Here is a 56,562-nt window from a genome sequence, read left to right as displayed (position 1 = left end):
GCCGTCATCGTCCGTTCGGCGGGTGCGGTCATGCTCGTCGACACCGGCCCGGAACCGGAGCCGCTCGCCTCCTGTCTCGAGAGGCTGGGGATCGGACGGATCGACCTGCTGGTGCTGACGCACTTCGACGCCGATCACGTCGGCGGGCTCGACGGCGTGCCCACCGACGTCGGTCTCCTGCTGCACGGTCCGGCCGACGAGCGCGACACCGCTCGCGTGCTCTCGGCCGGTGCGCAGGCTGTCGTCGCCGCAACGGCGGGGATGGGCGGCGCGCTGGGGGCTGCGCGATGGCGGGTCGTGTGGCCGCCTGCGGATGCCGTGACACCGGGCAACGACGCGAGCATCGTCGTGGAGGTCGGGGGTGGCGACGTGCCGCGCACGCTCCTGCTCGGGGATCTCGGCGCGGACGCTCAGCGGGCGCTGCGCGCGAGAGGAGAGCTGCGCGGGCCGTACGAGGTCCTCAAGGTCGCGCATCACGGTTCGGCCGATCAGGATGCGGGGCTGCAGCGTCAGGTCGCCCCGGCGCTCGCACTGATCGGCGTGGGGACCGACAACGACTACGGGCACCCACGAGCGGAGATCCTCGACATCCTGGCGGCTCAGGGCGCGACCGTGGCGCGCACGGATCTGGACGGGCTCATCCTGGTGGGGTTGAGCGACGGGCGTACGACGCTCTGGCGCGAGCGGGCGGATGCGGCGTCGGCCGCCCTCGGTAGGCTGGGGGGATGGCGACCCGAAAGCCCACCCCGACGCGCAGCGCGATCCCGCAGCAGTCGTGGCGGACCCCGGAGCCGGCGCCGATCGTGTTGATCTCGGGTCCCGAGGAGGTCTGCGCGGAGCGGGCGACCGCGCGGCTGCGCGACTACCTGCGCGCAGAGGATCCGAGCCTGGAGATCTCCGACATCGACGCGTCGGACTACACCGCCGGAACTCTCCTGGCCGTCAGCGCGCCGTCGCTGTTCGGGGAACCGAGACTTGTGCGCATACGCAGCGTCGAGAAGTGCTCCGATGCCTTCCTCGCGGAAGCCCTGGCCTACCTTGAGAACCCGCAGGACGGGGCGACGGTCGTGCTGCGTCACACCGGTGCGAGCGTGCGGGGCAAGAAGCTCCTCGAAGCGATCCGTGCCGGATCCGGCGGCGGAGTCGAGGTGGCCTGTCCGGCGATCAAACGCGATTCCGATCGGTACGACTTCGCGGCGAGCGAGTTCCGCGAGGCCGGTCGGCGCATCGCACCCGCCGCGCTGCGCGCGCTAGTCGGGGCGTTCTCCGACGACCTGACCGAGCTCGCCGCGGCCTGCCAGCAGCTGGTGAACGACGTCGAGGGTGACATCACCGAGCAGATCGTCGAGCGCTATTACGGCGGGCGCGTCGAGACCTCGGCCTTCACCGTCGCCGACACGGCGATCGCGGGCCGCTACGGAGAGGCGCTCCTGGCACTCCGTCAGGCACTCGATTCGGGGGCCGACCCGGTTCCGATGGTCGCGGCGATCGCGATGAAGCTGCGCACGATGGCGCGGGTCGCCGGCACCCGCGAACCCTCTCGACAGCTCGCGACGCGACTGGGCATGAAGGATTGGCAGGTCGACCGCGCGCGGCGAGACCTCTCGGGGTGGACCCAGGACTCGCTCGGTCTCGCGATCCAGGCGACCGCGCGCGCCGACGCCGAGGTCAAGGGTGCCTCCCGCGATGCCGTGTTCGCGCTCGAACGCCTCGTCACCGTCATCGCCACGCGTGCGCCCTACGCGGCCTGAGTCCCGTCCTCGACAACGACGAAGGCCCGCCGCAACAGCGACGGGCCTTCGAGGAGGAAGCGGCTCAGAGAGCGGAGACCTGCTTCGCGATCGCGGACTTGCGGTTCGCGGCCTGGTTCTTGTGGATGACGCCCTTGCTGACGGCCTTGTCGAGCTTCTTGGTAGCCGTAACGAGCGCCTTCTCGGCGGCGGCCTTGTCGCCACCGGCGATGGCCTCGCGGGTGCGACGCACCGCGGTCTTCAGCTCGCTCTTGACGGCCTTGTTGCGCTCGTGCGCCTTCTCGTTGGTCTTGTTGCGCTTGATCTGCGACTTGATGTTTGCCACGTGTCGTGAACTTTCGTTTCGGAGTCTGCTCGGAAGTTGCCGGTCAGCGGTAGAGGGGCGCTTCGCGGCGGTCGTGAAGAGCGGGAAAACCCTTCACGCGCAAGCCAAACAAGGAGTCTACCAGACCGGGTCCTTCGCGCCCGCCTCGATCGTGGCGATCGCCAGCGCGATGACGGCGTCGAAGACCTCCGGGCGCATGGCCGAGACGAGATGGCTCGTGCGGGGGATGACGATGAGCTCCGCGTGGGGCGCGATGCGCTGGAAGAGACGCTCGCTGACGCGCAGCTGGTCGTACTGCCCGTTGACGAACCACAGCGGCACCCGGATGCGGGCGAGAGCCGTCAGCACGTCGAGCTGCGCGAGCTGCGCGAGCGCCCCGTCCTGGGCATCGAGGGCATAACCGCCCGCTCCGAAATCCGCGCGGGTGTGCTCGGGGAGCGTTCGGGAGAGCACGTACTGGGTCAGCCGCATCCCCCGATCGGGGAGCGCGTCGAAGCCGCGCGCCAGAGCACGGTAGGTGCGCAGTCCCAGTCCGCGCGGCACCGCGGTGCAGGATGCGGCGATGAACCCGGCGATCGGTGGGGCATCGACCTGCCCCGCGTATTCGATGCACAGCAGTCCGCCCATCGAATGGCCGACCAGGAGGACGGGCCCGCGCTCGGCGCAGGCGCGCACCGCTCGGTCGATCGTCGCGAAAGCCTCGTCGAGGGCGAACGGCTCGGCCATGCGGGTGCCGTGACCGGGGAGGTCGACGGCGTTCACGCCGATACCCCCGGCCTCAAGGCTCTCCCGCTGTGCGCGCCACATGGACGCCGACGTACGGATCCCGTGCACCAGGACCACCTGCACCGTCATCGCTCCAGCCTAGGCTCGGGCGGCCGGCTGCTCCCCGTAGAATCGACGGAACATGTCACCGCGCGCCCTCAAGCCCCTGCAGCCGTCCGCGACTCCGCCCGAGCTGATCCGCAACTTCTGCATCATCGCCCACATCGACCACGGCAAGTCGACGCTGGCCGACCGGATGCTGCAGATCACCGGCGTCGTCGCCGACCGCGACATGCGTGCGCAGTACCTCGACCGGATGGACATCGAGCGCGAGCGCGGCATCACGATCAAGAGCCAGGCCGTACGGATGCCGTGGTCGGATGCGAACGGCACGTACGCGCTCAACATGATCGACACCCCGGGGCACGTGGACTTCACCTACGAGGTGAGTCGATCGCTCGCCGCGTGCGAGGGTGCGATCCTCCTGGTGGATGCGGCGCAGGGCATCGAGGCGCAGACGCTCGCGAACCTGTATCTCGCGCTCGAGAACGACCTCACGATCATCCCCGTGCTCAACAAGATCGACCTGCCCGCGGCGGATCCCGAGAAGTACGCCGCCGAACTCGCGGGACTCATCGGCGGCGACCCGGAGGACGTGCTGCGCGTCAGCGGTAAGACGGGCATGGGTGTCGAGGCGCTGCTGGATCGGATCGTCGAGCGCATTCCCGCACCCGTGGGGGATCCCGCCGCCCCGGCACGCGCGATGATCTTCGACTCGGTCTACGACGCCTACCGCGGCGTCGTGACGTACGTCCGGATGGTCGACGGCAAGCTCGAGCCGCGCGAGCGGATCCAGATGATGTCGACGAAGGCCACCCACGAACTGCTCGAGATCGGCGTCTCCAGCCCCGAACCCGTTCCCACCATGGGCCTGGGCGTCGGCGAGGTCGGATACCTGATCACGGGTGTGAAGGACGTCCGGCAGTCGAAGGTCGGCGACACGATCACGAACCATCGCAAGCCCGCCACCGACGCTCTGCCCGGCTACACCGATCCGAAGCCGATGGTCTTCTCCGGCATCTATCCGATCGATGGGAGCGACTACGCGGAGCTGCGCGAGGCGCTCGACAAACTCAAGCTGTCCGACGCGTCGTTGCAGTACGAGCCGGAGACCTCCGTCGCGCTCGGCTTCGGTTTCCGCTGCGGATTCCTGGGGCTCCTGCACCTCGAGATCATCACCGAGCGCCTCTCCCGCGAGTTCGGTCTCGACCTGATCACGACCGCGCCGTCGGTGACGTACGAGGTCATGACGGACACGGGCGAGACGGTCACGGTCACCAACCCGAGCGAGTACCCGGACGGCCGCGTGGCCGAGGTCTCCGAGCCCGTCGTCAAGGTCGGCATCCTGCTGCCCAAGGACTACGTCGGTACCGTCATGGAGCTGTGCCAGTCGCGGCGTGGAACGCTGCTGGGAATGGACTACCTCAGCGAAGACCGCGTGGAGCTGCGCTACAACATGCCGCTCGGCGAGATCGTCTTCGACTTCTTCGACCACCTCAAGAGCCGTACGCAGGGCTATGCGAGCCTGGACTACGAACCCGCCGGTTCGCAGACCGCCGACCTCGTGAAGGTCGACATCCTGCTGCAGGGCGAGAAGGTCGACGCGTTCAGCTCGATCGTGCACCGCGAGAAGGCATACGCGTACGGCACGATGATGACCGAGCGGCTGCGCAAGCTCATCCCTCGTCAGCAGTTCGAGGTTCCGATTCAGGCGGCCATCGGCGCGCGGATCATCGCGCGTGAGAACATCCGCGCGATCCGTAAAGACGTGCTCGCCAAGTGCTACGGCGGTGACATCACGCGTAAGCGCAAGCTCCTCGAGAAGCAGAAGGAGGGCAAGAAGCGCATGAAGATGGTCGGACGCGTCGAGGTGCCCCAGGAGGCGTTCATCGCCGCGCTATCGGGCGACGTCGAGACGAAGAAGTAGGGGATTCACATTCGGATCGCGCATCCAGGCCGGCTCGGTACGCTGGAAACCATGCGCCGTGGGACCTTCCGGGACGAGACCGTCGACTACGCCGCCGTCGGGGCGACGCAGGCTCCCGACCTCCTCCAGTACCCGCCGGAGAAGAGCATTCCGGCGCAGGAGTCGTGGAAGCTCGGCAGCGGTGAGGAGCGATTCCGCTCGGCGGGCGACGCGCTGCTGTCGTGGCGAGCCCTGCGCGACGGCGGCATCTCGATCGCCGAGGTGCGTCCCGCATCCGACCCGAGCTACTCGGGGGTGTCGTTCGACGACGAAGGTCAGCCGATCGCGCCCAGCCGCCTGGACGCCGACCAGCGCTTCGACGCCGACGGAACGCCGTACGTGGCCGCCGGCTCGTCGGTGCACGTGCGCGGACGCGTCGGCGGCTACCGCGTCGACGCCGAGCTGCGCGTGATCTTCGTGGTCGAGGAGAAGCGTCGTATCGGCTTCGCCCTGGGCACGGTGCGCGACTCGGTGGTGAGCGGCGAGGAGTCGTTCATGATCGAGTGGCGCGGCGACGACGAGGTCTGGTTCACCGTTCGCGCGTTCGACCGCCCGGTGTCGCCGCTGTACCGTCTTCTCCCCGCGCTCGTGCGCCGCCGCCGCCGCGAGCTCTTCGGTCGATACCTGCGCGCGATCTCGCCCATGTACACGACCCCCGCCTGATGACACCATCCGTTCTTCCCGACGGCGACCTCGCACCCGCCGACGGAGCCCTTCCCGAGGGGACGGTGGTGGATCCCGGCACCGATTTCGGCGTCTACATCCACGTTCCCTATTGCCGTGTGCGCTGCGGCTACTGCGACTTCAACACCTATACCGCCGACGAGCTGCGCGGACACCGACGAGACGACTACCCGGACGACCTCGGTCGCGAGATCGCCTTGGCGACCCGGGTGCTGGCCGACGCACCGCGACCGGCTCAGACCGTCTTCTTCGGCGGCGGCACGCCGACCCTGCTGTCGTCGGCGGCGCTGGGGGGAATGCTGCACGCCGTCCGCGAAGGCTTCGGCATCGCGCCGGACGCCGAGGTCACGGTCGAGGCGAATCCCGACTCGGTCACTCCCGCGTCCCTCGCCGATCTCGCCGAGGCGGGCGTGACCCGCGTCTCGATCGGCATGCAATCGAGCGTCCCGCACGTCCTCGCGGCGCTCGACCGCACGCATGATCCCGCCAACGTGGCCGCCGCCGTCGCCGGAGCGCGGGCGGCGGGTCTCGATGTGAGCGTCGATCTGATCTACGGCGCACCGGGGGAGTCCCTCTCCGATTGGCGTGCGTCGGTGGATGCTGCCCTCGCGCTGGAGCCGGATCATCTCTCCGCCTACGCGCTCATCATCGAGGACGGGACGAAGCTCGCCCGCCGCATCCGCTCCGGTGAGGTCCCCGCGCCCGATGACGACCTGCAGGCCGAGATGTACGAGTTCGTCGACGACGCGATGGCGGATGCGGGCTACGACTGGTACGAGGTGTCGAACTGGGCGCGCGGCGCAGACCACCGCTCGCGCCACAACCTCGCCTACTGGCGCGGAACAGACTGGTGGGGGTTCGGCCCGGGCGCGCACAGTCACGTCGCCGGCGTGCGCTGGTGGAACGTGAAGCACCCGGCCGCCTACGCGCAGCGACTCTCGCTGGGATCATCACCGGCGGCAGCCAGAGAGGTCCCCGACCACCAGGCCCGCGCGCTCGAGCGCATCCTGCTGGAGTCCCGCATCCGCGAGGGGCTGCCGATCGAGGTGGTCCCGACCGACCGACGCAGCGCCGTGGCCGGGCTCATCGCCGACGGCCTGGTGGAGGGTGCTGCCGCGCTGCGCGGTCGCATCGTGCTGACGCGTCGTGGCCGCCTGCTCGCCGACGCGGTCGTGCGGGCACTGACCGACTGACTCAGCGGGTGAGCGCCGCGAGCACCTCCGCGCGCGGCAGCGGTACATCCTCGGTCACGGTGTCGTAGCGGCGCACGAGCGTATCGTCGCGGAACGCGGGCCAGCCGGGATCGCGGGTCTCGGCGAAGTGGATCCAGTCGGCGTGCATGCGCGTGGCCAACTCCGGCGGAGCTGCGGCCCCGGCCATCGTGATCGCACCCTCGTCGCCCAGCGCGTCGAAGACGAAGCCGATCTCGAGGGCGTGCGCGGCGCGAAGATCGCGCACCGGGCTCGCCCAGGCGAACTCGTAGACGAAGGTGGATGCGCTGCGTGCACGCGCGACCTCGATCGCCGGCTGCCGCACGGCCAGATCGGTCAGGACCTGTCCGATGATCTCGCCGGGCGACGCGTCGGGGAACGTCGCCCGATACGCGCGCCACACGCCGCGCGGGAGACGCTTGGCGAGCGCGAGAAGCGCATAGGTGCCCCGCGAGAGCTTCGCGAACGCGGCGGGCGTGTCCCACAGTCGGTACTCGTCGGTGTTCGTCCCGATGATCACAGGCACGTCGACGTCGACGAGTGCTCGGCGGGGGTTCTCCGGCAACGTCGTCGGATCGACGCTCGCGGTGAAGCCGGGGGCTGCCTTGATGAGGGTCGAGTTCGCGGTCAGTTCATCCCTGGTCGCGACGAGCCGCTGGGGCGAGACGGCGCGGAAGCCCTCTGCGGTGGCGGGGACTCCGAGTCGGCGAGCGATGTCGCGCGCGGGACGGGCGGCGCGCTCGGGCGTGGTGGCGTCCAGAGGCCCCGACTCGATGATCGCGCCGGCGAGGAGCGGGCGCAGGTCCTCGCGCGCCAGGAGAGCAGCGACCACGGCTCCGCCGGCGGACTCGCCGAAGATCGTGATCCGAGAGGGATCGCCGCCGAAGCGGGCGATGTTGCGATGCGTCCACCGCAGCGCCTCGGCGGCGTCGGCGAGCCCGATGTTGCGCGGAGCATCGGGCAGGACGGAGAACCCCTCGGACCCCAGCCGGTAGTTCGCCGAGACGAAGACGACGCCGTCGCGTGCGAACGGGGTGCCGTCGTACGTGCTGATCGCCGCCGCGCCTCGCTCCAGCGCTCCGCCGTGGAACCAGAGCATGACCGCGGCGCCGTCCGCATCCTCCGGGCGCCACACATTGACGGTCAGGATGTCGTCCCCGGGGATGATTGTCGAGGGGAGGAGCTTGCCGATCTCGCCCGGGTAGGGCGACTGAGGCGACGTGGGGCCGAACGCGGTGGCCTCGCGCACACCCTCCCACGCCGCGGCGGGCTCGGGGAGGGCGAATCGCCGCGCCCCGACCGGCGGTTCGGCGTAGGGGATGCCGAGGTAGTGCTCGATCCCCTCGGAGCGGGTCCCGGAGACCGCTCCGGCCTCGGTGTGGACGACGGGATGCGGCATACGACCTCCTCTCGCGAGTCTACGGGTGCCTTCCGGAGACTCGCGGCTCGAGCGCGCTAGAATTGGCACTCCCAGACCTCGAGTGCCAGGAGGGAGTGCGCATGGTCAGCGATCGGGGACTCGACGTGCTTCGAGCGATCGTCCAGGACTACGTCGAGACGCGTGAACCCGTCGGGAGCAAGTCGATCGTCGAACGTCATTCGTTCGGCGTGTCCGCGGCGACGATCCGCAACGACATGGCGCTGCTCGAGGACGAGGAGCTCATCACCGCACCGCACACCTCGTCCGGCCGAGTGCCGACCGACAAGGGCTACCGCGTCTTCGTGAACCACCTCGCCGAGTTGCGCCCGCTCACCAGCGCCCAGCGCTCGGCGATCACGGCGTTCCTCGGTGCTCCGGCGGACTTGGACGACATGCTCGGACGGACGGTTCGCGCGCTGACCCAGCTCACCGGCCAGGTCGCGCTCGTGCAGTACCCGTCGTTCGAGCGCGCGAGCATCACGCACGTCGAACTCGTCCACCTCGGCGGTTCGCGTCTGGTCGTCGTGCTCGTCACCGACACCGGTCGGGTGTCGCAGCGTCTGATGGCAGCGCCCGAGCCGCTCGAGGAGACGGATGTGGCGACGCTCCGCGCGCAGGTGTCGGTGCTGGTCACCGGGCGGCCCGTGCGCGAGGGCACGCAACGGGTCGCGCAGGCACTGGCAGAGACGCTGACCGACAGCCGGGCCGATCGCGCCCTGGGGGCGCTGCTTCGCACGGTCGGCGAGGAGCTCGACGAGTTCCGCCAGGATCGGCTCGTGATGGCGGGAACGGCCAACCTCGCTCGTGCAGAGGGCGACTTCCGCGGCAGCATCTACCCGCTGTTGGAAGCGATCGAGGAGCAGGTCACCCTGCTGCGTCTCATGGGCGAGATGGTGGCCGACCAGCAGGGGCTCGCCGCATCCATCGGGCGCGAGAACGAGGCGTTCGGACTCGTCGAGGCGTCCGTGGTGGCCAGCGATTACGACACGACCGGAGGGCAGGCGCGCGTGGGCGTGCTCGGCCCCACTCGGATGGACTACTCCAGCAACCTCGCGGCCGTCCGCGCCGTGGCTCACTACCTGAGCCGTCTGCTGGAAGAAGACGAACGCGCGCGCTGAGCGCGCGAGACGATTCCGCGTCACGCGGACGGGAAGGCTGAAGTGGCAGACCACTACGAAGTACTCGGGGTGCCTCGCGACGCATCGCAGGACGACATCAAGAAGGCGTATCGCAAGCTCGCGCGTCAGCTGCATCCCGATGTGAACCCCGGCGAGGATGCGGCGGAGCGGTTCAAGCTCGTCACGCACGCCTACGACGTGCTGAGCGACAGCGAGCAGCGTCGTCGGTACGACATGGGCGGCGACAGCGGTGGATTCGGCGGTGCCCAGGGCTTCGGCGGGTTCAGCGACATCTTCGACACGTTCTTCGGCGGGGGAAGCGGAGCCGGGCGCGTGCGTCCGCGCTCGCGCACCGAGCGAGGCCAGGACGCCCTCGTGCGCGTGACGCTCGAGCTGCGGGAAGTGATCTTCGGGGCACATCGCGACATCGAGGTGGACACCGCGGTGCTGTGCGAGACGTGCGAGGGCGGGTGCTGCCAGCCGGGCACGTCGCCCGTCACCTGCGACATCTGTCACGGCAGCGGACACGTGCAGCGCACGGTCCGCAGCCTTCTCGGCAACGTCGTCACGAACCAGCCGTGCGCCACGTGCCAGGGCTACGGCACGACGATCCCGTACCCCTGCGCGACCTGCCAGGGCCAGGGGCGCGTGCGCGCGCGGCGGACGGTCTCGGTCGACATCCCCGCGGGCGTCGAGACGGGCCTGCGGCTGCAGCTTCCCGGCTCCGGCGAGGTGGGCCCCGCGGGCGGTCCCCACGGCGACCTGTACCTGGAGATCACGGTGGCGGCGGACGAGGTGTTCAGCCGCGACGGCGACGACCTGCTCGCCACCCTCGACGTCTCGATGCCCGACGCGATCCTCGGAACCACCACGCGGATCGAGGCGCTGGACGGACCCGTCGACCTGGAGCTGCGCGCCGGGGTCCAGGCCGGCGACGTGCTGACGATCAAGGGACGCGGCATCACGCCGCTGCGCGGCAACCAACGCGGCGACCTCAGGATCGGCGTGCACGTGGTCACCCCGACCCGCCTCGACCACAAGGAGCGGGCTCTCATCGAGGAGTTCGCCAAGAAGACCAAGGCTCCGGCTCCTCGTCTGTCCGAGTTCCAGCAGGGTCTGTTCGCCAAGCTCCGCGACCGCTTCCGCAACGGGTGATCCGGTGGCGCTCCACTTCCTCCTCGACGACGCCTCCGACGCCCAGCCCGGCCGCACGGTCGTGCTGACCGGAGCCGAGGCGCACCATGCCGCGACGGTGCGGCGGGTGCGCGTCGGCGAGGCGGTCACGATCGGCGACGGACGAGGAGTCTGGGCGACGGGGACGTGCACGAGCGTCGCGCCGCGCGAAGTGGCGGTCGAGATCCGTCACCGCGAGGACGTCCCGCCGCCCGCGCCGCGGCTCGTCCTCGTGCAAGCTCTCGCGAAGGGCGACCGTGATGAGATGGCGGTACAGGCGGCGACGGAGCTCGGCATCGCCGAGGTCGTGCCGTGGCAGGCCGCCCGCAGCGTCTCGCGCTGGGATGCCGCCAAGGCGGTCAAGGGCCGCGCCCGCTGGACGCAGATCGTCCGCGAAGCCGCCAAGCAGGCCCACCGGGCGTGGGTGCCGGAGGTGAGCGAGGCGAGCACCAGTGCGCAGATCGCGCAGCGCGCCGCGGTCACCTCGACTCTCGTCCTGGAGCCCGGCGCGTCCGAATCCCTCAGCACCAGGATGCGGGAGCTGCGGGACGCGACGGAGATCCTGCTGGTCGTGGGACCCGAGGGCGGGATCGACGCTGCGGAACTCGAGTCGTTCGCGGCAGCCGGCGCCCACCCCGTGCGGCTCGGCGACGGTGTCCTGCGCACCTCCACCGCGGGACCCGCCGCCCTCGCCGCCATCGAGGCTCTCCTGGGTCGGTGGTGAACGCGCGCGCATAGACTGGAGGAATGAGCGAGCCGTCCGTGTTCACCCGCATCCTGCAGGGCGAGATCCCCGCGGAGATCCTCGCCGAGACCGAGCGCGTCTTCGTCATCCGTGACATCGCGCCCCAGGCTCCGGTCCATCTCCTGGTGATCCCGAAGACCCCCGAGTACCGCGATGTCGTGTCGCTGGCGGCGCACGCGCCCGATCTGCTCGCCGAGATGGTCGAGGTGGCAGGCAAGGCGGCTGCGGAGCACGCGGACGGCGACTTCCGCCTCGTCTTCAACTCCGGCGCCGGCGCGGGTCAGACCGTCTTCCACGTGCACGCGCACGTTCTCGCCGGCGACCTGTCGGAGGGGAGTCTCGGTGCCTGAGCAGCCCCAACCCGAAGCCGTCGAGAAGCTGATGGCCGACGGCATCGCCATGGTGCAGCTGCTGGGACCGCAGGACCGCCTCCTGCGCGTGGTCGAGCGTGAGCATCCGGATGTCGATGTGCACGTGCGCGGGAACGAGATCACCCTCTCGGGCTCTGCCGCCGACGTCGCGGCGGCCAAGACGCTCGTGGAGGAACTGCTCGTCATGACCCGCCGGGGGCAGGACCTGGGTCCCGCCGACGTCGCCTCGTCGCGCCGCATCCTCGACGCGGACGGCGGGATGCGTCCGTCCGAGGTCATGGGCGAGGCGATCCTGTCGTCGCGTGGCAAGGTCATCCGACCGAAGACGCTCGGGCAGAAGGCCTATGTCGACGCCATCGAAGACAACACGATCGTGTTCGGCATCGGTCCCGCCGGAACCGGCAAGACCTACCTGGCGATGGCCAAGGCCGTCCAGGCGCTGCAGCGCAAGGAGGTCAGCCGCATCATCCTCAGCCGTCCGGCGATCGAAGCGGGCGAGCGTCTCGGGTTCCTCCCCGGCTCGCTGACCGACAAGATCGATCCGTACCTGCGTCCGCTCTACGACGCCCTCAACGAGATGCTCGACCCCGAACTCGTCCCGAAGCTCATGGCCAGCGGGACCATCGAGGTGGCGCCGCTCGCCTACATGCGCGGGCGCACGCTCAACGACTCCTTCGTGGTTCTCGACGAGGCGCAGAACACCACCCCCGAGCAGATGAAGATGTTCCTCACCCGCCTCGGGTTCGGAACACGCATGGTGGTCACCGGCGACATCACGCAGATCGACCTGCCGCAGGGGGCATCCGGCCTCCGCCTGGTGACGCGGGTGCTCAAAGACATCGACGACATCCACTTCTCGTACCTCACCAGCGACGACGTGGTGCGCCACACCCTCGTCGGCAAGATCGTCGACGCCTACACCGAGTTCGACGAGCGGCGTCTCGCGTCCCGCCGCGAGCGGGACGAGGCCAGCGAGCTCGCCAATCGCGCCCAGCGGCGCGGCGGTGCACGAGACCACCTTCCGAAGCGAGGACGCTCATGACGATCGAGATCACCAACGAGTCCGGCATCGACGTCGACGAGACCGTGCTGCTACGACTCATGGAGAGCAACTTCTCCGAGCTGCACATCAGCCCGGATGCCGACGTGGCGATCCTCCTGGTCGACGAGGGCGCCATGGAAGCGCTGCACGTGCAGTGGATGGACGAGCCTGGTCCGACCGACGTGCTGAGCTTCCCGATGGACGAGCTGCGACCCGGTTCCGAAGAGGCCCCGACGCCTCCCGGCCTCCTGGGTGACATCGTGCTATGCCCGCAGGTCGCCGAGACCCAGGCGCGCGAGGCGAAGCCGCCGCATCCGATGCAGGACGAGCTGATCATGCTCACCACGCACGGCCTGTTGCACCTGCTCGGCTTCGATCACGCCGAGCCCGATGACGCGGCAGAGATGTTCGGTCTGCAGCGCGATCTCATCGTCGCCTTCACCCTCGCCGAACGGCGCAGGGCGCGGGGATGACCGCTGCGCTGCTGCTGACCGCGGCCGTTCTGCTCATCGCGTTCGGCGCTCTCATGGCCGCGATCGACGCGGCGTTCGGTGTCACCTCGCGTCAGGACCTCGTCGATCTCTCGGGGTCCGGACGCAACGCCGTACCGCTCGGCCGCATCAGCGCCGACCCGGAGGCGCACGCCAACGCAGTGGCCTTCATCCGCGTGCTGGCGGAGACCGGTGCCGCGGTACTCGTGACCGCCGCGTTCGACCAGCTGTTCGACAACGTCTGGTGGGCGATCCTGGCTGCCATCGTGCTCATGACGGGCCTCTCCTTCGTGGCTGTCGGCGTCAGCCCCCGCTCGGTGGGCCGCCGTCACGCAGAGGGCCTGCTGCGCGGAGCCGCGCCCGTGATCCGCGGCGTCCGCATCCTTCTCGGCCCCCTCGCGCACGGCCTTGTCGCGTTGAGCAGCCGGGTGACCCCCGGTGGTGCCCGCGGGGCGTCGTTCGACACCGAGGAGCAGCTGCTCAGCATGGTCGACGAAGCGGCCATGCACGACCTCATCGAGGAGGACGACCGCGAGCTCATCCACTCGGTCTTCGAGTTCACCGGCACCTACGTGCGCGCCGTCATGGTGCCGCGCACCGACCTCGTCACGCTCGCCGAGCACGACACGGCGCGAGAGGCGCTACGCATCTTCCTCGACACGGGAGTCTCCCGCATCCCCGTGCTCACCGCCGACGGCGAGGACGTCAGCGGCATCCTGTATCTCAAGGATCTGGTGCGCCGCGCGTTCCGCGACGAGCAGGACTGGGGCGCTCAGCCGGTGGCGCAGCTGGCGCGTGTTCCCGTCTTCGTCCCCGAGTCGATGCGCGTCGAGCCGTTGCTGCAGCAGATGCAGCGCGACGCCGTGCACGTGTGCATGGTCGTCGACGAGTACGGCGGCATCGCGGGCCTCGTGACCCTCGAGGACGTCATCGAGGAGCTCGTGGGCGAGATCGCCGACGAGTACGACGCCCCGGCGACCGAGGTCGTCGAGCTCGGTCCCGATCGCTATCGTGTGAGCGCCCGCCTCGGTCTGGATGCGGTCGGCGAGCTGTTCGGTCTCGAGCTCGACGACGATGAGGTCGACTCCGTCGGCGGGCTTCTGGGCAAGGTACTGGGCCGGGTTCCGCAGCCCGGTGCCAGCGTCACCTATGAGGGATTGCACCTGACGGGCGGAGCCTCGCGCGGACGCGGGCGCGGTCTCGCGACGGTCCTGGTGGAGCGCGCCCCGGAACCGCAGACGGATACCCGGACGGGCTCGATCCCCGTGCCGGTGGAGGGAGAACGATGACCGACGAGCACCGCAGCGGCTTCGTGACATTCGTGGGACGCCCGAACGTCGGCAAGTCGACGCTGACCAACGCACTCGTGGGCGAGAAGATCGCCATCACGAGCGAGAAGCCCCAGACGACGCGCCGCGCCATCCGTGGCATCGTGAACCGGCCCGCCGGTCAGCTCGTCGTCGTCGACACGCCCGGACTGCATCGACCCCGCACCCTGCTCGGACAGCGCCTCAACGATCTGGTCGAAGATGTGCTCGGTGACGTCGACGTGATCGCGTTCTGCGCGCCCGCGACCGAGAAGGTCGGTCCCGGTGACCGCCGCATCGCGGAGTCGCTGAACGGCTATCCCCGGGCACGCAAGGTCGCCGTGGTCACGAAGACGGATGCCGCATCCCGCGAGCAGATCACCGAACGGCTCATCGAGGTGGATGCTCTCCGCGAGGACTGGGATGCGGTCATCCCGCTCTCGGCGCTGACGGGGGAGCAGCTGGGCGTGCTCTCCGACGAGCTGCTCGCCCTCATGCCCACGGGTCCCGCGCTGTACGACGCGGACGTCGTGACGGATGAGACCACGGAGGACCGCATCGCCGAGATCATCCGCGAAGCGGCGCTGGGTGATGCCCGTGAGGAGCTCCCTCACTCCATCGCGGTGGTCGTCCAGGACATCGCCGAGCGCGAGGACTCCGACCTGACCGATGTGTTTGCCGACATCGTCGTCGAGCGCGACAGCCAGAAGGCGATCATCATCGGACGCAAGGGTCAGCGCCTGCGCGACGTGGGTGCCGCCTCGCGCGCGGGGATCGAGGAGCTCCTCGGTCGCCGGGTGTACCTGTCCCTTCACGTGCGCGTCGCCAAGGAGTGGCAGCGCGACCCGAAGCAGCTGGGGCGCCTGGGCTTCTGACCTGCCGGGTGTAAGCTGTCCGCATGCGCGCGGCCGTGCTTCTCCTTAGTCGCCGCGACGAGACCTCGTTCTAGGGCCCTTCTCGTCGCGGAGCTCGTCGACGGCCCGCATCATCCGACGAGGAAAGCAGCCATGGAGAACACTCAGAAGCCGTCCGGCATGCCGACGCACAAGTACCGTCCCTTCCACGAGCAGATCCGCGTGGACCTGCCCGATCGCACCTGGCCTGCGAAGCGCATCACGGAAGCTCCGCGCTGGTGCGCGGTCGACCTGCGCGACGGCAACCAGGCGCTGATCGACCCGATGAGCCCCGAACGCAAGCGGGTCATGTTCGACCTGCTCGTGCGCATGGGCTACAAGGAGATCGAGGTCGGCTTCCCGAGCGCGAGCCAGACCGACTTCGACTTCGTGCGGGAGCTGATCGAGAAGGACCTCATTCCCGACGACGTCACCATCCAGGTCTTGACGCAGGCGCGACAGCACCTGATCGAGCGCACCTACGAGGCCATCGCCGGCGCCAAGCAGGCGATCGTGCACCTGTACAACTCCACGAGCGTGCTGCAGCGCGAGGTGGTGTTCCGCACCGACAAGCAGGGCATCATCGACATCGCGCTCGAGGGTGCGCGGCTGTGCCGCGAGTACGAGAAGCGCATCCCCGAGACGGCGGTGTACTACGAGTACTCGCCCGAGAGCTACACGGGCACCGAGCTGGAGTTCGCGGCCGAGATCTGCAACGCCGTGCTCGAGGTTCTGGAGCCCACGCCCGAGCGCAAGGTCATCATCAACCTGCCCGCCACGGTCGAGATGGCCACCCCGAACGTCTACGCCGACTCGATCGAATGGATGGGGCGCAACCTCAACCACCGTGAGAACGTCATCATCTCGCTGCATCCGCACAACGACCGCGGTACGGCCGTCGCCGCGGCGGAGCTGGGTTACATGGCCGGAGCAGACCGCATCGAGGGCTGCTTGTTCGGTAACGGCGAGCGCACGGGCAACGTCGACCTGGTCGCCTTGGGCATCAACCTGTTCACGCAGGGCATCGACCCGCAGATCGACTTCAGTGACATCGATCAGATCAAGCGCACGGCCGAGTACTGCAACCAGCTGCCGGTTCCCGAGCGCAGCCCCTGGGCCGGCGACCTCGTCTTCACGGCCTTCAGCGGCTCGCACCAGGACGCCATCAAGAAGGGCTTCGAGGCGATGGCCGCCGAAGCCGCGGCGCGCGGTGTCTCGGTCGACGAGATCGAGTGGGCCGTGCCCTACCTGCCCATCGACCCGAAGGACCTGGGTCGCTCCTACGAGGCCGTCATCCGCGTCAACTCGCAGTCGGGCAAGGGCGGGGTCGCGTACCTGCTCAAGACCGACCACGCGCTGGATCTGCCCCGCAAGCTCCAGATCGAGTTCTCCGGTGTCGTGCAGGCCAAGACCGACGCCGAGGGTGGCGAGGTCACGAGCGACCAGATCTGGTCGGTGTTCTCGGACGAGTACCTGCCGTCCGAGTCGGACGACGCCCGCTGGGGCCGATTCGAGCTGCTGGGCACGCGCACCTCGAGCGAGATGACCGGCGACGTCGAGCTGAACGTGCGTCTGCGCGACGGCGATACCGTCGAAGACGCGGTCGGCAACGGCAACGGCCCCATCGCGGCCTTCCTCGAGGTGCTGCGTTCCCGCGGCTTCGACATCTCGCTGTACGACTACGTCGAGCACACCATGAGCGCAGGCGGCGACGCTCAGGCGGCGGCCTACGTCGAGCTGCAGGTCGACGGCGACCGGCTGTGGGGCGTCGGCATCGACGGTGACATCTCGACGGCGAGCCTCAAGGCGGTCGTCTCGAGCGTGAACCGCGCGATCCGCACCCGCGAGCGCGAGCTCGTCGCCAGCGCCTGATCCTCCTCCCCACGACCGCGAGACTGCATCTTCCGCACGAGATCACGGGTATCACCCGTGATCTCGTGGCGAAAGTGCAGTCTCGCGGTGCTTACTCGGGCTCGGCGGCGGGGCGCACGATCGGGATCGCGGCGGTCTCCACCGCGACCTTGCGGCGATACAGCATCCGCTGCTCCGGGAGGGACAGGTCGAAGATCACGGCGAGGATGCGGATGATGGTCGTCACCGCGATGCCGACGATCGCCGCGACGACGAGGTTCACGCCGAATGCGTCGAGTGTCGCGAGCACGACACAGCCGGCGGCGGCGGCCACGGCATAGAGCGATCCGACATGCATGATGGCCACCGGCAGGCCCATGATGACGTCACGGAGCACTCCGCCGCCTACAGCGGCGCAGACGCCGACGAACACGGCGGGTACGACCGGGAGCCCCAGGGCGAGGGCCTTGCTCGTGCCGAAGGCGCCGAAGAGCCCGATGACGAATGCGTCGAGCGAGACGATGACCCGGTTCAGACGCTGGAACAGGCCCGCCAGCAGCATGCCGATGAGGGATGCGGCCATCGCCGTGAGCAGATACCAGTCGCTCTGCAGGGTGGCGGGGGCGACCCCGAGCAGGAGGTCGCGGATCAGGCCACCGCCCATGCCGAACAGGATGCCGATGATGGCGACGCCGAGCAGGTCGAGGCGGCGCTGTCCACGGAAGCCGGATGCGAAGAGCGCGCCCTGGACGCCTCCGAGGGCGACGGCGGTGAGATCGGCCCAGAGAGGGATCACGAAGAGCGGCTCGGTCACGCATCCATTGTCTCTGCTCCGCGGGATAATCGACTGTGCCCACTTATCGCGACGAAGTCGTGGTCCTGCGCACCCACAAGCTGGGTGAGGCGGATCGGATCGTCACCATGCTCGGGCGCCGCACCGGCAAGATCCGCGCCGTCGCGAAGGGCGTGCGTCGCACGTCGTCCCGGCTGGGCGCGAGGCTGGAGCCGTTCATGGTCGCGGACGTTCAGCTCTACGCCGGCCGTTCGCTCGATATCGTCCAGCAGGCCGAGTCGCTGGGCACCTACGGCGCCGACATCGCCGGCGATTACGACAGCTACACCGCCGCGAGCGCGATGGCTGAGACGGCCGACCGGCTGGGGGACGCGGAGGCGTCCGCATCGCACTACCTGCTGCTGGTGGGCGGCCTGCGCGCTCTCGCTCGCGCCGACCACGCGCCGCGCAGCATCCTCGACTCCTATCTCCTGCGCGCGCTCGCCCTCTCGGGGTGGGCGCCCGGTCTCGACGACTGCGCCCGGTGCGGTGCGCCCGGCCCGCATAACGCGTTCGTCGCACAGGCCGGAGGCATGGTGTGCCCCGCCTGCGCGCCCGCGGGATCCGCGCGCGTCGACATCGAGACCACGGGCCATCTCCGTGCGCTGCTGACCGGTGACTGGGCGTTGGTGGACGCCGCGGCCGAGCGCACGCACGCTTCCGCGTCCGGGCTCGTCGCCGCCTACGCGCAGTGGCACCTCGAGCGCGGCATCCGATCCCTGTCCCACGTGGAAAGAGCCCGATGAGCCCGAAGCCCTACACGCACCGGGATGCGGTGCCGTACCGACCCGTCGACTGGACGGGCGAGTACCCGCCCGCTTACCAGCGCGGCACGGTTCCCCGTCACGTGGCGATCGTGATGGACGGCAACGGACGGTGGGCGAACGGCCGCGGACTCACCCGTGTCGAGGGACACAAGGCGGGTGAGGCGGCGCTCCTGGACGTGGTCGCCGGCGCGATCCAGGCGGGCATCACCCACCTCTCGGTCTACGCGTTCTCGACAGAGAACTGGAGCCGTTCGCCCGACGAGGTGCGCTTCCTGATGGGCTTCAATCGCGACGTGCTGCACCGCCGCCGTGACCAGCTCAACGAGTGGGGTGTGCGGGTGCGGTGGGCCGGGCGCAAACCGCGGCTGTGGGGCTCGGTCATCAAAGAGCTCCAGTACGCCGAAGAGCTCACGCGCGACAACACGGTGCTGACATTGACGATGTGCGTCAACTACGGCGGTCGTGTCGAGCTGGTCGACGCGATGCGATCCATCGCGGATGATGTCGCCGCAGGGCGCCTGCGACCGTCCGCCGTCACGGAGAAGCTCGTGCAGCGTCGGCTTTACCAGCCGGACATGCCGGATGTGGACCTGTTCGTCCGCTCCAGCGGCGAGCAGCGGACCTCGAACTTCCTGCTGTGGGAGTCCGCGTACGCCGAGTTCGTGTTCCTCGACACCCTCTGGCCCGACTTCGGCCGGCGCGATCTGTGGCGGGCGATCGACCTGTACCTGGGCCGCGATCGCCGCTTCGGCGGCGCGGTCGACGCGCCGCGCGCGTGAGGCGGGCTCAACCGATACCGAGCTCCGCGTCTGTCTTCGGGTAGGAGCGCTGCAGCCACGCGCCGAATCCCTTGCGGGCGAGGCAGGCGGTGTTGTCGGCACAGGCGATCACCGGGTCCTCCTTCGCGTAGATCCGGTATGTGTCGACCTTGTGGTTGAGGACGTCGCCGCTGAGATTGACGGGCAGCTTCTGTGACGGATATCCCACGAAGTATCTGATGGCGTCGATCGGATAGCCGACGCTCTGCGCCGCCGCCCGCACGATCGCCCCGGTCGCGCCGTGGTCGGGATGATCGCCCTGCGTCAAGGGCGAGTTCGCGGGGACGTGGGTGAACAGCCGGGTGGGTGCCCAGGCCGTGATGGCCTCGGCGACGGTCTGCTGCAACACCGGGGCGCTGAGCGGCGGGCCGCCGTCGATGGGAGCCAGCGCGGGGATCGCGCCGGACTCGAGCTGCGGGATGCTCGCGTGGCCGGTTGCGACGAATCCGCCCGCGTCGAGGCCGCCGTCGGGCAGGCGCAGGAATGCGACGCTGAGTTTGGGGTCGCCCTGGCGACAGAAGATGGTGACGTGCGCGCCGGACAGCGTGGTCACGCTGGTCTCGTCCCAGAACGCCTGCGCGCCGCGCATGGTGTTGTAGGCCCGGAGGATGCCCAGTTCGCGCGAACGCGAGTAGTTCGCCCCCTGACCGGCGTCGCCGGCGGTGAGGTAGAGCGTGCGGACGCATTCGCCGTTGCTCACGGCCTCCTGCAACGAGGGGTTCGCGAAGATCAGGTCGTCGTCCTGGTGTGCCCAGACCGACATCAGGGTCGTGGTGTCGCAGGGGAGAGCCAGCGGGGAGGTCGGCGCGGCGGGAGGCGGCGGGGGAGTGTCGGGTGTCTGCACCGGCGTGGGCAAGGGCGCCGGATCCGGCGAGTGGACCACCGTGGGTGTCGAGCTGGGTGTCTGTTCCGCCGCGAACGGGAAGGACGGCGGCAGCTGCGGCAGGACCACGGCCGCCGCGGTGGTCGCGCCCACCGCGATGACGGCGATGAGTGAGCTCACCCAGACGATGGTGCGGCGGCGTCGTCGTCGTGCGTGGCGCGCGTCACGCGCCGGGGTTCGGGTCCCCACGTGCTTTCCCCATATTGCTCAGGTGCCGGCATACCCCCACGGCAGCCCTCAGCAGTCTCGCACAGTGGGCCTCTTTCACGCGGTCATTCTTCGCACCTTCTCAGCGTTCGTCGCTCCCGGTTGCCGGGGCATCGGAATAGTACGGGCCGAGCCGCCGTTGCTCCCGTCATGACAGACCCGATTCGTATCGACGTGTGGAGTGACATCGCGTGCCCGTGGTGTTACATCGGTAAGCGCAATCTCGAGGCCGGATTGAAGGCCACCGCGGATGACGACGACGCCCCGCGGGTGGAGGTGACCTTCCACTCGTACGAGCTTTCGCCCGACACGCCGGTCGATTTCCACGGGAACGAGGTCGACTTCCTCGCCGAATACAAGGGGATGCCGCACGACCAGGTTCGGCAAATGCTCGATCGCGTGACCGGTGTCGCCGCCGAGGCAGGCCTGGACTACCACTTCGAGAAGCTGCAGCACACGAACACGGTGCTGGCGCACCAGCTGCTGCACTTCGCGAAGGAGCAGGGCCTGCAGCGGGAGATGACCGAGCGCCTCATGGCCGCCTACTTCGTGGAAGGTCACCACGTGGGCCGGATCGACGACCTCGTGACGCTGGCTGCCGAGGTGGGGCTGGATGCGGATGCCGCGCGCGAGGCGCTGGAGAGCGACCGGTACCTCGAAGCCGTCGAGGCGGACAGGGCGCAGGCCACGGCGTACGGGATCAACGCCGTGCCGTTCTTCGTGATCGACGAGCGGTACGGGGTGAGCGGAGCGCAGCCCCCCGAGGCGTTCGCGCAGATCGCCCGCCAGGTCTGGGCGGAGCGACAGGGCGCCGAGACGGCCTGACTCAGGCGGGCAGGTTCCGCTCGATGACCTCGACGATCGCCGGATCGTCGGGCTTGACCGTCGGGCGGAACCGGTGCACGTCTCCGGCGGGGGTGAGCACGAACTTCTCGAAGTTCCAGAGGATCGGGCCGTGCTTGCCCTCTTCGTCCTTTGCGCGCTTCAGCGCCTTGTAGAGGGGAGCGGCGCCGGGACCGTTCACCTTCACCTTGTCGTTCACGGGGAACGTCACACCCCACGTCATCGAGCAGTACTCGAGGATCTCCTCGACGGAGCCCGGTTCCTGACCCATGAACTGGTTGCAGGGGAACCCGAGGACGGTGAAGCCTCGCTCGCCGTACGTGCGCTGCAGTTCCTCGAGCTGCTCGTACTGCGGGGCGAGCCCGCAACGTGAGGCGACGTTGACGATCATGAGGACGTTCTGGCCGTACTCGGCGAGGGTCTTCTGGGTGCCGTCTGCGGCGGTGAAAGGGATGGTACGCAGGTCTTCGGCGGTGGTCGCGCTCATGAGCCTCACAGTACGCGGCCGCGCGCCCCGTCGGTCTGGGAGAATGATTTGGTGACCACGACAATCGCCCCCGCGCGCCCCCTGCGGCTCGGCCCCATCGAGGTCGAGGTGCCAGTGGTGCTCGCGCCGATGGCGGGCATCACCAACACGGCGTTTCGCCGGTTGTGCCGTGAGTACGGCGCGGGACTCTACGTGAGCGAGATGATCACCTCGCGTGCTCTGGTCGAGCGCAACGACACGACCATGCGACTCATCCGCCATCACGAATCCGAGACGCCTCGCTCGGTGCAGCTCTACGGTGTCGACCCCGCGACCGTGGGAGCCGCCGCGCGGCTGCTCGCGGACGAAGACCGCGCCGACCACATCGATCTGAACTTCGGCTGCCCCGTTCCCAAGGTCACCCGCAAGGGCGGCGGAGCGGCGCTGCCGTGGAAGAGCGGGCTGTTCGGCGACATCGTTCGCGCGGCCGTGCGCGGCGCGGGTGACATCCCCGTGACGGTGAAGATGCGCAAGGGCATCGACGACGACCACCTCACCTATCTGGACGCGGCTCGGATCGCGGAGGATGCGGGCGTCGCCGCGATCGCGCTGCACGCGCGCACCGCGTCGCAGTTCTACTCGGGCAACGCCGACTGGGACGCGATCGGGACGCTGAAGCAGACCATCACGAGCGTGCCGGTGCTGGGCAACGGTGACATCTGGTCGGCCGAGGACGCGGTGCGTATGGTCGAGCAGACCGGCTGCGACGGCGTTGTGGTCGGTCGGGGCTGCCTCGGACGTCCGTGGCTCTTCGGCGATCTGGCTCGCGCGTTCGGCGGCGGTGCCGGCACGCGACCCGTCGACGCGACCCTCGGCTTCGTCGCAGACGCCTTCCGGCGTCATGCGGAGCTGCTGGTCGAGTTCTTCGAGGACGAGGATCGTGGATGTCGGGACATCCGCAAGCACGTCGCCTGGTACTTCAAGGGATATCCCGTCGGCGGCGACATTCGCGCGCGGCTGGCAACGGCGTCGTCGCTACAGGAGATCGATGACCTCCTCGGCACGCTGGAGCTCGACGCGCCGTACCCGGGTGAAGCGGCGGAGGGCCAGCGCGGCCGCGCGGGAACCCCAAAGCGCCCGGCGCTTCCCGACGGATGGCTCGACAGTCGGGAGCTGGCAACGGACGCTGCCGGCGCGCTAGCGGATGCGGAGCTCGACCACAGTGGCGGCTGAACGATCCGTGACGGGGACGCGCCCCGACGGCTACGAGGCGAGTGACGCCGAACGCTTCTTCGCGGAGCAGCATCGCTCGCAGCGCGACGATTTCGCCCGTGACCGCGCCCGCGTGCTCCACTCCGCCTCGCTGCGCCGCCTCGCGGCCAAGACGCAGGTGCTCTCCCCGGCGAGCCCGGCCGATTTCGCGCGCAACCGTTTGACGCACTCGCTGGAAGTCGCGCAGGTGGGGCGCGAGCTGGCGACCGCCCTGCAGCTCGCGCCGGACGTCGTGGACACGGCGTGCCTGAGCCACGACCTCGGTCATCCGCCCTTCGGCCACAACGGCGAGCGTGCGCTCAACGATTGGGCCGAGGACATCGGCGGTTTCGAGGGCAACGCCCAGACTCTCCGCATCCTGACCCGTCTCGAGTCGAAGGTGATCTCGGACGACGGCCACAGCTACGGTCTGAACCTGACGCGCGCCAGCCTCGATGCGACCTGCAAGTATCCGTGGACGATCGACAGCCCCGTTCCCGATCCCGGTGGTCGACTGAAGTTCGGCGTCTACCCCGACGACGAGCCCGTCTTCCGCTGGATGCGTCAAGGTGCGCCCGGGCGGGTGCGGTGCATCGAGGCCGAGGTCATGGACCTCTCCGACGACATCGCCTACTCGGTGCACGACTTCGAGGACGCCGTCATCAACGGCTACCTCGACCCCGGACGCCTCTCTGACCCGCGCCAGCACACGGCATTGCTGAGCGCCATCCAGACCTGGGTCGGCTACGACTTCACACGCGACGAGCTCGAGGACGCGCTCTACCGCCTGACCAGCCTGCCGGAGTGGATCGCCTCCTTCGACGGCACCCGCGCCGCGCACGCGCGGTTGAAGAACCTCACCTCTGACCTGATCGGCCGCTTCGCACGCGCCGCCACCGCGGCGACACGCGAGGCGTACGACGCACCGGCGCTCACGCGGTACAACGGCCACGTCGTCGTCCCGCGCGTGGTCGAGGCCGAGATGGCCGTGCTCAAGGGCACGATCGGGGCATTCGTCGTCACGATCGAGGGGCGAAAGGGTCTCTACCGCGAGCAGCGGCGCCTGCTGAAGAGGCTCGCGACGGCCCTGTGGGAAGCCCCGGAGCATCTTGACGCACTGCACGCGGAGGATTTCGCCCGAGCGGACAGCGACAGTGCACGCCGCCGCGTGATCGTCGATCAGGTGGCGAGTCTGACCGACCGCTTCGCACTCGGCTGGCACCACCGGCTCGTGGGCGAGATCGACACCGAGACCCTGGACGTCTGGATGCCGGGAGGGCGAACGATCGCTCGCTCCCTGTACGCCCTTCCCGAGCCCCTCGAGGGCCTCTGATGCCGGGGCGCATCGCGCAGGCCGACGTCGAAGAGGTGAAGGCCCGCACGAACATCGCCGACATCGTGGGGGAGCGCGTCGCGCTCAAGTCCGCCGGTGTCGGCTCGCTCAAGGGACTCTGCCCGTTTCACGACGAGAAGAGTCCCAGCTTCCACGTGCGACCGCAGGTGGGTTTCTACCACTGCTTCGGATGCGGCGAGTCCGGCGACGTCTACTCGTTCCTGCGGCGAATGGACCACCTGACGTTCACGGAGGCGGTCGAGCGCCTCGCGGGACGCATCGGATACACCCTCCACTACGAAGAGGGCGGGGCAGCACCCGAGACGTCCGGCCGCGCCCGTCTCTATGCGGCCAACGCTGCGGCCGCCGAGTTCTTCCGCGCCCAGCTGCTGACTCCCGAGGCCGAGGTCGGACGCCGCTTCCTCGGTGAGCGTGGCTTCGATGCCGGTGCCGCCGCGCACTTCGGCGTCGGATTCGCGCCGCCGGGATGGTCGGGGATGCTCGACGCGCTGACGGCGAAGGGCTTCACCAAAGAGGAGTTGCTGATGGCGGGCCTCGTCTCCCAGGGACAGCGGGGCGTCTACGACCGATTCCGTGGTCGGGTCGTCTGGCCCATCCGCGATGTCACCGGTCAGGTGCTCGGCTTCGGCGCGCGGCGCCTGCTCGAGGACGACAAAGGGCCGAAGTATCTCAACACGCCCGAGACACCCATCTATCGCAAGTCGCAGGTGCTCTACGGGATCGACCTCGCCAAGCGCGACATGGCCCGCGGCGAAAAGCGTCGTGTCATCGTCGTCGAGGGCTACACAGACGTCATGGCGTGCCACCTGGCCGGGCTCACCACGGCGGTCGCGACCTGTGGCACGGCGTTCGGCGCCGACCATATGAAGGTGCTGCGCCGCATCATGGGCGACGACGCGGCCGCCGAGATCGTCTTCACCTTCGATCCGGATGCGGCGGGCCAGAAGGCGGCGGTGCGTGCATTCGCCGAGACGCGCACGGCCAACGTGCAGAGCTTCGTGGCCGTGGGCCCGGCGGATCTCGATCCGTGCGATCTGCGGTTGGCCCGCGGTGACGGCGCGGTGCGCGCTCTGATGGACACCAAGGTTCCGATGTTCGAGTTCGTCATCGACCAGCGACTCGCCGGCCTCGACCTGCGTACGGTCGAGGGGCGGCTCGCAGGCCTGAACCTCGCCGCCCCGCTGCTGGCGGAGATCCGTGACGAGCCGCTTCGTCGGCGCTACGAGCACGTCCTCGCGCGCCGGCTCGGGGAAGATCTGAAAGATGTCCACCGTGAGGTGGCTCGACAGCGAGCGCGCGCAGCGGGCGCGCCGGAACCCGCACCCGCCCCGGCTGCCCAGCCCGACGCTCCGCAGCCGCCGACGGTGCGTGTCACGCTGGCCTCGCTGCCGCGCTCCGCCGATCTGGAGCGCGACGCGGTGATGGGATTCCTGCAGTACGGCCACCGTCTCGATCCCGCGGAGTTGCGGGCGGCGCTCGACGAGACGTTCCAGCATCCGGCGCTGGAGGCGGTGCGCTCGAGCATCGCCGCGGTTCCCGACCACTCTCGTCCGGGATGGGCGGCGGCGGCCGTCGACGCCGTGAGGGAGCCGTACCGGTCGCTTGCCGCCGAGCTGCTGACGGGCGAGTTTCCGGCGCGCGACGAGGAGCACGCGGTGATCTCGGCCCGGGACCTGGCTCTGCGCATCAGGTTGCGTGCCATCGACCGGCAGAAGCATCAGCTGGTGGGAGACATCCAGCGTCTCGCACCCGATTCACCGGAAGGGCGAGAGGTACGGTTGCGGCTGCGCGAGTTGGATGCGGCGCGACTGCGGCTGACCCTCGATCAGTAGCGATTCGGACGCTCAGCGTGCAGGATGACTCCATGGATCAGCCCGCGCTCAGCATCGATTGCAGCGACATCTCGCTCGCTCACGCCGGCAGCGAAGAGCGTGTGATCGACGGGATCTCCTTCCGCCTCGAGCGCGGAGCCGCCCTCATCCTCGTCGGTTCGACGGGGTCGGGAAAGTCGACGCTTGCGGCCGTGCTGGCCGGGCACGCCGACGAGGGCGTGCACGTCGTCGGCGGCGACGCTGTGGTCGAGGGGGTGTCGGTGCGGCATGGCGGCCGCCGCCGTCGCGCTCTCCCGGTCTTCGCGGGCTACCTCGGGCAGCAGGACGGTGCTCAGCTGCCGCCTCGATTGACGGTTGCAGAGATCGTCGCTGAACCGGTCACCAGCCGTGCGCGGCGGGTGAATGCTCGTGCACTGGAGTTGCGGGTGGTGACGTTGCTCGACGAGCTCGGTCTGAGCATCGGGGCGGCGTCCAAGTTCCCATACGAGCTGAGCTCGGGGATGCGGCAGCGTGTCGCGATCGCCCGAGCACTTGTGCTCGATCCGCGTCTGGTGGTGGCCGACGAGCCCATGGCGAACCTCGACGTCGAAGGGCGGGAACTGGTGCGTACCGCCTTCGAGGCGCGGCGCCGGGAACGCGGTACGTCTCTGCTGCTCGTGGCGAACGAGGCGGAGACGCTCGCGAGTTTCGATGCCGACGTGCTCGTGATGCAGGCCGGGCATGCGGTGGGGTTCGGGCACGGCGTGAAGAAGATGCAGTGGACGCCCTCCTCGTCGGCCGATCGTCGTCTCGTGTCGTCGTGAGCCCTCGGAGTTTGCTACGATAGGGGGGTTGCCTTCGCAAGAAGGACAGCATTCCTCGGTAGCTCAATTGGCAGAGCAATCGGCTGTTAACCGATAGGTTCTTGGTTCGAGTCCAAGCCGGGGAGCGAGAGTACTGCGTTATCTACCGCAGCTCTCACCTGAGACCCGGGCTTCCACCCCGGGTCTTTTTTCATGCGCCTTTCACCGGTCGCGACAGCATCGTGCGCTCGTGCGTACCGGGTCGCTGTGCTCGTCCACAACCGGCTCAGCGCGGACATAGCCGCTGGATAGGGTGAGGGGGAGACGCTTCGGGGTGAGGCGTCCGTCGCCGCGACCGGAAGGATGCACATGGATATCGCCGCACTCGGAGCAATGGGGCTGCTGGCCATCGTCGGCGGAATCGTGCTCATCGTCGTTCTGGTCATCGTGCTGATCCTGATTCGCGCCTGGTACCGGGTGGCAAAGGCCGACGAGGCTCTCGTGATCGTCGGTAAGAAGCAGCGCAGCACGAGCGGCGACTCCCGCATCACGGTGATCACCGGGGGCGGCGCGATCGTGAACCCGCTCACGCAGCGCGGTGAGATGATCTCCCTGCGTGCGCGTCAGATCAAGATGGAGCCGACGGCGCAGTCCTCCAACGGCGTGACCGTCAACGTCAGCGGCGTCGCTCTCGTGAAGATCGGCTCCGACCCCGAATCCGTCCGCCGTGCGGCCGAGCGCTTCGCCTCGCAGGACAAGGCCATCGAGCAGTTCACGACCGAACAGCTCGAAGGTGCACTTCGCGGCGTCGTCGCGACCCTCACGGTCGAAGAGCTGATGCGTGATCGTCAGCGGCTGTCCGACCAGATCGCCGAAGGCATCAAGAGCGATCTGTCGTCTCAGGGCCTCATCCTCGACTCGTTCCAGATCCAGGGCATCACCGACCAGAACGGCTACATCTCGGCTCTCGGTGCGACCGAGGTCGAGCGCGTGAAGCGCGAGGCGGAGGTCGCCAAGATCAACGCCGAGCGCGAGATCCGGGCCCGTCAGATCGCCACGCAGGAGGCCAACCTGATCGAGCAGACCGCGCTCGACAAGAACACGGCAGCCGCGCAGGCCGAGGTCGGCCGGGCAAATGCCGAGGCGGAGCAGGCAGAGGCTCTCGCCCGTGCGGAGCGGCAGCAGGCGGTTCTGCTCCAGGAGGCCGAGAACACGCAGGCGCGACTGGATGCGGACATCAAGAAGGTCGCTGACGCCAACCTCTACGAGCGCGAGCGCGCGGCCGATGCCGACGCATACGCCAAGGTCAAGGCGGCGCAGGCTCAGGCGCAGATCGCCGAGCAGGATGCGGCCGCCACGCGACTGCGCGCCAACGCGGAGGCCGACGCCGTCCGCGCCGAGGGTGAGGCGCGTGCTGCGGCGATCCAGGCCGAGGCTGAGGCGCTCAGCCGCAACCAGCAGGCGCTGCTCGCGCAGCGCGCTCTCGAGGCCCTCGTCCCGATGATGGCCGAGTTCGCGAAGGGGTACGACAAGGTCGGTTCCGTCACCGTCCTCGGCGGAGAAGGCGCCAGCAGCCACCTCGCGGCCGAGTCGGCGCAGGGTCTGCGCGCCACCTTCGACGCGGTCAAGGTCGCGACCGGCCTCGACCTCGCCGAGATCATCCAGGGCCGTGTCGTCGGTCAGGCGATGGGAGAGCAGTTCCAGGCCGCGGCGCCGCAGGCTCGGAACACCCAGTCCGCCACGCCGGCAGCGGCTCCGGCCGCCGACACGTCGCCCGAAGGGGCGTGAGCCTCACCCCTCGAGGTCGTCGACGCCCGGGAGCCAGGACGCTCCCGGGCGTCCCCATCCGCGCTTGCGGGCGATCTTCTGCGTCGTCTTCCAGTCGGAGTCGCTGAGGCGATCGACGTAGAGGACGCCGTCGAGGTGATCGAACTCGTGCTGCAGGATGCGAGCGCGCCAGCCGTCGACCTCGATGGACACCGGGCGACCTTCGAGGTCGGTCCCCGTCACGCGGACCCGTTCCGAGCGGCGCAGCGGAAAGCGTTCGCCGGGAAAGGAGAGGCACCCCTCGGACTCTTCGTCCTCGTCCGGATCCCCGGGGATGAGAGGGGTCATCCACAACTCGGGGTTGATGATCTCGCCGCGCCACCCGGCGCCCTCGTCGTCCTGATACGTGTAGGTGAAGATGCGCAGACCCACACCGACCTGGGGTGCGGCGAGACCGACGCCGGGTGCCGCGTCCATCGTCTCGTACATGTCGGCGACCAGCGTGCGGATCTCGTCGGTCACCTCCTCGACGGGGGCGGCGGGGGAGTGGAGGACGGGATCGCCCATGATGCGAATCGGAAGGACAGCCACGTGTCTGAGCCTACCCAGCGCACGCCGGAGGTTAGGGTCATAGGGTGCTCCCAGCGGAAGTGATCCTGAACGATGTCGCCAACGACCTCGTCGGCGTCTTCCGTGACCCGGGCATCCTGATTGGAATCCCGATCGCCTTGCTCGGCGCGGTGTTCATGTCGCTCGGTGCGCAGTACCAGCACCGCGGCGTGGTCAAGGTCGAACGCCTCGCGAACGCCTCGGGCGCGAGCGGGCTCAGCGGCGGGCAGCTCCTGCAGCTGCTGCGGCGGCCGTCGTGGGTGGCAGGCACGGTCATGCTCGGCTTGGGCATCACCTGTCAGTTGACCGCGCTCGCCTTCGCGCCGTTGATCCTGGTGCAGCCTCTGGGCGCGGTGTCGCTCGTGATCACGACGCTGCTCAATGCGAGGATCTCGGGACATAAGCCGACCAAGGCGTCGGTGCGTTCGATCATCGCGTGCGTGGGCGGCATCCTCATCTTCGTCACGATCGCGGCCTTCGTCGCGACGGAGCAGCCCATCTCGCAGTCGGAGCTCCTGACGATTCTCGGGCTGCTCGCGGTCGTCGTCGTCCTGACCGCTCTTTCATGGTGGCTGTGGATGCGCAAGCACGCGCGCCCGCTCTTCTACATCGTCGCCGCAGGGGTCCTCTACGCGTTCGTCGCCACCCTCGCGAAAGTCGTGATCAAGAACATCCAGGAAGGCGACTTCGGTTGGCTTTCGATCCTGTGCATCGTGGGGCTGCTGGTCGCCGTGACGCTCGGCGCCTATTTCGTGCAGACCGCGTACTCGGTGGGCCCGCCTGACCTGGTCATCGCGGGACTCACCGTCATCGATCCGATCGTGGCGGTCGTCATCGGCCTCGTCATCCTCCAGGAGGCGGCCACCGCGGGTGTCTGGGCGATCGCGGGCTTCGTGGTCGCCGGTCTCATCGCGGTCTACGGCGTGTTCTCTTTGACTCGCAACCACCCGCAGGTCATCAGCGACAGTCAGGAACTGCCCCTGCAGCGAGGCAGCCGCGGAGACACCGCGCCGCCGCGATAAACTTCTCGTCACAGGGGGCGGTGGCCAAGCTGGTCAAGGCAGCGGGCTCATAACCCGACGATCGTGGGTTCAAGTCCCACCCGCCCTACACATGACGGATCACGCTTATCGCGGACGTATCCGAAACTCCATACGGCGCTGTGACGGGCGTATGGATTGACTCTGACGGTGCCGCACGCCCCGCAACCCTCCGATGGCACGGCTGGCCTGCCCGGAGCCGAGTTGCGGGTGCACGAGGATGCGATCCGAGCCAACGCGCGGTACTTCGCCCGTCTGACGCGCGGCCGGCTGATGGCCGTGTTGAAGGCAGACGCGTTCGGGCACGGTCCCGTCGCGTCTACGGTGGTCGAGGAGGGTGCGACCTCGCTCGGGGTCGCGTCGATCGACGAGGCACTCGCCCTTCGCCGAGGCGGTGCGGCCGTCCCCATCCTGAGCTGGCTGAATGCGATCGATGCCGACTTCGCATCGGCTGTGTCGGAGCTCATCGACCTCGGCGTGGCCAGCGTCGAGGCGTTGCATGCCATCACACGCGCTGCGCATCGCCTCGGCGGCCGCGCCCGTGTGCACCTGCACGTCGATCTCGGTATGAGCCGCGACGGCGCACCCGCATCCGAGTGGTGGAGCCTCTGCGAACCCGCCCGGGTGGCCGAGCACGACGGGCATGTGCAGGTGATCGGCGTCATGGGCCACATGTCGTGCGCGGACCGTTCGGAGGATCCGCAGAACACGCGCGAGCGGCTGCTCTTCATGGCCGCGGTCCGCAGCGCCCGGCACAGAGGCCTCGCGCCCGCTGTCACGCATCTCGCGGCTACCGCCGCGACCATCACCGGTGCCGGCGGCGACCACGATCTGCATCGCATCGGCGCGGGCCTGTACGGGATCGACCCTTCGCAGACCGGGCGTGGTGTCGTGCTGAACGAGGTGAACACCACTCCAGGGCTGACCGAGCACTCGCAGGTGCCGCGCATGTTCGCCGCCGTCGGGCTCGGCTACACCGCCCTGATCGATCAGCTGCTGGATGCAGCCGTGGCGCGGTGAACGACGTGAACGCCGACGGAGTGCTGTCGGCGCCATGACCTACGCCCGCGGGGCGAGCGGCGCCGCGCCCGTCGCGATGAGATGTTCGGTGTCGACGGACACCGCGAGAATCTGGGCATCGTGGATGACCTGCTCGTCGTAGCGCGTCAGTCTCTCGGCATGCTGGCTCAGATGCTCTCGCCAGCTTCCGACGTCGAAGGCCTCCACAAGCACGCCGGGCTGCTCCCTGTCGGCGTAGAGGGTCCAGCTGCGTGCCCCGGTGCGCCGCCGGCTGTGCTCGACGAGCGCCATCCGAGTGAGGAACTCCGCCCGGTGCTCGTCGTCGACCCGGTAGCGCACGAGCACCAGCGTCTGCGCATCCTCATCGATGTCGCCATCCATCTCGAGGGGCGGGAGGGGAAGCTCCCCGCGACCGCGGGGGATGTGTGCCGTCGCGGCCAGAGGGAGGGCCAACTGACTCAGCCCGACCAGCACGACGACGACACCCGCCCCGAGGCAGGCCGTGACCGAACCGGTCCAGCCGGCCACGGCGCCGGCGAGTGCGGACCCCGCCGCTGTCGAGCCGAACAGCACCATCTGATAGATCGCGAGCCCGCGCGTGCGCACCCACGTGGGCAGGAAGGACTGCACGGCTCCGTTGAGCGTTGCGATCACCCCGATCCAGCCGGCACCGCCGATGGCGAGGACGACGACGCTCAGGACGGGCCACGGTGACAGGGCGGTCCCGACCATGCTGACCCCGAACACGAGGGCGCACAGCAGAACGGTGCGGTTCACGCCGATCGCGTCGCGTAGTCGGGGCATCGTGAAAGCGCCCACGATCGAACCCGCACCGATGCCGGCCAGCAGCACGCCGTAGCCCGTCGCATCCAATCCCAGTCGTTGCGTCGCGAGGAGCGGGAGAAGCGCGTACAGCGCCGAGGCGGGAACGATGAAGAGCCCGAGGCGCAGGTAGAGCGCGCGGATGATCCCCGCGTTGCGGACATAGCGCACACCCGCTCGTGTCGCATCCAGGAAGGGTTCAAAACCGTGCGGTGACGGGCGATAGCCTCGCCACGCCAACAGGACCACGAGGAAGACAGCGAAGGACGCGGCGTTCAGTGCGAAGACGAACGCCACACCCAGGAGCGAGACCAGGGCGCCCGCGATGGCGGGACCGATCGCCCGGGCGACGTTCACCGAAATCGAGCTCAACGAAGCCGCGTTCGGGATGAAGGGCGTCGGGACGATCTCAGCGGAGATCGCGCCGTACGCGGGCAGCTCCACAGCGGACGCCGCTCCGAGCACGAGGGTCAACGCGAGCAGCAGATAGGGCGACATCTCACCGCTCATCGTGAGAACGACCAGCGCGCCCCCGATGACCACCTGTGTGGCCTGAACCCAGATCAACAGGGTCCGTCGATTCAGGAGTTCGCCGATCACGCCCGCGGGGATACCGAGGAGAAGCACGGGCGCGGCACTCGCTGTTTGGACGAGGGCGATGAGCAACGGCGAACTGTGTTGCTCGACGAGGAACCACTGCGCCCCGACCGTCTGCATCCAGCTGCCGATGTTGCTGATCAGGGCGGCGATCCACAACGCGCGGAACGCCGGCACGGTGAGAGGCGCCAGTGCTCCCACTCGCGTCGGCGGCGCGGGAACGGCCGCGGGGTCGGATGCCTCGATCATGCATTGCCCTTCCTGCGTCCGATGCCGGACACGCACCCAGCAAAGCGCGTCATCCGGTCCGACCCGCAGGACAGCTGACGAAAGAACGCTCGACACGCTCGAAGGGATGCCGACATCCAGAGAGTTACAGACTTGTGATTCTCGGGTGCGCCGGAGATAATGGCCGGGACAACCGCATATCCACAGCTCGTTCGCCGAGTCAGGTCGTAGGGGAAGACGCACCTGATGATCGGAGAGAGAATGGCTGCACACATGGCGCGCGGAGTGGTCTTCATCCACTCGGCGCCACGGGCGTTGTGTCCCCACCTCGAGTGGGCCGTCGGGCGCGTCCTCGGGCGTGCCGTGAACTTCGAGTGGTCCGATCAGCCGGTGCTGCCGGGCAGTCGGCGCGCAGAGTTCTACTGGGAAGCCCCGAACGGCACCGGTGCGGCGCTCGCGAGCGCGATGCACGGGTGGGAGCACCTGCGCTTCGAAGTCTCCGAAGATCCGAGCGCGCGCAGCGACGGCGGTCGCTGGATGCATACGCCGGACCTCGGAGTGCACTTCGCGCAGACTGACACCGCGGGCAACGTGGTGATCGGCGAAGACCGCATCCGTTACGCGATGGAGATCGCCGCGGGCGACGTGGTGGAACTGCAGCGTGAGCTCAGCGTCGCCCTCGGTGGAGCATGGGACGAAGAGCTGGAGCCGTTCCGTCAGGCAGGCGACGAGGCCCCGGTGGTGTGGCTGCACAAGGTCGGCTGACCAAGACCTCGGGCGGCGGGAGCGCTGCTACCGGATGCCGGTCGACCTCGTCCCGGCGCTGGGAAGGCGCACCGCCGCCCGATACGACGAAGGCGCGGAGAGCGTCTGCTCTCCGGGCCTTTCGGCGCGAGGGTCAGACGTTCGAGAACGCGATGACGGCGTTGTGACCGCCGAAGCCGAACGAGTTGCTGATCGCGAGCTGGTCGCCGGAGCCCAGCGGCTGAGCCGAACCCGACACGCGGAAGGGCACGGCCGGGTCCTGCTCGGTGATGTTGATCGTGGGCGGTGCCTGCCGCTCGCTGATCGCGAGGATCGTGAAGATCGCTTCGAGCGCACCGGTGCCGCCGAGAAGGTGACCCGTGGACGCCTTGGTCGCCGACACGGGGATGTCATCGATGCGGTCACCGAAGACCGCCTTGAGGGCGGTGTACTCGTTGGGGTCGCCCACGGGCGTCGACGTGGCGTGCGCGTTGATGTGGGTCACGTCGTCGACGGATGCGTCGGCCATCGCGAGCGCGAGCTCCACCGCCCGCGCAGCGCCGGCGCCCTCAGGATCGTTGGCGGTGATGTGGTACGAGTCGGCCGTGACGCCGCCGCCGGCGACGTACGCGTAGATCTTCGCACCGCGCGCGCGAGCGTGTTCCTCGGTTTCGAGGATCAGCGCCGCGGCGCCCTCGCCCATGACGAAGCCGTCGCGGTCGATGCTGGTCGGCCGCGATGCCGTGGCGGGCTCGTCGTTGCGCTTGGAGAGCGCCTGCATGGAGGCGAACGATGCGATCGTGATGGGGTGGATGGCCGATTCGGTTCCGCCGGCGATGATGACGTCGGCGAGCCCGTCGCGGAGGTGCTCGATCGCGTTGACGATGGACTCGGTGCTGGAGGCGCACGCGCTGGCCACGGTGCGGGCGAATGCGCGGGCGCCGAAGTGCAGCGACAGGTTGCCGGCCGCAGCGTTGGGCATGAGCATCGGGACCGTCATCGGCATGACGCGACGAGGGCCCTTCTCCCGCAGAGTGTCCCACGCATCGAGAAGAGTCCAGACGCCGCCGATGCCGGTGGCGAAGTCGACGCCCAGACGCTCCGGGGCGACATCCGGCGCGCCGGCGTCGGCCCAGGCCTCCTTGGCTGCGATGAGAGCGAACTGAGAAGAGGGGTCGAGGCGCTTGGCGATCGGCCGCTCCAGCACCTCCTCGGGGCGAACCTTCGCCTCGGCGGCGAAGGTCACCGGGAGGGAGTACTGCTCCACCCAGTCGTGCTCGAGAGTGCGGGTGCCGGACTCTCCGTTCAGCAGGGCGGACCAGCTCTCGGGTGCCGTTCCTCCGAGGGGGGAGGAGGCTCCGATGCCGGTGACGACGATGCGGGCGGTGCTCATGTTCGGTCTCCGAGTCGGGGTGGCGGTGGGGGCTATCCGCCCCCACCGCAGGGGGTCACGCCTGGTTCGAGGTGATGTAGGTGACGGCGTCGCCGACGGTCTTCAGGTTCTTGACCTCGTCGTCGGGGATGGTGACGCCGAACTTCTCCTCGGCGTTGACGACGATGGTCATCATCGAGATCGAGTCGATGTCGAGGTCATCGGTGAAGGACTTCTCGAGCGCGACCTCGTCGGCCGAGATGCCGGTCTCGTCGGTGATGAGCTCGGCGAGTCCGGCGAGGACCTCGTCAGTGGTGAAAGCCATGATGTCTCCTTGTTCGATATGGCTGGGGCGTTGACCGCGAATCAGTCTAGAGGCGCGGCGTCTCGGCTCACGGGAGCACGACGACCTGTGCGCCGAACACGAGACCGGCGCCGAAGCCGATCTGGAGCGCGAGGCCGCCGCTGAGTTCGGGGTGCTCTTCGAGCAGACGGTGGGTGGCCAGCGGCACCGAGGCAGCCGACGTGTTGCCCGTCGTCTCGATGTCGCGGCCGATGAGGACGGTGTCCGGTAGACCCAGCTGCTTGGCGAACTCGTCGATGATGCGCATGTTCGCCTGGTGCGGCACGAAGGCGGCGAGATCGGATGCGGTGACGCCGGCCTCTTCGAGGGCCTGGCGCGCGACCTTCACCATCTCCCAGACGGCCCACCGGAACACGGTGGGGCCCTCCTGCCGGAGCGTCGGCCAGGGGGAGGTGCCGTCGCGGAACTCGACGAGAGTGGCGTCCATGCCCACCGCATCCGCCTTCGAGCCGTCGGATCCCCAGATGGTGGGGCCGATCGCGGGGGTGTCGCTCGGGCCGATGACGACCGCGCCGGCGCCGTCACCGAGCAGGAACGAGATCGTTCGGTCGGTGGGGTCGACGACGTCCGAAAGCTTCTCCGCGCCGATCACGACGGCGTAGTGCGCGACGCCCGCGCGGATGAGCGCATCGGCCTGGGCGACGCCGTAGGTGAAGCCCGCGCACGCGGCGTTCGAGTCGTACGCCGCCGCAGGGTTCGCGCCGATCCGGTCGGCGACGACGGCCGACATCGAGGGAGTCTGGCGGACGTTGCTGATCGTCGCGACGATGACGAGGTCGATCAGCTCGGGAGAGACGCCGGACCGCTCGACGGCCTCCTTCGCGGCGATCGTGGCGAGGTCCGTGGCGCTCGTGGTCGCGTTGGCTCGCACGCGCGTGACGATGCCGGTGCGCTGGCGGATCCACTCGTCGCTCGAGTTGATCGGCTCGATGAGGTCGTCGTTGGGAACGGCGTTCTCGCCGCGGGCCGCGCCGTAGGAGAGGATGCGCGTGTACTGAGGACCGGTGGTCTGGCGCAGGGTGGGGGCGGTCATGCGTTCTCCTCCGAGAGCAGTGCGACGGCCGCGTCCAGGTCGTCCGGGGTCTTGACGGCGACGGCGGGAACACCGCGCAGCCCGCGCTTGGCGAGCCCGGTGAGGGTGCCCGCGGGAGCGAATTCGATGAGGCCGGTGACGCCCGCCGCCGCGAAGGCCGCCATGTCGAGGTCCCAGCGCACGGGCGACGCGACCTGGCCGACCAGCAGGTCGAGCGCACGGGCCCCGTCGGTGACCTCGGCGCCGTCCCTGTTCGTCCAGAGGGTCAGCGTCGGATCGGATGCGGTGAGCTCCGCCGCCGCGGCCGCAAGCGCCTCGACGGCCGGCTCCATGTAGCGCGTGTGGAACGCGCCGGCGACCTGTAGGGGAATGACGCGGGTGCCGCGAGGCGCCTCCGCCGCGAGCTCGCTGAGTGCACCGAGTGCGCCGGCGGCCACGATCTGACCGCCGCCGTTGTAGTTGGCCGGGGTGAGGTCGAGCTCGGCAAGGCGGGCGAGGACGGCTTCTTCGTCGCCGCCGAGGACGGCGCTCATGCCGGTCTCGACCTGCGCGGCCGCATCCGCCATCGCGCGCCCGCGCACGCCGACCAGGCGCAGGGCGGACACGTCGTCGATCACACCGGATGCCGCAAGGGCAGCGACTTCGCCGACCGAGTGTCCGGCGACACCGGCGGGAAGGCCGGCTGCGCGCGCGACGAGCGCGTGCCACGAGATCAGGCTCGCGGCGACGATGAGCGGCTGAGCCACCTTGGTGTCGCGGATGGCATCGGCATCCCACTCGGTTCCCGCCGCGGCGAGGTCGACCTGCGCCGCCTCCGAGAGCTCGTCGAGCCGAGCGGCGACGCCGTCCAGCTCAAGCCAGGGTGAGAGGAACCCGGGCGTCTGAGAGCCCTGCCCGGGGAAGAGACCGATGATCACCGTTCTATCCTGCCAATCTCCCCGACCGGGGTATGGATGTCATGCGACAAGAAACGCGGGTTCCTTTGCAGATACCCGCCAATTATCAGCGCGGGCGGCGTGTCCCCGCGGCGCGACGGCGCGTGTTGTCGGTTCCGATGGCCCCGAGAACGAGAGCGGTCTGCAGGATGAGGGCCTCGCGGGGGCCCGTCGCATCCCAACCGATGACGTCGGAGACGCGCTTGAGCCGGTACCGCACGGTGTTGGGGTGCACGAAGAGCTCGCGGGCCGTGGCCTCGAGCGAGCGGCCGTTGTCGAGGTAGCTCCACAGCGTCGTCACCAGGTCCGAGCTGTGCGCCTTGAGTGGACGATAGATCCGCTCCACGAGGGTGTGCTTGGCGAGCGGATCACCCGCCAGCGCCCGCTCGGGCAGCAGATCGTCGGCCTCGACGGGGCGGGGGGCGTTGCGCCAGGCGCGGGCCACGGCGAAGCCGGCGAGGGCGGCGCGCGCGCTCTGGCCCGCGTCGACGAGGGCGGGGACGGTGGGGCCGAGCACGAGGTGGCCCGTGCCGAAGCCGGGCTCGAGGCGCCGCGCGATCTCGGGGAAGGGCAGTTCCGACTGCTCGTCGCCGCCCGCACGGTGATCGGCGTCGGTGCGTCCGATCACGAGCACGAGCCGGGACCCCTGCACGCCCACGAGCACATCGACGCCGAGTTTGCGGGCCATGCGCCGCAATTGGTCGACATCGAACTGCGGCGGGGTCGTGCCCACGAGGACGGAGACCTCGCCGTGACCGTGCCATCCCAGAGCGGCGATGCGGCTCGGGAGCTCCTCGTCGGCTTCGCCGGTGAGGATCGAATCGACCACGAGCGCCTCGAGGCGTGCGTCCCAGAGCCCCCGCGCTTCCGCGGCGCGCGCGTAGACGTCGGCCGCCGTGAAGGCGAGCTCGCGCGAGTAGAGCAGGATCGCCTCGCGGAGATCCTCACCGCGACCCGCGACGCGCTCCTCGGTGACCTCGACGGTCACACGGATGAGCTGCAGGGTCTGCTGCAGGCTCACCGACCGCAGCAGCTCGCGGGGAGCAGCGGCGAAGATGTCCGCTGCGATCCACGGCGTCGCCGTCGGGTCGTCGTACCACTGGATGAACGACGTGATGCCGGCCTGGGCCACGAGGCCCACCGATGACCGCCGGGCCGGCGGCATGTCGGCGTACCAGGGCAGCGTGTCCTCGAGGCGTTTGAGAGTGACCGTGGCCAGATCCCCGGAGATGCGTCGCAACCAGGCGAGTGTCTCCGTCTTGTCCGACGACGACTCCGGGGATCGGCTCATTCTCAGCTCTCGCCGCCGGCGTTGCCGGAGGTTCCGGCGTTCACGTCGTGCAGACGGTACTTCTCGATCGCCTGACCGATGACGGAGCGGTCGAGACGCCCCTCATCCACCAGGCCCTGCAGGGTGCGCACGACGATCGAAGGACCGTCGATCTTGAAGAAGCGACGTGCGGCGGCACGGGTGTCGGAGAAGCCGAAACCGTCGGCGCCCAGGGTCAGGTAGCGACCCGGGACCCACTGACGGATCTGGTCCTGCACCGCGTGCATGAAGTCGCTGACGCCCACCACCGGGCCCTGCGCGTCGCGCAGCTTCTCGGTCAGGTACGCGGTGCGCGGCTCCGCATCCGGGTTCAGGAAGTTGTGCTCCTCGGCAGCGAGGCCGTCGTTGCGCAGCTCGGACCACGAGGTGACCGACCACACGTCGGCGCTCACTCCCCAGTCCTCGCTGAGCAGCTTCTGCGCCTCGAGCGCCCACGGCACACCGACGCCCGAGGCCAGGATCTGCGCGCGGTGCCCGTCGCCGGAGCCCTCGGAGATGCGGTGGATACCGCGCACGATGCCGTCGACGTCGACACCCTCCGGCTCGGCCGGCTGCACGATCGGCTCGTTGTAGACCGTGATGTAGTACATGACGTTCGGGTCGGGGTGGTTGCCGCCGTACATGCGGTCGATGCCCGAGCGCACGATGTGGGCGATCTCGTACCCGTAGGCCGGGTCGTAGGAGACGGTTGCCGGATTCGTCGAGGCGAGCAGGTGCGAGTGACCGTCGGCGTGCTGCAGCCCCTCACCGGTCAGCGTCGTGCGACCGGCGGTGGCGCCGATGATGAAGCCGCGGCCCATCTGGTCGCCGACGGCCCACTGGGCGTCGCCCGTGCGCTGGAAGCCGAACATCGAGTAGAAGATGTAGACCGGGATGAGCGGCTGGCCGTGCGTCGCATACGCGGTGCTCGTGGCGGTGAACGCCGCCATGGCGCCGGCCTCGTTGATGCCGACGTGCATGATCTGGCCCTGCGGGCTCTCCTTGTACGCCAGGAGCAGCTCGCGGTCGACCGAGGTGTAGTTCTGGCCGTTCGGGTTGTAGATCTTCGCCGTCGGGAAGTACGCGTCCATGCCGAACGTGCGTGCCTCGTCCGGGATGATCGGGACGATCCGCTCGCCGAAGCCCTTGACACGCAGCAGATCCTTCAGCAGGCGCACGAAGGCCATGGTCGTGGCGATCTCCTGCGTGCCCGAACCCTTCTTCGGCAGCGCGTAGGCCTTGTCGTCCGGCAGCTCGAGGCCGACGTGCGTGGTGCGGCGCTTGGGCAGGAAGCCGCCGAGCTCACGACGGCGCTCGACCATGTACCGGATGGTCTCATCCTGCGCTCCGGGGTTGTAGTACGGAGGCTGGTACGGGTTCTCCTCGAGCTGCGCGTCCGAGACCGGGATGTGCATCGCGTCGCGGAAGTGCTTCAGGTCGTCGAGGGTCATCTTCTTCATCTGGTGGGTCGCGTTGCGGCCCTCGAAGTGCGGACCCAGGCCGTAGCCCTTGATCGTGTGCGCGAGGATGACGGTCGGCTGGCCCTTGTGCTCGACGGCCGCCTTGAACGCCGCGTAGACCTTGCGGTAGTCGTGGCCGCCGCGCTTGAGGTTCCAGATCTGGTCGTCGGTGTAGTCCTTGACCAGGGCTGCGGCGCGCTCGTCGCGACCGAAGAAGTTCTCGCGGATGTACGCGCCGTTCTCGGCCTTGTACGTCTGGAAGTCGCCGTCGGGGGTGACGTTCATGAGGTTGAGCAGGGCACCCTGGTCGTCGTTGGCGAGCAGCGAGTCCCATTCGCGGCCCCAGATGACCTTGATGACGTTCCAGCCCGCACCGCGGAAGAAGCTCTCCAGCTCCTGGATGATCTTGCCGTTGCCGCGGACGGGTCCGTCGAGGCGCTGCAGGTTGCAGTTGACGACGAAGGTCAGGTTGTCGAGACCCTCGTTCGCGGCCACCTGGAGCTGGCCACGGCTCTCGACCTCATCCATCTCGCCGTCGCCGAGGAACGCCCAGACGTGCGAGTCGGACAGATCCTTCATGCCGCGGTTGGTGAGGTACTTGTTCGTCATTGCCTGGTAGATGGCGTTGATGGGGCCGAGGCCCATCGAGACGGTGGGGAACTGCCAGTACTCGGGCAGCAGGCGCGGGTGCGGGTACGACGGAAGGCCGAGCGGTGCTGCCGACTTCTCCTGGCGGAAGCCGTCGAGCTGCTGCTCGCTCAGGCGCCCCTCGAGGAAGGACCGCGCGTACATGCCGGGGGAGGCGTGGCCCTGGAAGAAGACCTGGTCGCCGCCGTGGGGGTCGTCGAGGCCGCGGAAGAAGTGGTTGAAGCCGACCTCGTACAGCGCGGCCGAGGAGGCGTATGTCGAGATGTGTCCGCCGACGCCGATACCCGGGCGCTGCGCGCGGTGCACGGTCATGGCCGCGTTCCAGCGGATCCATGCACGGTACCGGCGTTCGATCTCCTCGTCGCCGGGGAAGTCCGGCTCGTTCTCGGGGGCGATCGTGTTGATGTAGTCGGTGGTGGGAACCATCGGCACACCGAGGTGAAGCTCACGCGAATCCTGCAGCAGGCTCAGCATGATCTCGCGACCGCGCCCGCGGCCCTTCGCCTGGACGAGCTGCTCCAGCGACTCGCGCCATTCCGCGGTCTCTTCCGGATCGCTGTCGAGGGGGCCCTGCGAGTACGGATCCTGTTGGTTGACAGTCACGAGACGCCTTTCATCACACGGCAGGTCTTGCCGGAAGGAACCATCGGGTTGGTGCGAGCCTTGTCGGCAGTGGACAAATGCACCATCGTCCAGCTTAGCGAGTGTGTAGACGGCCCCGGGTGACATAGCGGATCGGGCCTGTGGCTTTCCCCGCCTAGACTGTCAACGAAGGGCCTTTAGCTCAGCTGGTAGAGCGCCACGTTTACACCGTGGATGTCGTCGGTTCGATCCCGGCAGGGCCCACCGAGTGTGGGGCCCCGCGCGTCGCGAAGGCGATACCTCATTTCTCCACATCCTGACAACAGTCGGATTCGCGCGAGCTGATCGTGAAATCATCGGGCTGAGTGCGAAGGGGGAGCGCCATGACAGGTGAACTCAAAGTCGGCGGTTCGCGTATCGAGCTGCTCGTTGCGGAGATGGAGCGCGCGCGTGCGGAGATCGCGCGCATCCTTGATGGGTTGAAGGCGGAACTCGACCGTCTCAGCGGCGAGTGGAGCGGAGACGCCCACCAGGCCTACAAGATCGCCCAGGAGCGCTGGATCGCCAGCATGGCCCAGCTCCATGACGAACTCGAGCGCGTCCGCCGGCGTACCGAGGAGTCGAACGAGGTCTTCAGCGACGCGCAGCGCGCCACCCAGCGGCTGTGGAGCCAGTGATGGCGGAGATGGCAGACATCCAGCAGCGACTCAGCGAGATCTACCGCTCCGATCCAGAAGTGTGGATGCAGGCCGACGAGTCCGAAGCGGTCCGTGTATCCGTCGACGGCGACGGCAAGGTCGACGCCGTGCGGTTCGCGCAGAACTGGTGGCAGCGCCTGCGCCCCGAGGATGCCGGCGCGACCGTTCTGACGCTCGTTCAGGCGAGCCGCGCGGCGCGGGGTGAGACCGCTACCGAACTCGGTGCGGATGATGCAGCGTGGGAGCGCGCGACCGGTGCGACGCTGAATACCGCCCCGCTCCAGCCGCCGTCGAGCGACCGCGACGAGCTGATGGGTCGACTCGAGACGCTGCTGACGGCGTTCGCGCAACTCGATACCTATCGGCAGTCAGTGATGGAAGCGGCGCGCGAGACGGTCGAGCTCCGCAGTCCGTCGGGCGAGGTGACGCTGGAAGTCGTGGGTAGCGGAGTCCGGCGTCTCACCATCGATGCGCGGAACGCGCAGTTCACTCCCGAGGCGCAACTCGAACGGGAGATCGTGGATTTGTTCGCTCGGGCTCGTGAGCAGCTGGGCGTGCGGCAACAGGACGCGCTCGATGACCTTCCCGAGCTGAGCGCCGTGGTGAGAGAGGTCCACGCGGCCGAAGGACGCGCGTGAGCGCGCGTGCTCACTGAAGCTGTCGATACACAGGAGGAACGATGAGTCATCAGGACTACGAGGCGGCGCTCGACGACCTCAAGCAGGATGCGACCGCGTGGAGCACGCTGTCCGAGACGTTCGCCGAAGTGCGCACGATTGCGGACGGCTGCGAGCTCGGACGTTGGGAGATGGACGGCTTCGGGCACATGTCCGGAGCTGAGACGAACTACAACACCGCGCATCAGACGATCTATTCGCTCATCGACAGCGCTGTCGCCGAGCTGCAGAGCGTCTCCGACAAGCTGCTCGAGACCAAGCAGAACTACGAGGCGGCCGACGGCTACTCGCAGTGGCTGCTCGACCAAGGCTGAGTCCGAGAAGGAACGAGGAGACACCGTGACATCTGTCATCCCCACTGATCAGGGCACCTTCGACTCATTGGTCAAGGGCGTCACCGACGGCATCGACGACATGCGCGAGAACCTCGACGAGTGCGTCGACACCTTCAACCGCAAAAAGGACGACATCTCCCTGTGGGAGAAGTTCATGGAGTGGTTCATGGACCGCATGGGCGAGGTGCGCGACAAGCTGCAGATCGCTGTCGAGAAGTTCGGCGAGTTCTTGGCGACCATCGGCGACTACCTCAGCCCGGGCAACCCTTTCGCGATGTACGCGAAGCAGGATCAGTGGATTGTCGTCAAGCAGAAGATCAGCGGCGCCCGCACAACCATCACCGCGGACTATCTCAAAGCCGACACGAGTTGGAAGGGCGACCCGGGCGATGGATACGGTGCACTCGCGGGCCGTCAGAGCACGGCGATGGAGACGGTCGTCGGCTATGTCGACGGGATGATCGACTTCCTGAGCGACTACGCGCAGAAGATTCTGAACACGTGGATCGACTTCGGCAAGCGGATCGCCACCTACGTGCTCGACCAGATCAATGCGGGCGCTTCGTTCATCACCGCTGATCCGCTGGAGTGGCTGGACGCCGTGCCGAAGATCGTGACGGTGTGCACGAATCTCGCCCAGCTCGGCGTCGACGCCGTTGCGTCCTTCGCCGCCAACTTCACAGACTCGAAGGCGAAGGCGGACCAGCTGAAGCAGGAGATGGCGAACCTCTACGGCTTCCCGAACGGCAGCTGGCCCGCTGCGACGATCGGCTGATCGTGAGTCGCGCATCGTCGCATCGGCGGCTGGCGATCCCCGGCGTACTGCTGGCTGTGGCTGTCGGCCTGTCTGCGTGTGCTCCATCCGTGGCACCGCTCGACGGGCCTCCGGAGTTCGACGCGGACACAGCTGGCCTCCCGGGTCAGGTGGAGACCTTCTTCGGCTATCTCGCCGGTGGGCAGGCGGCCGCGGCCTTGAGAATGACCGATGTCGCGATCGATGAGAGCGCTCCGGGTGCTCCGTTCATCGGTGACGAGGCTTATGAGTCCCTAATGGATCGGCCGTCGCTCAAGAACGTCGGGGAGCCCAAGGTCTCGGACGACGGCACCCTGGCCGACATCGACGTCACGTACGCCATCGGGGCGGACGAGCGGTCGGAGACTCTCCAGCTCGCGTATGTCGATAAACAGGGCGACATTCCCGCCCACTGGGTCTTCGTCGTCGACCCGGCGTCGGCCGGCTTCGACGCCGCGGGCGCCGCGGACCTCCCCTCCGGTACTCGCTACAGCGTCAACGGCGTGGATGTCACGTCGGCGTTCGAGAATCTGTCCGGCTCGTCGTCGCGTGTCATGGCGTTCGCGGGAACCTACCCACTGGAGATCGCTGTTCCTGGTACGACGCCGACGACCGAGACGATCGCCATCGATGTCGACACGCTGTTCGGCACCATGAGCGCCGACGGCAAGTTGTCGGGGTTCGCCGACTCGCTCGGTGGCTGAGGCGCAGCGGGCGCCTCGATCGTTCGCTGAGCTCATGTGAGCGCACGGATGCGTGCCAACCTGCGCCCGTTCAGCAGCCGGGTCCGCCCGGATTCTGTGCGCAGGTCTGGTCGACGAGGGCGGTGCGAGCTTCGAGGACCCGGAGTGCCTGCGGCGCCGCATCCGCGACCACGGTGCCGCTGACCGCTCGCGTCGTGACTCCGAAGTCGACGACGGCTGCGTAGGCGACGCTCACAGTGACGGTGTAGTCGCCGGGCGAGACGAAGGTATGGCTCGTGGGGGTCGGCGTGAACTGCGCTTGTCCCAGTGCGGCCCAGGGCGCGCCGCCCGTCGACGTCGTACTGATCGCGCCGTCGCCGTAGTCGAACCGGAACCCGACAGGGGTGAAGCGAACAGTGACCGGGCGTCCGAAGAGCGTGCCCGCGATCGTGTGCTCGGAGGCGCCCGCGATGACGTTGGTGGGAAGCCCCGCCACGCCGAGCCCCGCCGGCTCGGCGGCGAAGGACGGCCTCTGCGGAGTGAACGCCGCGAGATCGGCCACCGTGACCGCGGGAATCTCCTCCGTCGCCTCGTCCTGCGGAATCTGTTCGTAGAGGAGGTCCATTCCGTACGGGTTCGCAGGCTCCGCGGGGGTCGCCCCACCGCCTCCGGGCCCGCTCGTCGGGATCCACTCCGACCCGCCGCCGTTTGTTCCCGGCTGCGTCTGCGTGCCCTCCACGATGACGGACGTGCCGTCTGTGCTGGCGCAGCCGCCCAGCACTGACGGGGCTCCGGCGCATCCAGGATTCGACGTCGCTAGAAGCAATCCCATGAGGAGCAGGGCCGCGTTGAATGTCGCACTTACGAGCATCGGCCAGCAATCTCGCTAGGACGTATCTCAAGAAGCCTTGCGATCGCGATATCGACGTCGACCGCGACGGACTGAATATCGGGGCGAGACTCAGGGACGATTGAGGAGCCGTTCGAGTCAAGAACGTCGACTTCAGAGACATCCAGACAAACCGCGATCGTCGCGATGTTGTCACTCCTGTTCAACAGCTCAGCATTGGAGTAGGTGATCTTCCCAGAGATCGTGTTGCCCTCAGCGTGCAGTTGCGAATAGCTTTCGCGTTCCGATGCGTTGAGCTCTCCAGAGGTCAGCTCGTACACCGGCTCAAAGGTGGCGGGATCGCTGAGGTCGACCTGGTTCAGCGCATCGATGTACGCGCGGTAGGTCGCCTCGGCGGCGGCGAAGGCCTCGGCCTCGGTGGCGAATCCCGTCGGGGTGGGCGTCGGGTCGGGCGCCGGCGTCGTGCAGCCGGACACGCCCAGCGCGACGAACAGGCCGATTATGGCCGCAATCGAGACGTGACGCCGGGACATGCCGACACGGTATCGGCGGGCAGGCGACGTCGGCTGGGCTTATCCACAGCCGGCGGGCGGCCGCATCCGCTCGCTCGTGCGCGCGGTCGACGTTCCGACCGTCGGAGATTCTCGCCGATGTCGGAGGATTCAGGCACAAACCTCCGACGGAACGCGGAATCTCCGACGGTCGTGCGACGGATGCGCGCACCGCGCCGACGAGCACGCGCTCCGCAGTGCCGCGAGCGGGGGAGGAGAGGTCAACCCCAGCGGCGGACGGCCCACTTCTGCAAGACCGCGAGCAGGGAGTCGGTGAGCTTGCCGATGACCGCGAGCAGGATGATGGCGAGCACGATCTGATCGACGCGCCCGTTGTTCTGGCCGCGCAGGAGCAAGAACCCGAGGCCCATGGATGCGCCGAGGAGCTCGGCCGCCACGAGGAAGAGCCACGCCTGCACGAGCGCCAGCCGCAGCCCGGAGAAGAGCGCGGGCAGAACCGCGGGTAGCTGCACCGTGAAGAACAGCCGCAGGCCGGTGTAGCCGAACGAGCGGCCCATCTCGACGAGCTGTGCGTCGACGTGACGCAGCGCGAGCGAGACCGTCGTGAAGACGGGGAAGAACGCGCCGATCGCGATGAGGATGATCTTCGACTGCTCGCCGACCAAGAACCACACGATGAGCAACGGGACCCACGCGAGGCTCGGCACGGCGCGGATGACGCCGAGCGTGGGGGAGAGCAGCGCGTCCCAGAACCGCGACAGCCCGATCAGACCGCCGAGCGAGATGCCGAGCAGCGCACCGGCGGTGAATCCGATGACGACCCGCTGCAGCGAGATGGCGGTGAACTGCCACAACTCACCCCGCTGGGCGAGGTCCACGCCCGCGGTGAAGACGGCCTCGGGACTCGGGAACTTGTACGCCGGCACGATGGGTGCCGCCGGGTTCGTCAGCAGGAACCACAGCGCGATGAGGACGACCGGCACCACCCAGCCCAGGAGGGTGCGCACGCTGCGGCGCGACAGCGGCCCGGGTGCGGATGCGGTCTGCGACGTACGTGCAGGGGTGCCGGTCGTGCTCATCGTCGTATCGTCCTCTCGGCTGCAGGTGTCAGCCCTTGGCCTTCTCGGCGAACTCCGGCGCGAACAGGGTGTCGAGCGCCTGGTCGACCTTGTCCTGCGATTTCACGTCGCCCAGCGAGACCTGGATCGCGCCGATCGGGGCGAGCACGCTCGACAGCGCGGAGCCGGGCACCGGATCGACATCGAGCCCCTCACGCTCGTCGATGACCTTCTGGGCGACGGCGAGATCGATCGAGGCGGCATCGGTGAGGATCTGCGCCGTCTCCTCGGGGTTCTCCAGCGCCCACGCACGCGCACGCTCGTACGTGTCGACGACGACCTGCACGATCTCGGGGTGGTCCTTGATGATCGATTCGGTGGCGTTCAGCACGCTGTACGAGTTGAAGTCGAGGTTGCGGTAGAGCAGCTTCGCGCCGCTGGCCTCCGCGGACGCCATGATCGGGTCGAGACCCGCCCATGCCTGCACGGATCCGCCCTGGAGCGCAGCCCAGCCGTCGGCGTGAATGAGGTTCTGCACGGCGACGTCGTCGATCGACAGGCCCTCCGCCTCCAGAGCCTGCACGAGGAAGAAGTACGGGTCGGTGCCCAGGGCTGCAGCGACCGACTTGCCCTTCAGGTCTGCCACCGATGTGATGTCGGAGTCGGCGGGCACCACGAGCGCGGACCACTCGGGCTGTGCGACGACATCGACGATCTGCTGGGGCACGTCGTTGGAGCGGGCGAGCAGCGCTGCCGAGCCCGCCGTCGAACCGAAGTCGATGGCACCGGCACGCAGGGCCTCGTTCGCCTTCGACGAGCCCAGCGACTGCACCCACTCGACGTTGTAGCCGTCGGCCTCGAGCCAGCCCTGATCCTTGATGATGAGGCTGAGCGGGTTGTAGGTCGCCCAGTCGAGCTTGATGGTGACGTCGGATGCGACGGCGTCGCTGCCAGCGGCAGCGGGAGCATCCTCACCGGCGACGCAGCCCGAAAGGGCGACGGCGGCGACGGCGAAGCCGGCGAAGGCACCGAGGAAACGGCGTGAGCGGGACATGAGGGCCTCTCGATTGCTGTGGAAAGGAAGGGTGCGGAAGGGAGAGCGTCAGTGCGCGTGGCGATCGATACCGAGCGCGCCGAGCAGATCGGCACGGAGCTCGGCGAGTTCGGCTGAGCCGCGGTCGCGCGGGCGGGTTCCGGGAACCGTCACCAGGCGCTGGATGCGGGCACCCGCCGAACCCGGCTCGACGCCGAGAACGATCACCCGATCGGCGACCTGCAGGGCCTCGTCGACGTCGTGCGTGACCAGAAGCGTCGTCGTGGGTGCTTCGTCGAGGATCGAGAGCAGGAGGTCCTGCATCTTGAGCCTCGTCAGCGCATCGAGAGCGCCGAACGGTTCGTCGAGCAGGAGCACGCCGGGGCGTCGCGCGAGCGCGCGAGCGAGCGAGGTGCGCTGCGCCATCCCGCCGGAGATCTCGCGCGGACGGTGGTTCGCGAAGGCGGTGAGCCCGATGAGCTCGAGCAGGGATCCGATGCGCTGAGAGCGCTCGTCGCGCGAGAGGCCGGGACCGAGCCCGAGTGCGATGTTCTCCGAGACGGATCTCCATGGCAGCAGCCGCGGCTCCTGGAAGCCGATCGCGACGCGGGCGTCGTGGGCAGCGACAGGCCGATCGTCGATCGACACCGACCCCTCGCTCGCGCGATCGAGGCCGCCCGCGATGCGCAGCAGCGTCGACTTTCCCGAGCCGGAGGCGCCGAGGATGGCGACCAGCTCGCCCGGCTCGACCGTCAGGTCGATCCCGTCCAGCACGACGTGCGTGCCGAAGGTGCGCCCCAGGCCGTCGAACTGCAGACGGGATGCGGGCGCTCCCGCATCCGGGTGGACGCGGTTCGTGGCGACGGCGGTGCTCATGACGGGCTCCTCGGGGCGGGCGGGGGTCGAGTCCCGAAACTAACGAGCCTCGCGGGCCGGAGCACACCGGCCGACACGGGAGGTAACAAGCCGTCACCGCAGCGCCGCCGCGGTGCACGGTGCGCTGGCGTAGGTTGGAGGGGTGAACGCCGCCCACGCTGACCAGTTGCGCCTGTTGGACCTCGCCGACATCGACGCCCGCCGCGCGCAGGCCGATCACGCCCGACGCAACCCTCCGCAGGCCGCGCGGATCGGCGAACTCGTGAAGGCCAAGCAACAGCTTGCGCAGGAGCTCGCCGCGCGCCAGAACGTCGTGGACGACGTCGCCGTGGAGCTGCGGCGGGTGGAGGGCGATGTGGCGCTGGTCGTCGCGCGACGTCAGCGCGATGAGGAGCTGCTGCAGAAGACGGCGAGCGCCAAGGACGCCGTCGGCCTCGAGCGCGAGCTCGCGTCCCTCACCCGTCGTCAGGAAGAGCTCGAAGAGGCGCAGCTCGAACTCATGGAGCGTCTCGAAGCCGCGGAAGCGGCCGTCGCCGAGCAGCAGCAGCTCGTGGCCGCGAACAACGACGAGGGATCGCGCCTCTCGGCGGAGGCGAAGGAGACGGTGGAAGCCGCGTCGGCGCTCGAGCAGCAGCTCGGCCGCGACCGCGCCGCCGTCGCCGGCTCCGTTCCGGAGCAGCTCCTCGCGCTGTACGAGAAGCTCGCGACGCGCTCGGCCGGGGCGGCACTGTTCCAGGCCCGCACCTGCGGCGGGTGCCACATGATGCTCTCCGGCACCGACCTCGCAGCCCTGAGGCAGGTCGCCGACGATGTCGTCGCGACATGCCCGGAGTGCGGCTGCATCCTCGTGCGCACCGCCGAGTCGGGGTTGTGATCCGCCGCGGTCGGATGAGATGACCGGCCGCGAAAGCACGCCGTCGCCTGCGTGGCGCATCGTCGCTGCGGACGGCATCCGCGACATCTCTGAGGATGTGGACAAAGCGCCCGCACCGACCCGCTGGGTGTGGGCCGACACCGGCGTGAGCTACCCCGCCATGCTCGCGGTGGGGGAGCGCGTGGCGCGGGCGTGGGATGTGCGGCTGGCGCGCCGCATCCTGCGCCACAGTCCGCTGCGTCCCGCGAGTGTGCCGTGGAGCGCGAGCGACCGATGGGATCTCGCCTCGTCCGCGCCTGACGGCGGTGAGACCCTGTTCGCGTTCGACGAGGTGCCGGCCTTCGGGCTCGACGAGGTCGAGGCCGAGTGGCGTGCCCAGCAGGGGGTCATCGCGGCATCCCGCGATCCGGGGCGATTGTCGCTGCTCATCAACGCGGAGTCCGCCGGCGCGCTGGTCGCCGCAGAGATGCACGCGGCGGGGTTGCCCTGGCACCGTGCGACACACGAGCGGATCCTGATCGACACGCTCGGTCGTCGCCCACTGGCAGGCGGTGTGCCCGACCGGATGCGCGAGGTGGGTGAACGGGTACGCGCAGCACTCGGTGACGCGGCGCTGTCGCTGGACTCCCCGCCGAGAGTGCTGCGGGCGCTGCACCGGGCCGGGTTGACGGTGGGCTCGACGAGCAAGTGGGAGCTGGCTCAGGTCGAGCATCCGGTGGTGGAGCCGCTCCTGGAGTACAAGAAGCTCGCGAGGCTCTACACGGCGAACGGCTGGGCGTGGCTGGACGAGTGGGTACGCGATGACCGCTTTCGCCCCGTGTACGTGCCGGCAGGCGTCGTGACCGGTCGATGGGCATCGAGCGGCGGAGGTGCGCTGCAGATTCCCCGTCAGTTGCGTCCGGCCGTGCGCCCCGATCCGGGCTGGGTCATCGTGGATGCGGATGTGGCGCAGCTCGAGCCGCGGGTGCTCGCAGCGATGTCGCGTGACACGCGGATGGCGGAGGCTGCGCGCGGGCGGGACCTCTACGAGGGGATCGTGGCGACCGGCGCCGTCGCGACCCGCGAGGAGGCGAAGTATGCGGTCCTCGGTGCGATGTACGGTGCGACGACCGGCGACAGCGGACGTCTGGTGCCGCGTCTGCGCAAGACGTTCCCGACCGCGATGGCTCTCGTCGACGATGCAGCGGTCGCCGGTGAGGACGGCCGCGGGGTGGCCACGTGGCTCGGACGCGGCACTCCCGACGCGGAGGCGCCGTGGCTTGCGCTGCAGTCTCGCGCCAGCGAGGCGGATGCGGAACAGGGAGTGCGAGAAGGCGCGCTGCGCGCGGCCAGGGAACGTGGCCGCTTCACGAGGAACTTCGTCGTGCAGGGCGCGGCGGCGGAGTGGGCGTTGTGCTGGCTGGCGGAGATCCGGCGGCGCCTGGATGCGCTGCCAGGGGCATCAGGGCCGCCCGCATCCGCATCCGGACCTGCATTCTCGAGCCGTGCGCATCTCGTGTTCTTCCTCCACGACGAGGTGATGGTGCACGCGCCGGAGGAGTTGGCGGAAGCAGCCGCGCGGGTCGTGGCCGAGGCCGCCGAAGCAGCAGGTCGCCTGTTGTTCGGCACGTTCCCGATCGACTTCCCGCTCGACGTCGAGGTCATCCGGCACAAGCCGGAGGATGCGGACGCGCCCCGGTAGACTCGGAGCGCGAATGGGTCGGCTGGACGGTCGCGTCGCGGGAAACCGCGCCGAGGAACGTCCGGGCTCCGTAGGGCAGGGCGGTGGGTAACACCCACCCGGAGCAATCCGCGAGACAGTGCCACAGAGAGCAGACCGCCCGGGTTTCGACCCGGGTAAGGGTGAAAGGGTGGTGTAAGAGACCACCGGGGTCGTGGTGACACGACCCGCACGGTAAACCTCGTCCGGAGCAAGGCCAGACAGGGGATGATGACGCGGCTCGCCGAGTCCCCGGGTAGGCCGCTGGAGCGGCACGGCAACGTGTCGCCGAGAGAGATGACCGTCCACGGGGCGAAAGCCCCCGGACAGAACCCGGCGTACAGGCCGGCCCATTCGCACCCGCGTTTCGTCTCGCCTTCGGCTCGCTCAACGACCGGTGGGTTCGCCCCCGTGTTTCGGCTCGCTCGACGAACGAGTGGGTTCGCCCCCGCGTTCCGGCTCGCTCGACGAACGGGTGGATTCGCATCCGGTCGTTGAGCGAGCGTAGCGAGTCGAAATGTCCGCGCCCCGGTCACTGACCGGTGACGGTCTCCTCCAGATCGGGCTCGACACCCAACGAGAGTGCCGCCGCGCCGATGATGCCGGCGTTGTTGCGGTGCACAGCGGGGACGATCGGCGTGCGGAGCTCGAGCAGGTGAAGGAACTTGTCGGCGTGCTTGGACACACCGCCGCCGACGATGAACAGGTCGGGGCTGAACAGGAACTCGACGTGCGAGTAGTACCACTGCAGGCGTTCCGCCCACGCCTCCCAGCTCAGTTCGTCGCGCTCCATCGCGGAGTAGGCGGCGTACGCCTCGGCGTCCTTGCCATGCTTCGCGCGCTGCAGGTGACCGAGCTCGCTGTTGGGGATGAGGACGTTGTTGTAGATGACGGCCGAGCCGATGCCCGTGCCGAGCGTCGTGAGGATCGTCAGCCCATCGACGCCCTTCGCGGCGCCGAAGCGCATCTCGGCGACGCCGGCCACATCCGCGTCGTTGGCGAAGTGGATGTCGCGGCCGAGGCCCTCCTCGAAGAACTCCTCGGCGGGGAAGTCGATCCACTTGTCCGAGACGTTCGCCGCCGACAGCGTGCGACCGTTCTTCACGATCGCCGGGAAGGCGACGCCGAGCGGGTAGTCGGAATCTGCGACGTCGAGCGTGTCGAGCACGCTGCGCACCGCATCCAGAACGTCCTTCGGCTCTGCGCCCGAAGGTGTGGACACCTTGATCCGGTCGCTGATCAGCTCGCCCTTCTCGAGGTCGACGATTCCACCCTTGATGCCGGTTCCGCCGATGTCGATACCCACCGCGCGAGACTTCTCTGCTGCCATGAGTTCAGCCTATCCAGCACACGGGTCGCGATCAGTAGGATCGTCTCGAGAGCGATGAGGAGTCTGCCGTGAGCGAAGACAGCGAGAAGTACTGGTACAACCTCACCACCGGCAAGGTGGAGCGAGGTTTCGAGTCCCCGGCGATCGACCGCGCCGGCCCCTTCGACACCGCCGAAGAAGCGGCGAACGCCCCCGAGCTGATCAAGCAGCGCTCCGCGCAGTGGGCGGCTGACGACGCCCGCGAAGACGACTGACGCGCCGCTCGGAGCGCACCCCCACCACGTGATCGGGCCCCGCGGGGCCGGGAGGAAAAGCATGGACAAGCAGCGCGATTTCGTACTGCGCACGATCGAAGAGCGCGGCGTCAAGTTCATCCGTCTCTGGTTCACCGATGTCATCGGAACGCTGAAGTCGGTGGCGATCGCCCCCGCAGAGGTCGAGGGAGCCTTCACCGAGGGACTCGGCTTCGACGGTTCTGCGATCGAAGGCCTCACACGAACCTTCGAATCCGACCTGCTCGCCCATCCTGATCCCACGACCTTCCAGATCCTCCCGTGGCGCGGCGAGATCGACCCGACCGCGCGCATGTTCTGCGACATCACGACGCCCGACGGCCAGCCCGCGGTCGCCGATCCGCGTCACGTCCTCAAGCGCACGCTCGCGAAGGCCTCGGATGCCGGGTTCACCTTCTACACTCATCCCGAGATCGAGTTCTACCTGCTGAAGTCCTCGACCTACGGTCCGGACGGTCCCGAGCCGGTCGACTCCGCCGGCTACTTCGACAACGTCCCCGGCGGCACGGCGCACGACTTCCGACGCCGCTCGGTGCGGATGCTGGAAGACCTCGGCATCTCGGTCGAGTTCAGCCACCACGAGGGCGGTCCGGGTCAGAACGAGATCGACCTGCGCTACGCCGACGCGCTGGCCACCGCCGACAACATCATGACGTTCCGCACGGTCATCAAAGAGGTGGCCATCGAGCAGGGCGTCTACGCGACGTTCATGCCGAAGCCGCTCAGCGGGCAGCCCGGTAGTGGCATGCACACGCACATGTCGCTGTTCGAGGGGGACCACAACGCCTTCTACGAAGAGGGCGCGCAGTATCAGCTTTCCAAGGTCGGTCGTCAGTTCATCGCCGGCCTGCTGCGGCACGCCAACGAGATCTCGGCGGTGACGAACCAGTTCGTGAACTCCTACAAGCGCCTGTGGGGCGGCGACGAAGCCCCCAGCTTCATCAGCTGGGGCCACAACAACCGCTCGGCGCTCGTGCGCGTGCCGCTGTACAAGCCGAACAAGGGCGGCTCCTCGCGAGTCGAGTACCGCGCCCTCGACTCGGCCGCCAACCCGTACCTCGCCTACGCTCTCATGCTCGCTGCGGGGCTGAAGGGCATCGAAGAGGGCTACGAACTGCCGCCCGAGGCCGAGGACAACGTGTGGTCGCTCACCGATTCCGAGCGTCGCGCGCTCGGATACGCACCGCTGCCGGCGAGCCTCGACCAGGCGCTGCAGTACATGGAGGAGTCCGAGCTCGTCGCCGAGACGCTGGGCGAGACCGTCTTCACCTATGTGCTGGCCAACAAGCGCCGCGAGTGGGCGGGCTACCGTTCGCAGGTGACGCCCTTCGAGCTGCAGAGCAACCTCGAGATGCTCTGAGCCGGCGATGGCCGGCACGGAGCGCTCCTCGAGCCGAACGGACCTCGTCCGGCTCGGGCTCGGCGACCTCGAAGCGGCCGAGCAGGCGTTCGACGAGCTCGTCGAGCTGCTGGCTCTGAGCCGCGGCGAGGTGATCGCCGATCTCGGCCACGCTGCCGACCCCGACGGCGCGCTGCGCTGCGCGAGCAGAATCGCACGACGCAACCCGGACGCTGTCACGGCGACGCTGCGCGATCCGCACGCGCGCCGAGTGTTCTGGCTGCTCCTCGGAGCCTCGGACGGCTTCGGCGAGTTCTATCTGCGCCACCCCGAAGAGCTGGCAGACCTCGCGACGGCGGGAGAGATCCTGCCGCGGGCGGATGAGATGCAGCGGGAGCTGCAGGAGTCGGTCGGCGCCGAGGACGGCTTCGCCGCATCCGGGGACGAATCCTCCTGGGTCGCACTGCGCGTGCGCTATCGGCGGCTGCTGGCTCGCATCGCGGCATTCGATCTGCGGGCGCCGGATGCGATCGACGTGCTCCCCGAGGTCGCTGCGGCACTCGCGGATGCGGCGGGCGCCGCTCTCGAGGCATCGCTCAGTGTCGCCCGCACGCGCATCTCGCAGGGCCGACCGGGAGGGCTGTTTCCCCGGGAGCAAGTGGCCGCGACGCGCCTCGCGATCATCGGCATGGGAAAGACCGGCGCTCGCGAGCTGAACTATGTCAGCGACGTCGACGTCATCTTCGTCTGCGGCGCCGCCGAGGGCGCCGAGGAGGAGTGGGGCGAGAGCCGTCTCATCGACATCGCGACGCGCCTCGCCGTGCAGACGATGCAGGGCATCTCGGGCATCGAGGTCGAACCGCCGCTGTGGGAGGTCGATGCGAACCTGCGCCCGGAGGGCAAGCAGGGGGCGCTCGTGCGCACCCTCGAGTCCCACCTCTCGTACTACGACCGTTGGGCGGGCAGCTGGGAGTTCCAGGCGCTGCTGAAGGCGCGGCCGCTCGCCGGCGACCTGGAGCTCGGACGCGAGTACGTCGCCGCCGTGCAGCCCAAAGTGTGGACGAGCGCCGCGCGCGAGAACTTCGTCGACAGCGTGCAGCGGATGCGGGAGCGCGTCACGGATCACATCCCCGCGCACGAGGTGCCGCTGCAGATCAAACTCGGTCCCGGCGGCATCCGCGACATCGAGTTCACCGTGCAGCTGCTCCAGCTCGTGCACGGGCTCACCGACGACCGCATCCGTCAGCGCGGCACCCTGGACGCGTTGGATGCGCTCGTCGCAGAGGGCTACATCGGGCGGGCCGAGGCTGCTGCCTTCGCCCGGGACTATCGGTTCCTCCGTGTGCTCGAGCACCGGCTGCAGTTGCGCGGACTTCGTCGTACACACCTCATGCCCGAGAAGGACGATGATCGCCGCGTGCTCGCGCGCGCCAGCGGCGTCGCCGACAGCGCCGCAGGGGTCACCGCGGAGTGGGAGCGGGTCAAGCGCGAGGTGCGCGACATCCACGTGCGCCTGTTCTACCGGCCTTTGCTGTCGGCCGTCGCGGCGCTCCCGGAAGGCGAGCGCACGCTGTCCGCCGCGCAGGCGCACGATCGTCTGGCAGCGATCGGGTTCCAGGACCCCGCCGGTGCGCTCCGGCACATCGCGGCGCTGACGAGCGGGATCAGCCGCAAGGCGACGATCCAGCGCCATCTCATGCCGATCATGATCCGGTGGTTCGCCGACGGCGTCGACCCCGACTACGGGCTGCTCGCCTTCCGTCGCATCAGCGAA

At 68.8% G+C, this 56,562-nt stretch carries 55 protein-coding genes, 3 tRNA genes and 1 other RNA gene (2 of these 59 only partly in view); 39 read left to right on the top strand and 20 right to left on the bottom strand.

Annotation, left to right across the window (positions count from 1 at the left end; translation table 11 throughout):
• Nucleotides 1-810 carry the 3' end of a ComEC/Rec2 family competence protein gene (locus KYX17_RS16460; protein ID WP_243228006.1) on the top strand. It extends 1,533 nt beyond the left edge of the window, so 810 of the gene's 2,343 nt are visible here — the last part of the coding sequence; its start codon lies beyond the left edge, outside the window; its stop codon occupies nt 808-810.
• On the top strand, nt 726-1,751 hold the full coding sequence (gene holA / locus KYX17_RS16455) for a DNA polymerase III subunit delta (RefSeq protein ID WP_243228005.1): 1,026 nt from the start codon (nt 726-728) through the stop codon (nt 1,749-1,751). The genes KYX17_RS16460 and holA overlap by 85 nt, the downstream gene beginning before the upstream one ends.
• A 64-nt stretch (nt 1,752-1,815) precedes the next feature.
• Here holA and rpsT read toward each other — a convergent pair whose 3' ends face one another.
• A complete protein-coding gene (gene rpsT / locus KYX17_RS16450; protein WP_243228004.1) occupies nt 1,816-2,076 on the bottom strand; it encodes a 30S ribosomal protein S20 in 261 nt (86 codons plus the stop codon).
• A gap of 117 nt (nt 2,077-2,193) precedes the next feature.
• Nucleotides 2,194-2,931 (bottom strand): alpha/beta fold hydrolase, encoded by a 738-nt coding sequence (locus tag KYX17_RS16445; protein ID WP_243228003.1) that lies wholly within the window; start codon nt 2,929-2,931, stop codon nt 2,194-2,196.
• Between the two features lie 52 nt (nt 2,932-2,983).
• On the opposite strand from KYX17_RS16445, the gene lepA reads away from it, so the two are divergent.
• Genes lepA through hemW form a run of 3 tightly spaced genes read left to right on the top strand, consistent with a single transcriptional unit; the run spans nt 2,984 to nt 6,744 of the window.
• A complete protein-coding gene (lepA, locus tag KYX17_RS16440) occupies nt 2,984-4,828 on the top strand; it encodes a translation elongation factor 4 (protein ID WP_243228002.1) in 1,845 nt (614 codons plus the stop codon).
• Nucleotides 4,829-4,879: 51 nt separating this feature from the next.
• Complete coding sequence (locus KYX17_RS16435) at nt 4,880-5,530, top strand: DUF1990 family protein (RefSeq protein WP_243228001.1); 651 nt, start codon at nt 4,880-4,882, stop codon at nt 5,528-5,530.
• Nucleotides 5,530-6,744, top strand: coding sequence for a radical SAM family heme chaperone HemW (gene hemW, locus KYX17_RS16430; protein ID WP_243228000.1), 1,215 nt, complete (start codon nt 5,530-5,532; stop codon nt 6,742-6,744). Before KYX17_RS16435 ends, hemW begins: the two co-directional genes overlap by 1 nt.
• 1 nt (nt 6,745) lies before the next feature.
• Here the strand turns inward: hemW and KYX17_RS16425 are convergent, their stop codons facing one another.
• Entirely contained in the window at nt 6,746-8,161 is a 1,416-nt protein-coding gene (locus tag KYX17_RS16425; RefSeq protein ID WP_243227999.1) for a carboxylesterase/lipase family protein, read from the bottom strand.
• Between the two features lie 101 nt (nt 8,162-8,262).
• Here KYX17_RS16425 and hrcA point away from each other — a divergent pair, with 101 nt between their 5' ends.
• The 9 genes from hrcA to leuA all read left to right on the top strand — a co-directional run bounded on the left by hrcA (nt 8,263) and on the right by leuA (nt 17,194).
• A complete protein-coding gene (gene hrcA, locus KYX17_RS16420; RefSeq protein WP_243227998.1) occupies nt 8,263-9,300 on the top strand; it encodes a heat-inducible transcriptional repressor HrcA in 1,038 nt (345 codons plus the stop codon).
• 42 nt (nt 9,301-9,342) lie between these two features.
• Entirely contained in the window at nt 9,343-10,455 is a 1,113-nt protein-coding gene (dnaJ, locus tag KYX17_RS16415; RefSeq protein ID WP_243227997.1) for a molecular chaperone DnaJ, read from the top strand.
• 4 nt (nt 10,456-10,459) lie between these two features.
• A complete protein-coding gene (locus KYX17_RS16410) occupies nt 10,460-11,197 on the top strand; it encodes a 16S rRNA (uracil(1498)-N(3))-methyltransferase (RefSeq protein WP_243227996.1) in 738 nt (245 codons plus the stop codon).
• A 23-nt stretch (nt 11,198-11,220) separates the two neighbouring features.
• Nucleotides 11,221-11,568, top strand: a complete 348-nt coding sequence (locus KYX17_RS16405; RefSeq protein WP_243227995.1) for an HIT domain-containing protein — start codon at nt 11,221-11,223, stop codon at nt 11,566-11,568.
• A 31-nt stretch (nt 11,569-11,599) separates the two neighbouring features.
• Complete coding sequence (locus KYX17_RS16400) at nt 11,600-12,631, top strand: PhoH family protein (RefSeq protein ID WP_243228218.1); 1,032 nt, start codon at nt 11,600-11,602, stop codon at nt 12,629-12,631.
• A complete protein-coding gene (ybeY, locus tag KYX17_RS16395; RefSeq protein WP_234072993.1) occupies nt 12,628-13,104 on the top strand; it encodes an rRNA maturation RNase YbeY in 477 nt (158 codons plus the stop codon). Before KYX17_RS16400 ends, ybeY begins: the two co-directional genes overlap by 4 nt.
• The gene (locus KYX17_RS16390) at nt 13,101-14,411 is read left to right on the top strand and encodes a hemolysin family protein (RefSeq protein WP_243227994.1); all 1,311 of its coding nucleotides are present in this window, start codon (nt 13,101-13,103) and stop codon (nt 14,409-14,411) included. Before ybeY ends, KYX17_RS16390 begins: the two co-directional genes overlap by 4 nt.
• Nucleotides 14,408-15,304 (top strand): GTPase Era, encoded by an 897-nt coding sequence (era, locus tag KYX17_RS16385; protein ID WP_243227993.1) that lies wholly within the window; start codon nt 14,408-14,410, stop codon nt 15,302-15,304. Before KYX17_RS16390 ends, era begins: the two co-directional genes overlap by 4 nt.
• Nucleotides 15,305-15,436: 132 nt before the next feature.
• Nucleotides 15,437-17,194, top strand: coding sequence for a 2-isopropylmalate synthase (gene leuA / locus KYX17_RS16380; RefSeq protein WP_243227992.1), 1,758 nt, complete (start codon nt 15,437-15,439; stop codon nt 17,192-17,194).
• A gap of 91 nt (nt 17,195-17,285) precedes the next feature.
• On the opposite strand, the gene KYX17_RS16375 is transcribed toward leuA, so the two are convergent.
• Nucleotides 17,286-17,987 (bottom strand): trimeric intracellular cation channel family protein, encoded by a 702-nt coding sequence (locus tag KYX17_RS16375; RefSeq protein ID WP_243227991.1) that lies wholly within the window; start codon nt 17,985-17,987, stop codon nt 17,286-17,288.
• Nucleotides 17,988-18,022: 35 nt separating this feature from the next.
• On the opposite strand from KYX17_RS16375, the gene recO reads away from it, so the two are divergent.
• Together recO and KYX17_RS16365 are read left to right on the top strand one after the other, a co-directional pair.
• Entirely contained in the window at nt 18,023-18,751 is a 729-nt protein-coding gene (recO, locus tag KYX17_RS16370) for a DNA repair protein RecO (protein WP_243227990.1), read from the top strand.
• On the top strand, nt 18,748-19,551 hold the full coding sequence (locus KYX17_RS16365) for an isoprenyl transferase (protein WP_243227989.1): 804 nt from the start codon (nt 18,748-18,750) through the stop codon (nt 19,549-19,551). Before recO ends, KYX17_RS16365 begins: the two co-directional genes overlap by 4 nt.
• Nucleotides 19,552-19,558: 7 nt before the next feature.
• On the opposite strand, the gene KYX17_RS16360 is transcribed toward KYX17_RS16365, so the two are convergent.
• Nucleotides 19,559-20,593 carry a PIG-L family deacetylase gene (locus KYX17_RS16360; RefSeq protein ID WP_243227988.1) on the bottom strand — a complete coding sequence of 345 codons (1,035 nt, stop codon included), beginning with the start codon at nt 20,591-20,593 and terminating at the stop codon, nt 19,559-19,561.
• A 237-nt stretch (nt 20,594-20,830) separates the two neighbouring features.
• Between KYX17_RS16360 and KYX17_RS16355 the strand changes: the two genes are divergently transcribed.
• On the top strand, nt 20,831-21,505 hold the full coding sequence (locus KYX17_RS16355; RefSeq protein ID WP_243227987.1) for a DsbA family protein: 675 nt from the start codon (nt 20,831-20,833) through the stop codon (nt 21,503-21,505).
• 1 nt (nt 21,506) lies between these two features.
• On the opposite strand, the gene KYX17_RS16350 is transcribed toward KYX17_RS16355, so the two are convergent.
• Complete coding sequence (locus KYX17_RS16350; RefSeq protein ID WP_283818151.1) at nt 21,507-22,010, bottom strand: glutathione peroxidase; 504 nt, start codon at nt 22,008-22,010, stop codon at nt 21,507-21,509.
• 51 nt (nt 22,011-22,061) lie between these two features.
• On the opposite strand from KYX17_RS16350, the gene dusB reads away from it, so the two are divergent.
• From dusB to KYX17_RS16320, 6 genes are all read left to right on the top strand, one after another.
• Complete coding sequence (dusB, locus tag KYX17_RS16345; protein WP_243227986.1) at nt 22,062-23,222, top strand: tRNA dihydrouridine synthase DusB; 1,161 nt, start codon at nt 22,062-22,064, stop codon at nt 23,220-23,222.
• Nucleotides 23,194-24,573, top strand: a complete 1,380-nt coding sequence (locus tag KYX17_RS16340; RefSeq protein WP_243227985.1) for a deoxyguanosinetriphosphate triphosphohydrolase — start codon at nt 23,194-23,196, stop codon at nt 24,571-24,573. Before dusB ends, KYX17_RS16340 begins: the two co-directional genes overlap by 29 nt.
• On the top strand, nt 24,573-26,426 hold the full coding sequence (gene dnaG, locus KYX17_RS16335) for a DNA primase (RefSeq protein ID WP_243227984.1): 1,854 nt from the start codon (nt 24,573-24,575) through the stop codon (nt 26,424-26,426). The genes KYX17_RS16340 and dnaG overlap by 1 nt, the downstream gene beginning before the upstream one ends.
• A gap of 32 nt (nt 26,427-26,458) precedes the next feature.
• Nucleotides 26,459-27,229, top strand: coding sequence for an ATP-binding cassette domain-containing protein (locus KYX17_RS16330; protein ID WP_243227983.1), 771 nt, complete (start codon nt 26,459-26,461; stop codon nt 27,227-27,229).
• A gap of 52 nt (nt 27,230-27,281) precedes the next feature.
• Nucleotides 27,282-27,354: transfer RNA gene (locus KYX17_RS16325), tRNA-Asn, on the top strand.
• A gap of 223 nt (nt 27,355-27,577) precedes the next feature.
• The gene (locus KYX17_RS16320) at nt 27,578-28,996 is read left to right on the top strand and encodes a flotillin family protein (RefSeq protein WP_243227982.1); all 1,419 of its coding nucleotides are present in this window, start codon (nt 27,578-27,580) and stop codon (nt 28,994-28,996) included.
• 3 nt (nt 28,997-28,999) lie between these two features.
• Here the strand turns inward: KYX17_RS16320 and def are convergent, their stop codons facing one another.
• Complete coding sequence (gene def / locus KYX17_RS16315; protein ID WP_243227981.1) at nt 29,000-29,566, bottom strand: peptide deformylase; 567 nt, start codon at nt 29,564-29,566, stop codon at nt 29,000-29,002.
• A gap of 44 nt (nt 29,567-29,610) precedes the next feature.
• Here def and KYX17_RS16310 point away from each other — a divergent pair, with 44 nt between their 5' ends.
• The 3 genes from KYX17_RS16310 (at nt 29,611) to KYX17_RS16300 (ending at nt 31,644) form a co-directional block, all read left to right on the top strand.
• Nucleotides 29,611-30,606, top strand: a complete 996-nt coding sequence (locus KYX17_RS16310; protein WP_243227980.1) for a DMT family transporter — start codon at nt 29,611-29,613, stop codon at nt 30,604-30,606.
• Nucleotides 30,607-30,620: 14 nt separating this feature from the next.
• Nucleotides 30,621-30,694: transfer RNA gene (locus tag KYX17_RS16305), tRNA-Ile, on the top strand.
• Between the two features lie 80 nt (nt 30,695-30,774).
• A complete protein-coding gene (locus KYX17_RS16300; protein WP_243227979.1) occupies nt 30,775-31,644 on the top strand; it encodes an alanine racemase in 870 nt (289 codons plus the stop codon).
• A gap of 39 nt (nt 31,645-31,683) precedes the next feature.
• On the opposite strand, the gene KYX17_RS16295 is transcribed toward KYX17_RS16300, so the two are convergent.
• Entirely contained in the window at nt 31,684-33,312 is a 1,629-nt protein-coding gene (locus KYX17_RS16295) for an MFS transporter (RefSeq protein WP_243227978.1), read from the bottom strand.
• 240 nt (nt 33,313-33,552) lie between these two features.
• On the opposite strand from KYX17_RS16295, the gene KYX17_RS16290 reads away from it, so the two are divergent.
• Complete coding sequence (locus KYX17_RS16290) at nt 33,553-34,056, top strand: DUF3145 domain-containing protein (protein WP_243227977.1); 504 nt, start codon at nt 33,553-33,555, stop codon at nt 34,054-34,056.
• 133 nt (nt 34,057-34,189) lie between these two features.
• Here KYX17_RS16290 and KYX17_RS16285 read toward each other — a convergent pair whose 3' ends face one another.
• From KYX17_RS16285 to aceE, 6 genes are all read right to left on the bottom strand, one after another.
• Nucleotides 34,190-35,428: a beta-ketoacyl synthase gene (locus tag KYX17_RS16285; protein WP_243227976.1), complete on the bottom strand. Its 1,239-nt coding sequence runs from the start codon at nt 35,426-35,428 to the stop codon at nt 34,190-34,192.
• A gap of 55 nt (nt 35,429-35,483) precedes the next feature.
• Nucleotides 35,484-35,732 (bottom strand): acyl carrier protein, encoded by a 249-nt coding sequence (locus tag KYX17_RS16280; protein WP_019182110.1) that lies wholly within the window; start codon nt 35,730-35,732, stop codon nt 35,484-35,486.
• 67 nt (nt 35,733-35,799) lie between these two features.
• Entirely contained in the window at nt 35,800-36,804 is a 1,005-nt protein-coding gene (locus tag KYX17_RS16275) for a beta-ketoacyl-ACP synthase III (protein ID WP_243227975.1), read from the bottom strand.
• Nucleotides 36,801-37,721, bottom strand: a complete 921-nt coding sequence (locus KYX17_RS16270) for an ACP S-malonyltransferase (protein WP_243227974.1) — start codon at nt 37,719-37,721, stop codon at nt 36,801-36,803. Before KYX17_RS16270 ends, KYX17_RS16275 begins: the two co-directional genes overlap by 4 nt.
• 85 nt (nt 37,722-37,806) lie before the next feature.
• Nucleotides 37,807-39,030: a CdaR family transcriptional regulator gene (locus KYX17_RS16265; RefSeq protein ID WP_137416865.1), complete on the bottom strand. Its 1,224-nt coding sequence runs from the start codon at nt 39,028-39,030 to the stop codon at nt 37,807-37,809.
• 2 nt (nt 39,031-39,032) lie between these two features.
• Entirely contained in the window at nt 39,033-41,759 is a 2,727-nt protein-coding gene (gene aceE / locus KYX17_RS16260; RefSeq protein WP_243227973.1) for a pyruvate dehydrogenase (acetyl-transferring), homodimeric type, read from the bottom strand.
• Nucleotides 41,760-41,929: 170 nt separating this feature from the next.
• On the opposite strand from aceE, the gene KYX17_RS16255 reads away from it, so the two are divergent.
• The 6 genes from KYX17_RS16255 to KYX17_RS16230 all read left to right on the top strand — a co-directional run bounded on the left by KYX17_RS16255 (nt 41,930) and on the right by KYX17_RS16230 (nt 44,945).
• Nucleotides 41,930-42,002, top strand: a tRNA-Val gene (locus KYX17_RS16255).
• A 119-nt stretch (nt 42,003-42,121) separates the two neighbouring features.
• On the top strand, nt 42,122-42,415 hold the full coding sequence (locus KYX17_RS16250) for a WXG100 family type VII secretion target (protein ID WP_243227972.1): 294 nt from the start codon (nt 42,122-42,124) through the stop codon (nt 42,413-42,415).
• A gap of 8 nt (nt 42,416-42,423) precedes the next feature.
• On the top strand, nt 42,424-43,074 hold the full coding sequence (locus KYX17_RS16245; RefSeq protein WP_243227971.1) for a hypothetical protein: 651 nt from the start codon (nt 42,424-42,426) through the stop codon (nt 43,072-43,074).
• A 41-nt stretch (nt 43,075-43,115) separates the two neighbouring features.
• Nucleotides 43,116-43,427: a hypothetical protein gene (locus tag KYX17_RS16240; RefSeq protein WP_243227970.1), complete on the top strand. Its 312-nt coding sequence runs from the start codon at nt 43,116-43,118 to the stop codon at nt 43,425-43,427.
• 25 nt (nt 43,428-43,452) lie between these two features.
• The gene (locus tag KYX17_RS16235) at nt 43,453-44,223 is read left to right on the top strand and encodes a hypothetical protein (RefSeq protein WP_243227969.1); all 771 of its coding nucleotides are present in this window, start codon (nt 43,453-43,455) and stop codon (nt 44,221-44,223) included.
• A gap of 89 nt (nt 44,224-44,312) precedes the next feature.
• The gene (locus KYX17_RS16230; protein WP_243227968.1) at nt 44,313-44,945 is read left to right on the top strand and encodes a hypothetical protein; all 633 of its coding nucleotides are present in this window, start codon (nt 44,313-44,315) and stop codon (nt 44,943-44,945) included.
• A gap of 70 nt (nt 44,946-45,015) precedes the next feature.
• Here KYX17_RS16230 and KYX17_RS16225 read toward each other — a convergent pair whose 3' ends face one another.
• From KYX17_RS16225 to KYX17_RS16205, 5 genes are all read right to left on the bottom strand, one after another.
• The gene (locus tag KYX17_RS16225) at nt 45,016-45,549 is read right to left on the bottom strand and encodes a PKD domain-containing protein (RefSeq protein ID WP_243227967.1); all 534 of its coding nucleotides are present in this window, start codon (nt 45,547-45,549) and stop codon (nt 45,016-45,018) included.
• 236 nt (nt 45,550-45,785) lie between these two features.
• Nucleotides 45,786-46,307, bottom strand: a complete 522-nt coding sequence (locus KYX17_RS16220) for a hypothetical protein (protein WP_243227966.1) — start codon at nt 46,305-46,307, stop codon at nt 45,786-45,788.
• Between the two features lie 239 nt (nt 46,308-46,546).
• The gene (locus KYX17_RS16215) at nt 46,547-47,365 is read right to left on the bottom strand and encodes an ABC transporter permease (protein ID WP_243227965.1); all 819 of its coding nucleotides are present in this window, start codon (nt 47,363-47,365) and stop codon (nt 46,547-46,549) included.
• A 28-nt stretch (nt 47,366-47,393) separates the two neighbouring features.
• Nucleotides 47,394-48,398, bottom strand: coding sequence for an aliphatic sulfonate ABC transporter substrate-binding protein (locus KYX17_RS16210; RefSeq protein ID WP_243227964.1), 1,005 nt, complete (start codon nt 48,396-48,398; stop codon nt 47,394-47,396).
• Between the two features lie 48 nt (nt 48,399-48,446).
• On the bottom strand, nt 48,447-49,253 hold the full coding sequence (locus KYX17_RS16205; RefSeq protein ID WP_243227963.1) for an ABC transporter ATP-binding protein: 807 nt from the start codon (nt 49,251-49,253) through the stop codon (nt 48,447-48,449).
• 142 nt (nt 49,254-49,395) lie between these two features.
• Between KYX17_RS16205 and KYX17_RS16200 the strand changes: the two genes are divergently transcribed.
• The 3 genes from KYX17_RS16200 to rnpB all read left to right on the top strand — a co-directional run bounded on the left by KYX17_RS16200 (nt 49,396) and on the right by rnpB (nt 52,183).
• A complete protein-coding gene (locus tag KYX17_RS16200; RefSeq protein WP_243227962.1) occupies nt 49,396-50,127 on the top strand; it encodes a zinc ribbon domain-containing protein in 732 nt (243 codons plus the stop codon).
• 19 nt (nt 50,128-50,146) lie between these two features.
• Nucleotides 50,147-51,808, top strand: a complete 1,662-nt coding sequence (locus KYX17_RS16195) for a bifunctional 3'-5' exonuclease/DNA polymerase (RefSeq protein WP_243227961.1) — start codon at nt 50,147-50,149, stop codon at nt 51,806-51,808.
• A gap of 14 nt (nt 51,809-51,822) precedes the next feature.
• An RNA gene (gene rnpB / locus KYX17_RS16190) (RNase P RNA component class A) lies at nt 51,823-52,183 on the top strand.
• 175 nt (nt 52,184-52,358) lie between these two features.
• On the opposite strand, the gene ppgK is transcribed toward rnpB, so the two are convergent.
• Nucleotides 52,359-53,156 (bottom strand): polyphosphate--glucose phosphotransferase, encoded by a 798-nt coding sequence (ppgK, locus tag KYX17_RS16185; protein ID WP_243227960.1) that lies wholly within the window; start codon nt 53,154-53,156, stop codon nt 52,359-52,361.
• A gap of 68 nt (nt 53,157-53,224) precedes the next feature.
• On the opposite strand from ppgK, the gene KYX17_RS16180 reads away from it, so the two are divergent.
• The 3 genes from KYX17_RS16180 to KYX17_RS16170 all read left to right on the top strand — a co-directional run.
• Entirely contained in the window at nt 53,225-53,410 is a 186-nt protein-coding gene (locus KYX17_RS16180; protein WP_243227959.1) for an SPOR domain-containing protein, read from the top strand.
• Nucleotides 53,411-53,471: 61 nt separating this feature from the next.
• Nucleotides 53,472-54,809, top strand: coding sequence for a glutamine synthetase family protein (locus KYX17_RS16175; RefSeq protein ID WP_243227958.1), 1,338 nt, complete (start codon nt 53,472-53,474; stop codon nt 54,807-54,809).
• 7 nt (nt 54,810-54,816) lie between these two features.
• On the top strand, nt 54,817-56,562 hold the 5' portion of the coding sequence (locus tag KYX17_RS16170; RefSeq protein WP_243227957.1) for a bifunctional [glutamine synthetase] adenylyltransferase/[glutamine synthetase]-adenylyl-L-tyrosine phosphorylase. The gene runs 1,254 nt beyond the window's last position; the window shows 1,746 of its 3,000 coding nt (coding positions 1-1,746); it begins with the start codon at nt 54,817-54,819; the stop codon falls past the right edge of the window.

The organism is Microbacterium sp. CIAB417 (assembly GCF_022788845.1).
The sequence above is the reverse complement of the archived record's forward strand: the minus strand, read 5'-3'. Positions and strand labels throughout refer to the sequence as shown.

Coding starts and splice junctions, on each gene's coding strand:
- holA (WP_243228005.1), top strand. CDS start 726: ATGGCGACCCGAAAGCCCACCCCGACGCGCAGCGCGATCCCGCAGCAG.
- leuA (WP_243227992.1), top strand. CDS start 15,437: ATGGAGAACACTCAGAAGCCGTCCGGCATGCCGACGCACAAGTACCGT.
- KYX17_RS16175 (WP_243227958.1), top strand. CDS start 53,472: ATGGACAAGCAGCGCGATTTCGTACTGCGCACGATCGAAGAGCGCGGC.
- KYX17_RS16330 (WP_243227983.1), top strand. CDS start 26,459: ATGGATCAGCCCGCGCTCAGCATCGATTGCAGCGACATCTCGCTCGCT.
- KYX17_RS16275 (WP_243227975.1), bottom strand. CDS start 36,804: ATGACCGCCCCCACCCTGCGCCAGACCACCGGTCCTCAGTACACGCGC.
- hemW (WP_243228000.1), top strand. CDS start 5,530: ATGACACCATCCGTTCTTCCCGACGGCGACCTCGCACCCGCCGACGGA.
- KYX17_RS16210 (WP_243227964.1), bottom strand. CDS start 48,398: ATGTCCCGCTCACGCCGTTTCCTCGGTGCCTTCGCCGGCTTCGCCGTC.
- KYX17_RS16245 (WP_243227971.1), top strand. CDS start 42,424: ATGGCAGACATCCAGCAGCGACTCAGCGAGATCTACCGCTCCGATCCA.
- KYX17_RS16225 (WP_243227967.1), bottom strand. CDS start 45,549: ATGGACCTCCTCTACGAACAGATTCCGCAGGACGAGGCGACGGAGGAG.
- KYX17_RS16295 (WP_243227978.1), bottom strand. CDS start 33,312: ATGATCGAGGCATCCGACCCCGCGGCCGTTCCCGCGCCGCCGACGCGA.
- ppgK (WP_243227960.1), bottom strand. CDS start 53,156: ATGGCAGCAGAGAAGTCTCGCGCGGTGGGTATCGACATCGGCGGAACC.
- KYX17_RS16215 (WP_243227965.1), bottom strand. CDS start 47,365: ATGAGCACGACCGGCACCCCTGCACGTACGTCGCAGACCGCATCCGCA.
- KYX17_RS16425 (WP_243227999.1), bottom strand. CDS start 8,161: ATGCCGCATCCCGTCGTCCACACCGAGGCCGGAGCGGTCTCCGGGACC.
- KYX17_RS16290 (WP_243227977.1), top strand. CDS start 33,553: ATGGCTGCACACATGGCGCGCGGAGTGGTCTTCATCCACTCGGCGCCA.
- KYX17_RS16355 (WP_243227987.1), top strand. CDS start 20,831: ATGACAGACCCGATTCGTATCGACGTGTGGAGTGACATCGCGTGCCCG.
- KYX17_RS16320 (WP_243227982.1), top strand. CDS start 27,578: ATGGATATCGCCGCACTCGGAGCAATGGGGCTGCTGGCCATCGTCGGC.
- lepA (WP_243228002.1), top strand. CDS start 2,984: ATGTCACCGCGCGCCCTCAAGCCCCTGCAGCCGTCCGCGACTCCGCCC.
- KYX17_RS16445 (WP_243228003.1), bottom strand. CDS start 2,931: ATGACGGTGCAGGTGGTCCTGGTGCACGGGATCCGTACGTCGGCGTCC.
- KYX17_RS16240 (WP_243227970.1), top strand. CDS start 43,116: ATGAGTCATCAGGACTACGAGGCGGCGCTCGACGACCTCAAGCAGGAT.
- KYX17_RS16400 (WP_243228218.1), top strand. CDS start 11,600: ATGGCCGACGGCATCGCCATGGTGCAGCTGCTGGGACCGCAGGACCGC.
- KYX17_RS16195 (WP_243227961.1), top strand. CDS start 50,147: ATGACCGGCCGCGAAAGCACGCCGTCGCCTGCGTGGCGCATCGTCGCT.
- KYX17_RS16265 (WP_137416865.1), bottom strand. CDS start 39,030: ATGAGCCGATCCCCGGAGTCGTCGTCGGACAAGACGGAGACACTCGCC.
- KYX17_RS16220 (WP_243227966.1), bottom strand. CDS start 46,307: ATGTCCCGGCGTCACGTCTCGATTGCGGCCATAATCGGCCTGTTCGTC.
- ybeY (WP_234072993.1), top strand. CDS start 12,628: ATGACGATCGAGATCACCAACGAGTCCGGCATCGACGTCGACGAGACC.
- era (WP_243227993.1), top strand. CDS start 14,408: ATGACCGACGAGCACCGCAGCGGCTTCGTGACATTCGTGGGACGCCCG.
- KYX17_RS16435 (WP_243228001.1), top strand. CDS start 4,880: ATGCGCCGTGGGACCTTCCGGGACGAGACCGTCGACTACGCCGCCGTC.
- KYX17_RS16405 (WP_243227995.1), top strand. CDS start 11,221: ATGAGCGAGCCGTCCGTGTTCACCCGCATCCTGCAGGGCGAGATCCCC.
- KYX17_RS16280 (WP_019182110.1), bottom strand. CDS start 35,732: ATGGCTTTCACCACTGACGAGGTCCTCGCCGGACTCGCCGAGCTCATC.
- KYX17_RS16285 (WP_243227976.1), bottom strand. CDS start 35,428: ATGAGCACCGCCCGCATCGTCGTCACCGGCATCGGAGCCTCCTCCCCC.
- KYX17_RS16390 (WP_243227994.1), top strand. CDS start 13,101: ATGACCGCTGCGCTGCTGCTGACCGCGGCCGTTCTGCTCATCGCGTTC.
- KYX17_RS16250 (WP_243227972.1), top strand. CDS start 42,122: ATGACAGGTGAACTCAAAGTCGGCGGTTCGCGTATCGAGCTGCTCGTT.
- KYX17_RS16365 (WP_243227989.1), top strand. CDS start 18,748: ATGAGCCCGAAGCCCTACACGCACCGGGATGCGGTGCCGTACCGACCC.
- hrcA (WP_243227998.1), top strand. CDS start 8,263: ATGGTCAGCGATCGGGGACTCGACGTGCTTCGAGCGATCGTCCAGGAC.
- dnaG (WP_243227984.1), top strand. CDS start 24,573: ATGCCGGGGCGCATCGCGCAGGCCGACGTCGAAGAGGTGAAGGCCCGC.
- KYX17_RS16350 (WP_283818151.1), bottom strand. CDS start 22,010: ATGAGCGCGACCACCGCCGAAGACCTGCGTACCATCCCTTTCACCGCC.
- KYX17_RS16205 (WP_243227963.1), bottom strand. CDS start 49,253: ATGAGCACCGCCGTCGCCACGAACCGCGTCCACCCGGATGCGGGAGCG.
- KYX17_RS16340 (WP_243227985.1), top strand. CDS start 23,194: ATGCGGAGCTCGACCACAGTGGCGGCTGAACGATCCGTGACGGGGACG.